Here is a 51649-nt window from a genome sequence, read left to right on the forward strand (position 1 = left end):
GGAAATCCTCGCTTCCGATTTCGGGGAGAGGGTCCTGCAGGGAAGCAACCAGATCGGCAGTTGCCTCCGAGTCCACGGTGTCAAGGAAGCACAGGCCCGTCTTGATCAGGTTCACCGCGGCGCTGACCGGGTGCTGCCTGGTGGTCGAGACACAGGCGCCGACGGCTGCCGTGTGGATCCTTTCGACCATCATGCCCGTGGGCCCGTCGCTGAACTCGACGCCTTCTTGAAAACCTTCCATCATGCCTCGTCCTCCTCGCTGCGGGCCTTCTCCTCGGCCGAGTACCAGCCGCCGGTCCAGTTGAAGCGCTCATCGCCGTCCTCGTAGGGGCAGTCCTCCAGAGCGACGCCTTGCTCTGCTGCGGTGCGCCCCTCGGCGAACTCGAAGCTGTTCTCGTCGGGCCCGGCCCCATCCTCGGCGCTGCCCTCGATGGTGTCGGCGTCCTCGACCTGCTGCTGGTCCTCGGCTTCCGGCTCCTCCTGCTGGCGGGCGGCCTCGCGGGCGGCGGCGGCCCGGGCGGCGAGGCCCCCGGCTTTCGGCTCGTCGGGGGTCACGTCGCGCATCCGCGGCGCCTGCTCGATCTCCTCGCGCTCGTACACGCCAAGGAGGACGTCAGGGAAATGGCGCCGGCACATGGCCCGGGCGGAGTAGTACCAGAGCTGCTGGTCAGGGTCGGATTTCCAGAGCGGCGAGTTCTTGGTGCTGATGCTGCCGATCTCGGGAGAGCTATAGACGATCTCCTCACCATCCTCCGAGCTCACCGCGCGCAGCACGCAGACCCGCTTCGCGCCCTCGCCCTCGAAACCACCCTTCAGCCGCCCCTTGATCGGCGCCCGCTGTTCGATGACGGCGTGGATCAGCTGGGCCTCATAGGCCACCCGGTCGTTGACCATGTAGCTCTTGTTGGCCACGGCAAAGGGATCCATCCGCCAGTTCAAGGCCTGCAGGCTGACGGCCATACAGGCGCCCGGCTGCCCGCGCAGGTGTTTCGGCACCGCCTGACCGGCCACGGACATGAGTTTGGAAAACTCCATGACCTGGCCCATGTCCTTGAAGGCGAGGCCGCCGACGCTGGCGGATACCTCGGTGCCGTGCGCGATGGTCAGATCGGTCTTTTCGCGAATGCGGTCCTCGATCGAGGTGCTGCTGTTCTGCTTGGTGTTGCTCATGGCGCTTCTCCTGCCAGGTTCATCTCTTCGAGGATCTGCTCCCGCAGGCCCTCGCTCATGTGGTAGGCGCCCAGCACCTCGCCGGCGCCCGGCCAGTGACCGGCCTCCAGGCACTCGTGGAAGCGGTAGAGGGCGCGGTGGTTCCTGAAGCGGCCCATGGCCAAGGCTTCTTCCTGGATCTCGCGGATGATCACGTCGTGGGGCGGCTCGTCCTCCTGGAAGACCAGCCCGACCTCGGTCGGCGGGTGCCCGGTCAGCTGCTCCCAGCCCTCGGCGGCGAAGGCCATCTGCATGAAGTAGCCGTGCTTCTCGATCAGCGTGTCGACGAAGGCGCCCGTGAAGGCGCGGCCCTGCGTGTTGACCTTCTTGTAGTCGGAGAGCAGCCCGTCAGTGCGCAGGTTGTCCGGCCGCGAGAGGCACCAGATGCCGGTGCGCTCGTCCCGCCATGCCATCGTGATTTCAGGCTCGCCGCCGAGGGCGTAGGCCGCCGCCGGGTCGTTGGCCAGCACGCCGCCCATGTTCACCAGCAGCTCGTAGTCGGTGTCGGTCAGCACGTCGCGGCCATCCTTCTCCACCGCGCTCCAGAAGGTGATCGACTTCTTCGCCGACGCGCTCTCCCGGCCCTCTGCAAAGGCGCGCAGCTGAGGCTTGGTCGGGCGAGACGGGCGGTTCTCGGGCAGCACCTGGAAGTGCTTCTCCAGCTCCTCTGTGCCACCCTCCACCAGCGCGGCCATGGCCCGGCCGAGGCGCAGCGCATCGCTGTCCTTGTCGGGCCAGCGGTTCTCGTTCAGCGCGCTGGTCGCCCAGGTCTTCGAGGGGGCGTGCCCGTCCATCTTGCGGAGGACGCCGCTGGTGACGCTGGGGCCGTTGCAGGGCTGGTTGTGGTGCCGATCGAGGCTGAGGCGATAGAAGCCGGGTTCCGAAATGAGTTCGCCCTTGGGGAGGTCGATGATCTCGATGGTCATGCTGCCCCCATCCGGTCGATGTTAATTTTCTCGACACGAAATGAGTAGGCGGCCACCCACGGGTTCGCGTCCCAGCCGAAGCCTCGCTTGGCGTTGAGGCTGTCCCAGAGGGAGCGGAACTCCTCGCTCGGGCTCTCCCCGTCCTCGCCGTTGCTAGACACGTATCCGGCACTGCCCTCGGCCGCCGCGTCGGCCTCGCTGATCTCCTGCAGACGCTGCACCCGCACATCGGTAACGATCAGCGTCAGGCGCGAGGCCCAGCGGGGCATGAACATGCCAGGGCGGTATTTGCCTGCATTGCTCCCGAGGTTCGGGATGTCAGGTGTCGCCTCGTAGGCGACATGCGTCCCTGCTTCGAGTGCGCGAGGCGGGAAGGGGTCATATTGCGCCCATGTCCGCCACGCTTCTCGCACCCAAAGGAGGTCGCCGACGCCGTGGGTCTTCGGCAATTTATAGGCCGCGTCGTTCTCGTCGTAGGCGTAGATACCTTCCCGGAAGATGAAGGCTGGCGGCTCCTCGCACCAAGGGTTCAGCACCCGCCGGGTCTGGGTCTTCCGGCCTTCCAGCAGCGCGCGGACCATGGGGCCGAAGAAGGGGATGGGACGGTCAGACATGCCGCACCTCCGGGTATCCGTCATGCACGACGCCATCCAGCTCGCGGCCCATGGCCTCGATCTGCTTCTGGGTCTTCCCCTCCCATTGCTTGAACAGGAACGGCACCCCGGCGTCAGCGCATTGGTCGCGCAGGGACCGGAACCAGTCAGGATCTGCGTGACGGAAGTTCGGGCCGCTCTCGCCGCCGGTGATGACCCATTCCAGCTTGCTGGTGTAGCGCCGGATGCTCACCGGTCCCAGCAGGGGTTCGCAGGAGAGGAACCGGACCCGCGCCGGGCATTGGATCAGGTGCGGGATGCGCCGGTCGGCTTCCTCTTGGTTCTCGACGGTGGTGCCGAGCCAGACGTTGCGAGGGATGCCGCCGATGAACCAACGCTCGGGCGCAAACTTCACGATGTTCTGCGGCCGCTTCGTCAGCAGCAGCCAGTCGATGTTTGGCGTCTGGTCGATCAGATGCCACAGATCCAAGCGCCAAGCGTCCTCGATACTGCGGTGGTTGTCGAAGACATCGGCCAAGCTGGCACAGAAGACGCGCGGGCGCTCGGCGGCACCCTCGGCCGCCTTGTTCCAGCGCACCGGATTGCCCCACGTCTTCGTGCGGCGGCGGGCGCCGTGCGGCCCCCATTGGACATGCCCGCTGCGCTTCGCCCAGCCCTCAGCATAGCAGTGATCGCAGGCCGGGCTGACTGCGGTGCAGCCAGTCCACGGGTTGAAGGTGTGGGTGGTCCACTCGATGCCACTGTTCTCAGCCATCGAGGTAGACCTTCACATGGGGGATCTCGCCGGCCATCATCGCCTCGACCATGCCGGCCACGCTGCGGGGCTCGACCTTGCCGAGGGCGGTGACGATGGTCGCCTTGACCCGTTGCCGGTTCTCCGCGTCCGCCAGCGCGGCGGCCTCGGCCTCTTCCTTCTCGCGCTGTTCCTGGGCGATCCGGTCGCGCTCCCGCTGGGCGGCCTCGTCCTCGCGGCGCTTGGCCTCTTCCAGCTCACGGGCGTGGCGGGCTTCGGCTTCCTGGCGCTGCTGTTCCGCCCGGGCCTCGGCCTCCCTGGCGGCGCGCTCCTGCGCCTCCTTGGCCTCCTGCTCGCGCCGGGCTTTCTCCTCGGCCTCGCGAGCCTTCCGCTCCTCCTCGGCCTTGGCGGCGGCCTCCTTCTCGGCCCGTTCCCGATCCTGGCGCTCGCGCTCTTCCTTCTCGGCGCGCAGGGCGGCCAGCTCGCGCTCGTTCTCCTCGCGCTGCTGGGCCGTCTGCAGGTGGGCGCCGTAGACCTTCAGGGCCTCTGCCTTCAGCGCCTCGGCCTCCTCGGTCTTCTCCTGGAAGGTCTCCTCGGTGACCTCGACGGCGGTGATCTTGTCGATCAGGGCCTGCAGTTCCTCCGAAGAGGCGGCCGCGTTCAGCTGGTCGGTGTCGAAGGTCAGCATCAGCTGCAGGATCGCCCGCACCCGTGCCTCCTCCTTCTCCTCCCATTCCTTGACCGGCGCCTTGGTGTCGTCGCGCAGCTTTTCCAGCCGCTCGACGGCGCTGTTACGCTTGGCGTTCACGTCGGCGATCTTCTTGCGCGCGTCCTCGGTCAGATCCTTGGCCGTCTTCTCGATCAGAACCTTCGAGCTCGAGACCTTGGCGGCCAGGCTGGTGGCCGCCTTCCGGCCCTTGGGCGTGGTCACGTCGATGACCTCGGACTTCACGCGCTTCTCGATGCTGGTGATCAGCTCGTCCAGTTTGCCAGCTTCGGTGAAGACGGCCGGCAGATCCTTGGCGTCGGGCAGCAGGGACAGTTCAGTGGTGTCGGACATGGGGTTCTCCTCAGCGGCTGAAGGTTTGGGCTGCTTCGGTTTCTCGCACCCAGCCGATGTTGTGCTTCTTGCGAAGGGCTTTTGCCTCATCGCCAACGCCGTAGTTCAGCAGCCAAGTGTTTCTGCCGTCGTGATCTTCTGGCAGTTGAAGAATGAGCCCTTCAGCGTGTTTCACACGGCTACTTCCGGACTGAATTTCGTGGTGGGTCGGCTTGTACATGGGGGTTCTCCTGGTGGGCTTCATCTTGGGAATGCCGGCGGCCCTAAGCCTCGACCGCCGGCTGACCAAAGGTGACGCCTCTTTCTGGCGCGCCGGGTCTTTCGCCTCCGGCCAGGGCATCGCTGTCGCTACATGGCGGCCTCCATGGTTGGCGCCGCGCCTTCGAGGGCGCTTCTGGTGGCGCTGGGGGAAAGGGTGCTCGACGGCTTCAGGCCATGACCTGAAGGGTGAAAGCGATGGAGCCGATCAGCATGGCGAGGATGATGCTGAAGAGACCGGCCAGCTTGCGTCCGCGGCTTTCGCCAGCCCGATACCCTGCGCCGACGAAGAGGAGGATCGCCACGGCCCAGAGCAGCGCCGCGAGGATGTGCAAGAGCAGGGTCATTCGCTGGCCCTCACGTCGACCACCACCGGCGGCGTGTAGGTCCAGGGGAAGGTCACGGGCAGTCGGCTGTCTCGGGAGGTGTAGGTGGCACCGTTCGGTTCACGGAAAACGCGGCCCTCGATGTTGTAGGTACAGCCGTCCTCGTCGCGGAAGATGGCGGAGAACCGCTTGTTCTGCTGAGTTCCATCCTCGCCGTAGGGCTCGCCCCATTCGTCATCCTCGCCAGTCAGGGGCGTGAGGGGGCGGAACATGCAGACTGTCTGGGCCAGGTTGCTGGCGATCCCGGCCGACATGCCGGAATGTCCTTCGATGCTGAACAGACGGACCTGGCGCATGACTGCGTTACCCATCATGTCGCCGTACAAGGCGTCTTCCTTGAACCAGCCGGCCCGGCGCAGCTCTTCCTCGGCATAGGCGGTGATGTTGCCGTTGGCGTCGGGATGAAGCTTCAGGATGCGGTCAAGCAGCCAGTCGCAGACGCGGGCAGGCGCCCGCTGGAAGAGGAAGCGGATGCGGTGGTAGCGGATCATGATGACCTCCATCTGAGCTGTGGGTGGGCGCCCGCGGTTCTGCTGTGGGAGCGGGCGCCCTGGTGAGGCCGGTTCCGGTCGGCCGATCGCGTGAGTGGTGGTGCCGAGGACGCCATGACATCGGGTTGGAAAAAGGCGCCCTCGGCGGTGCCCCCGCTACGAGGCTGTGTGTGTCAGGTGCGGGGAACCTCTTGCCCCGGCCGGCTGGGAAGGAGTGGGGACGCCGGCCGGGGTGACAGCGCGCGACTGCGGGGGAGCAGGGGACAACGCGCGCTATTCGAAATCAGGGGGTCATCAGCACCCCGGCGAAGGTCCCGAGCGCCAGAGCAAGCAGGGTGATCGTCGCGCAGGCCCGCTTCGAGAAACCGATGCGCGGCCCGGGGCTGCGATCCGCAACCGCCACGAGGGCCCGGGCCATCAGGGTCTCGACGTCGTCGGCCGAGTTGTTCGCCAGGTACAGCGCCGCGTTGCGGATCCTGTGCGACGGGTGCGCGCCCGGGTTGCCGAGGACATGGCGTGCACGCTCCAGCGGGGGCTTGTAGGCGGTGACGTGATCCCTCATGCGGCTTTCTCCTCGGGCTTGATGCCGAACCGGCGCCACCACATCAGTTCGATCTGGTCGGCGGTCAGCGGGGAGCCAGTGACGCGCTTGGGGAAGCCGAGGGCGATCAGCTGGCGGAAGGTTTCAGGGGACGGGTCGCGGTAGGTGTTGAGGTCCAGCTCGTGCATCTCCTCGCGCTCCTGGTGGACCGCGTAGAAGATCCGCTTGGGCTTCTCCTTGGTGCCGACCTCCTCGACCATGCAGGTCCACGGATCGACGCTGAAAAGCTCGTCGGCAAAAGGCGCCTTATTGGTGCCGGTATTCTGCATTTTGCTTCCCAAACCTCGCATTTCTCGACATCAGGCTTAGTGTTCATATTGAATACCGTCAAGATAAAAATATTCAAATTGAACACCCACCCTTAGAGTGAGTGCGTAGATCGGGGGCGAAACCTAGGGAGAGAGGGATGACGGAAAGCGAAAAGATCGCGCTTCTCGTGCGGGCGGCCGAGAGGGGGCTGCCCTTGGAGAGGGTCTATAGGCTACTGATCGAGCGAAAGAAAATCGCCCGAAGATTTCAGTGCTTGAAGATCTGGGGGAGGCGCGCTTCCTGGCCGACCAGGAGGTATTCCATGGGAACACCGTGGACCAGGAAGCAACGATAGAGCTGGTCGACCGTAAGCATTCGGTTGCCCTGTTCCACCTGCGAGTAGTTGGACTTCGTGATTCCAATCGAATCCGCGAAGTCCTTCTTCGTCAGGCCGAGCTTCTCACGAACGAACGTCACGCGGCGGGCAAACGCCTCCCGGTCAACGGACTGATTTTCACGCGGAATCTTGGGTTCAACAGCCATGCACGCATCATGGCGCCACTGGACGGCAAGTGAAGGCATCAAATCAAATCCGTTGACAAGTGTTCATATTGAATACTATCGCTCAGACCATGAAGAGCGTTTCGGAAATCGTACAGGCCTTCGGTGGTCCGACCGCATTCGGTCGGATCTTCGAAATTCCCTACAACTCGGTGCAGACCTTCCGGCGCCGAAACCAGATTCCGGCTGACCGGGATGTGGACCTCGTTCGCGAGGCGAAAAGGATGGGTATTACCCTTAGCTATGAGCACCTTGCGAAGATCCGTCATGGGAAAAAGTGACTTCGGATACTCGCCATTTGTGTTCAAACTGAACACGTTTCAAGGGCACGGGTCGCGCGGGCAGTCAGTACGTCGTGCAACTCATGGCGCCGCCGGTGTCGATGCAGCGTGTGACGGTTCCGCCAGCCTGACGGGCCATCTCCTCATGGTAGGCCGCCTGGCAGGCCCTCGTGTGCGCCTGACCCAGCTCGGTCAGCATGATCTTGCAACCCTCGGCGGTCTTCATGCTCTCGGCAGAGCAGGCCGCAAGAGCGCCAACAAGTCCAACAATCAAAGCAGTTTTCATCATCCCGGATCCTCCTGGGGCGACGAAATCAGGTTCCCGGAAAAAAGCAATACCGACCTCGGTACTTTCTCAGCTGCCCCGTGAGGCTGCGACGACGGCATCGGGCCGAGGCTCGGTGAGGACGTGGAAACCCGCAATGCCGTCACCAGGCGCTCAGTGCTGGAGCGAGATCCGGCACACCCCCCCCAACGAAAGGAGCTGACCATGGAAGACCCGACGAACAGCGAGCCCGAATTCGGGCATGACCAACTTCTGGGCCAAATCCAGGCCCGGTCGGACGAGGAGTACGAGCGGCAGAGCGATGCCGGCGAGAGCGCGGCCAAGCTGACCGAGTTCCTGGACGAGACCGGCATGAATGGCCAGGCGTTTGGCTGGCTGAAGAGCATCGTGAAGAAGCTGCCGAAGAAGAACGGCCAGGCCAAGGCGATGGACATCATCAGGTCCCTCAAGAAGGGCCTGCCGATGGTCGAGGCCCATGTCCAGGGCCAGGGCAGCGGGGAAATGGACCTGGGCGATCCCGCTGACTACGAGAGCGAGGACGAGACCGCCGATGCCGCGCTCGACGAGGGCGACGACGTGGTGCCGATGGGCGACGAAGAGCTGGCCGAGGATGCCGCCGACTTCGAGGCGAACCTGGCTGACCTCGACGAGGATGAACCCTCGAACGTCACGCCCATGACGCGGGCGGCCGAGTGATGCAGCTCTTCAAATCACTCGCGGCCACGTTCGCCCTGATGAGGATCACCACGGCACCGATCCCCTCGCCGCAGCCCAAAGCTACCCGGCGGTTTCCCGGTGACGGCGTGCGCCGCGCCGAGGCCCGTCTGGCGGCCAAGCGTAAGGCCAACACCCTGATCCCGGATTGCCCGATCGAGACCCGGCAGCGGCGGCGGGCGGAAGAGCGCGCGCGGGCCAAGGCCTATCGGTTGGTGCTGAAGCGGGAGGCTATGAAGAACAAGCTGCCCGGCGGCGCGGCGGTGATCCGGTGAAGGTCATGGCCTTCGATATCGCCACCTCCACGGGGGTGGCCTTCGGGCTCGCGGGGAAAACTCCGCGGGCCACGACGATTGCCCTTGGCAAAAGGGGCGCCACGCAAGCCGCCCGGTTCGCCAAGGCCATTCAGATGACGCGCCACCTGGTGCGCAAGTATGAGCCCGACCACGTGTTCTTCGAGGCTGCCATCGGCGGGGCCCATGCCAATGCGTTCCTGATCGGGCTGGCCGCGTGCGTGACCGGCACCGTGGCCGACGAGGGGGTGCTGGTGCAGGAGGCTAGGATCCAGTCCGTCCGCAAGCACTTCTTGGGCAAGCACCTGACGGCCAGGGACTTCCCCGGTCTCAGCGCCAAGGATTCCCGGCTGGAGATCAAGCAGCGTGTGATCGCCCGGTGCAACCAGCTCGGATGGCAGCCTCGGAATGACGACGAAGGCGATTCACTCGCTCTGTGGGACTATGGCTGCGCGACCCTGCGCGCCGCCCAGAGCGCGCCGCTCGGGGGGCTGTTCAATGGCTGATGTGGACCCGCACCTGGTGCGCGACCTGATCGCCCGGGGCGAGGGCGTCGAGGATATCGCGGTCGCTCTGGAGTGGCCGGTGGAGGAGATCCGCAAGGTGGTCTCCCAGATGCGCGCCGAGGGCGTGATCGAGCAGATTTTCAAGAAGGAGGCGAGCGATGCGTGAGCAGATCAAGAGGCGTGCTCTCAAGGAGCAAAGGAACATCTCCGCCGTCACAAAGCTGGTCGGCGGAGAGGAGAGGATGAAAGTCCTGTCCTATTCGTTTGTGCACTCCAAGTCAGAGCACTTCAGGTTGCACGACGACGATGAGGACTGCGGTCTGTACCGGATCAACATCAAGAAAATGGCGGCAGAGACAGGCCTTACGAAGCGTGAGGTCAGGAAGGCTCTGTCGGACTACTGGTCCGATATGTCGGCGCGCCAGAAGGGGAAGCTGCAATGAGCCTTCACCAGTTCGATCCTGATGTTGCCAAGAAGGTCGGTGTCAACGCCGCGATCCTGTACCAGAACATCGTTTTCTGGACCCGGCACAACATGGCCAACGGCAAGCATTTCCATGACGGCATGTGGTGGACCTACAACTCGCGCAGGGCCTTCGCGGCGCAGTTCGAATACCTCAGCGAGAAGCAGATCCGGCTCTGCCTGGACAAGCTCGTCGACGCCGGGCTGGTCGCTCGCGGGAACTTCAACAAGGAGGGATACGACAACACCTCCTGGTGGGCGCCAACCTGTTCAAGTGGTTGGAAAACAACGCTGGCCCAAAAGGGCCAAGGGCTGGCCCAAAAGGGCCAAGGGCTGGCCCAAAAGGGCCAACCAATACCAGATAGTAAACCAGATACTAAACCAGATGATTCCCCCAAACCCCCACAGGGGGCTGGAGAGGATCTTTTCTCGGACAATGACCAGCCCGCCGAAGCGGTGCCGAAGGTCGCTGACAGGTTCTCCGACTTCTACGAGGCCTACCCGCGGAAGATCGCCCGAGGGAACGCCGAGAAGGCATGGGCCAAGGCCGTGAAGAGCGCGCTGCCGCACGCAATAATCGACGGGGCCAGGCGCTATGCGGCCCTCTGCCGGCAGAAGGGCACGGAGGCGCAGTACATCGCGCACCCGGCCTCCTGGCTGAACGCCCAGCGATGGGCAGACGAGGAGCTTCGCGGCGTGCGGCTCCCGGAAGAGATCACTCCGCAGGACCGGGCCGCCAAGTTCCGGCCGCCCAACTGGCAGACGGTGATCCGATGAACGAACTCCTCCCCAAGATCGACACGTATCTGCGCGTCATCGAAGGCCTCTCGGAACAGGTCGGTGGTGAGCTGGGGGAGAAGATCCAGATCGAGACGCGGCTGGTTCGCGCCTTGATCGCCAAAGCCACAGCGAAAGGGACGAAATCCAGATGAACCTCGACCACAAGGAATTCTACACGCCAGAGGCTGAGCAGCAGCTGCTCGGCGCGCTTCTGACGGACAACGGCAAGCTGGCGATGGTGGGGGATTTCCTCCTGCCTGAGCATTTCCATGACCCGGTGCACCGCCGGATCTACGAGGTGATCCGGGGGCGGGTGGCCAAGGGGCACATCGCCTCACCGGTGACGCTGAAGATGGCGATGGAAGGCGATGAAGGGCTGAAGGAGCTGGGCGGCGCGCGTTACCTGGCGAAGATGGCCGGTGCCTCGGTCGCGAGCTACGCGCTGCGGGACTATGCGCGGGTGGTCGTGCAGGACGCAGCCCGCAGGACGCTCAGAGACGCCGCGCAAGGGGCCATGTCGGGTCTGTCTGGGGGTGGTGAGCCTCAAGAGGTAGCCTTGCGCCTCCTGCACGCCCTGCAGAGCCTCCCGGAAGATGCGGGTCAGGAAAGCTCGGTGTCGCTAGGGAGGGCGGTGATCGAAGCTGTGACCGAGGCCAAGGAGATCTACGAGGGCACGCGCAGCTTCTTCAAGACTGGCATCCGCGCGTTGGACCAGGTGCTGAAAGGTCTGGCGCCGGGCGACTTCTGCCTGATCGGGGGTGCTACGAGTGCCGGGAAGACCTCTCTGGCGCTGGAGATCGCGAAGAACTCGGCTTTCAGGGGTGGCGAGGGTGTGGCCTTCGTCTCTCTGGAGATGACGCACCAGCAGCTGGCAACCCGCTTGGCATCCTCCTTTGCCCGCGTGCCCTATGCGGCGCTGCGCGATGCTGGGTCCATGTCGGAGAAGGATTTTCGTACCTGGTGCGAAGGCGCTCAGGAGACTGCGAAGGGCAATCTGCGGATCATTCCCAAGCATGTCCGCGACGTGCCGGCCATTCATGCAGCCTGCAAGCGTGTCGATCGGGAGTTCGGGGACCAGGTTCCCCTGTCGCTGGTGGTGATCGACTACGTGCAGCTGTGTCGAGCGCCCGGGGCGAAGCGGTTCGAGCAGATGACCGAGGTGTCCATCCAGACCAAGCACATGGCCGCTATGCTGGGCGTGCCGGTGATCGGCCTTGTCCAGCTCTCCCGCGACCTCGGTCACCGCGACGATAAGCGGCCTGGGCTCAGCGACATCAAGGAGACCGGTCAGTTCGAGAACGACGCCGACCAGGTGATCTTCTGCCACCGGGAACAATACTGGCTGGAGCGCAAAGGGCCTCAGCTGGACAGGAGCGGGCAGGTGACGATGGAGGCTCAGGCTGATTTCGAGGCCGATATGGCTGCCTGTCGTAACCGCGTGGAGCTGATCGTGCGGAAGAACCGGCACGGCCAGCTCGCAACCGCCGAGGTGGGCTGCCACATGCCGACCGCTCGCTTCTGGGACCTGCAAGCTCAAGAGGAGATGCCGCTGTGAACCGTATGGCATTTGGAAAATCGAAGCCGAACCGCCGCCGCGTGGCCGAGCTGGCCCTGGATCACGATGCCGAAGACATCGCCGAGATCTTCGGGGTTAGCGTGGCCGAGATCTCGCTGCTGATGCCGAAGGACACGAGCGCCCGGTTCGAGCTGGTGAACCTGACCGCGACGGCCAAGCATCCGGCCGGCAAGCGTTGGCCGGTCAAGTCCCTGCGGATGGGGTATCGCGAGGCGCAGCTGAAGGGCCTGGTCGAGCATGAGACGGTGAGGGCGCGGTGATGGGAGTTTTTGGCAAGGAGACCGAGCTTTGTGAAGCCTTTATCGAAACTGTGCCGAAGGATTGGCAGGTATATCCGGAGACAGCGGGCTGGGACATGCTGCTGGTCCACAAGGTCACCGGTTACCAGATCGGGGTCGAGGCGAAGCTGAGGCTGAACGCCAAGGTGATCCGCCAAGCCGCCGAGGCCGTCGTGCACAGCCGGTTCGACGCGCAACAAGGCCCAGACTTTCGTGCGGTTCTGGTGCCAGAGGCGTCAGGCGACATGATGGCTGTCTGCAAGCTGGTTGGGCTCACGATTATCACAATGCGGCGGCGTGATCGCTACGTGAGCTACCACGATAGCCAGTGCAGTAAGACATGGCAGTCTCAACCGGCGCTTCCGAAGTTCACGAAGGCCGATTTGAAAGACATCAGGGCAGCTGACATCTGGCTCGACAGCGCCTCGTGGCATGACTGCGCGCCGCTGCAGAAGCACAACCTCCCCGAATATGTGCCGGACGTCGCCGCCGGGGCCTCGGCGCCGCAGACGGTCGGACACTGGAAGATCCAGGCGATGAAGGTCTGCCAGGTCATCGAGAAGCACACCTTCATCCATCGTTCCGACTTCAAGGCCCTCGGTATCAGCATGTCGCTGTGGACATCGAGCGGCTGGCTGCAGAGGTCCGATTTTCGGGGCTGGTGGGTGGCCGGGCACAATTTCCCATCTGGCCGATTCCGCGCCCAGCACCAGAAGGTCTGGTCTGACATCGAGGCCGACCAAGAGAAATGGATGGCCAAGGCCAAGCTGCGCGTGGATCGACCGGCGGGGCTGCCGTTCGATGATCGGAGCTGAGAAAGGAACCATATGGACCAGAAGTTCCTGCAAAAGGCCCAAGAGGCAGGCTGGGTGATCGAGGCCGTTCACGAGGACTCGTGCATCGTGCGGTGCCCGGTCGACGGCTGCGGGATGCGTGCCCGGGTCCGCGCCAAGGGCGACGTGCCGCCGCGGATCAACGACCGGGTGCCGAGCAACTATCCTGTCGGAAGTTTCGATGACGCGCGCCAGATCCTGCGGGATCGCCGCGAGGACCTGGCGCTGAGCATCGTTGAGGTGGAAGAGGCCGCCGGGCTGACCAAGGATCACTTGGCCAAGATCGAGCGCGACAGGGACGGACGGGTGCCGAACCTCGACACGTTCATCTATTGGGCCAACGCCCTCGGTTTCGACCTGGTGCTGCGCCCAGCCGACCTGCCGAGGAAGACGCAGAGCATGATCTGCGACACGCGCGCTCTTACTGGTCGCCGGGGGCGTCGGTTTGAGAACGAGCGCCGGCGCCGGGCAGGCGGCCGAGATCCGCGCTGAGGCGCTTCCGCAGCGCCCATTCCTGAAGCAGCAGGATCGACCAGGCAGGGATCATGCGCGGCTCTCTATGCCAGCGGCTCCAGTTCTGCCTGGTCATGTCCAAGGCTTCGGTCACGCGCCCGACAAGCCCGGTTCCCCCGAAGACTTCTTCGGCAAGCTCGTCCAGACGCTTCAGGCGCTCTTCGGGCGTGAGGTCGCGGATTTCCTGCGTCGACTGCATTGCCAAAGTTTCCATGGGGTCTTACCTTCCAGACTGTTCCATCGCTGTGGGACACGCGCCCTCTGCCCGTTCCGGCCCCGCAAGGGGTAGGGCAGGGGCGCACCTTCATCCCTACATCACGCCGCCGCGCCTGCAAGCTCCTCCTCGTGGGCGAAATCGCCCTGCTCGACGCGATAGCCGGTCACGCCGGGAAGCGAGGCGCAGGCCTCGGGCAGGATCGAGCGCAGGGCGTCCATCGTCACGCCGGGCGCCGGGTCGCGCGGTTCCTGGCACAGCAGCACGGACAGGGCAGGGGTCGCGGTGATGGCGGCGACGTAGTGGACAGGGGACCAGCGGCCCCGGGCGAAGAGATAGAGCTTGATCATGGGGAGAGTTCCTTTCTCGCTGTGGTCGTGCGGTTCCGGTCGCACGGGGGAGCGGCCCAGCCCGGGGCCGCTCTGCCGGTGCGTCAGGCGTTCAGCTTCTCGCAAAGCTGGTCGATCTCGTCGCCGTCCAGGTCGATGACGGTGCCGCCGTCGGTGGCGATGTCATGGATGGGGGCGCTGCGGTTCTCGGGGTTGCCCATGCCGCACTGCTGGTAGAAGCGAAGCGCGGCCAGGATCGTCGCAAGTTCCTGCGCCGTGAGCGCGCCGCCCCGCGTCCCTGCCTCGGTGGCCTCCGCCTCATACCGGGCGGTGATGGCATCCTGTTCCGCCTGATGCTCTGCAAAGTTTCCCATGGGTTCATCCTTCTCGCTGAGTTCGGTCAGGTCGATCCAATGCGACCCGTCGTCGCCGATGACCTCGAAAACGGTGGCGGTGGTGCCCGCTCTGGTCTGGTGTGCCCGTGCCTGGCGCGCCGCCTCTTCGGGCGTGTCCGCCGTGATGTCGATTTGCCAGCAAACGCTGAAATCCATTGTCTTCCCTTCCTCTTGCTGTGGGTGTCCGAGCCGTTCCGGTGGCCCGTCATGCTGGCAGGACGATGATGCGACCCGCGCGCGCGCGCTGCTGCCTAAGCTGATCGGCGTGCTTTTCTGCTTCATGCTCTGTGGCATAGCGCGTTGGGTGGTTCTCCTTGTCGAAAGACCACCACGGAAACCCGTGTTCCGCGTAATACGCGAGGCGTTTCGCGCTGTTTTCGTAAGCGATTACAAACATTTTAGTCCCCATTGCTGTGGTTCACTCTCGCCCGGTTCCGGTCGGGCGTCGTAGGCACGGCCCACGGGATGCCGCCCCGCATGGGGGCGGTCACCGGTGCGTCATGCGGCGGCGGGGGTGTGGGGCGCGTTCAGCTCCTCGCAGATGGAGGAAATCACCTCGTCCATCGCGATGGCCTGACCGGTGGTGGTGCGGGCCCAGATGGTCAGCCCGGCAAAGTCCTTGTCGACCTTCTCGCCCCGGGCCTCGAGCTTGTCGGCCAGCCAGTCCGTCACGATCCAGTGTTCGAACACCTCGCGGTCGTAGGGTTCGATCTCGGACAGCTCGCAAGCCTCTTCGGCGGTGTCCGCTTCCTCGTCGTGGTCCTCGTGGATCCAGACCACCGGGCGCGGCTTGGTGGGATCGGTGTCGGCGCCTGCGGCCCGCTTCCAGCCTTCATCAAGCGCCGCGCTCTCGTAGTCGGGAAGAGGGAAGCTCAGGGCTTGCGCCTGCTCGGTCAGCTGCTCCAGCTCGCGCACATCGTGGCCGATGCTGCCACCCACGGCGAGGGTGTGAACGAGGGAGGAAGCGAGGTGGCAGACTTCGCGGCGCACGAGATCTTCGGGGGTGATGGTCATGGGAAAGTTTCCTTCGCTGTGGAGTTGCCCCGGGGTTCCGGTCCCGGGCGCAGTGGTGTTGAGGTGAGAGGCGGTCATCAGATCAGCTCCCGAACGGCGGAGGGCACGACGCGGGCGAGGCGGGTCAGGCCGCGCGGGGTAACGCGCACCTGTTCAGAAACCCTCTCGCTGCCATCGGCGCGGAGCACGGTGGTCACCTTGTGCTCAAGGAAGCCGGCTACGGTCTTGCTCTGGTAGCCAAGCCAGGTGCTGCTGCCGGTGCGCTTGTAGATCCACCCGTTCTGGCTCAGCCACGCGAACAGATCCTTGGGGCGCACCTGCAGGGCCTTGGCGGCCTCGGTGATGTTCAGGCTGCCATCGGCTTGCGCAATGCGGTCCAGCTCCTCCTCGGCGTGGGAAAGCTCCTCCACGCGCTTTTCAAGCTGTTCCGCCCGCTCGCTGTAGTTCAGCAGCAGCCCGCGAAGCTGTGCGGGGTCGTTCAGGTCGATCTGCTGGGCAGGGCGGGCCGCCTCTTTCTCCTCCAGCTGCTGCCACTTATCGATGATCGCTTTGCGCAGCTTGACCTTGTAGCCCGCAATAAGTGTCACGGTGTGGTTGTAGTCCAAGCTGATTTCAGCGACGAAACCCCGGGTGTCGCGGCGCACCTTGATGCCCTCCACGCGACCATTCCCCAAATCTGGGGTATCGATGCCCCAGCCCATCTTGTCAAAGAAGGCTTCATATTTGTCTCGGTCAGGGAGGCCAGCGTTGACCGCTTCGTCACCGTAGAGGCCCATCAACATCTTTCGAATGTCCCTAAGCACGTGATCGTGTCGCTTGCCGCAGAGGTCTGCGATTTCAAGCGAGGACATAGTGACGGGCTGACCATCTGGCAGGTTAAGTTGGACGCTCATGCCGTGATCTCCTCCACCAGCGCGCGCAGTTCTTCGGCCAGAGCCTCGGAGCTGGGGCAGCTGCTGAGATCGTGCTGGCCGAAGTCGGTATGGGCGGCCAGCTTCAGGATGAAATCGGCCATCGACTGCGAGGGCACATCAACGATGCTGTCAGCCAGGGCGCAGACACGTTGCACGAGGGGCAGGCTCTCGGCATCGCTCAAATCGTCGGGCGTGGCCTCAAGCTCCTGCGTGGCGCTCTGCCAGCGGTGGAACATGACCTGCACGGGGCTAACGCCCTCGGCGGCATGGGTGATTGCGGGGATGGTGAGTGCGGCAGCAGGCAGAGCCTTGATAAAGCCGCGTCTTGTCGCTACATTCATGAGCGATCTCCTTTGACATTGGGTGGATCATTTAGAGGCCGTTTGGGAGTGCAATCCCGGCGGCCTCGCGCGTTTCAGGTGTTCTCCTGGCTTCCCTCCTCCTTCAAAATGGCCTGCATCGTCGGTTCGAGACGGTGAAGGATCTCCCCGTTCAAGCTCCGATGATTGCGGGCGGCTTCGACCTTGAGCGCTTCTCTCCACCCTTCCGGGAGGCGGAGCATGAAGCGGCCGGCGGACGGGTCCTTAGCGGCTGCCAATGTCTGTTCCTTTCGCTGTGATATTCCTAGTCGGCATCATTAAGTTGGATGATGCTGATGGTGATGTCAAGTCGGAACTAGTTGCTAGTTGGAATATCTGCGGACTAGATGAGCGAATGGCAGATAGAACCCCGTACCCGAGCGAGACGCAGGAGCGCTTTATTGTGCGCCTTCCTGATGGAATGCGTGACCGCATCAGATCCGCCGCCGAGGCCAATAACCGCTCTATGAACGCGGAGATCGTGGCCACGCTGGAAGAGAAGTACCCGGCCCCTGTGGTTGAGTACGACCCCGAGAGGGTTGCCGAGTTGCTGGAGCGGATGCAGGCTGTCCTGGAGAGCTACAGTGAGCCCGGAGCTAGCCAAGAGGACACGTGGGTGAAGGCGGCGGAGTTTGCTGCGCTCAGGGACGAGGTCAGGCAGTACCTACCGAGGAAGCAAGGGGAGACGAGAGAATGAAGGTTCTGGTATGGGCGGCCCTGCCGCTATTGGCGGCTTGCTCAATGGATATGGGGCGCGCCAGCTTCTCCGAGTGGGAGGGTTCGCGCGTTGGCGATCTGATTGCCAAGGTTGGCTATCCGGACGCAGAGGCAAACACCGCAGGTGCGAAGCGCTATAGCTGGATCGACGAGTGGCGGTCGGTGGGCACGATTGGGAACGAGACCGGGCAACACGTTCTCACCTGCACGAGGACCGTATACGTGAGCGGTGACGTCATTGTCGAAGCCAAGGCAGAGGGTGCTATCTGCTCGCGTCGTGAAGATCAATTCCGGCGGTAGGGCCTGAAAGGTGTGGGCATGATACCCACACCCTCCGAAAGGCGTTGCCATCATGGCAACTACATTTAGGTCAGGAGGCGGCGGAGATGGAAAGATACCTTGTTCCGATCTACCTAATTGGGGACGCGGCGACATTCATCTACCTGATCTACAAAGACTTTCCTGACTTCAATGGATGGAACTGGATCTTCATCATACCGCTAGACATGATCGTGGCGCAGGTGTGGCCGGTTTACTGGGCTATCCTGCATTGGGTGTTCTGATGATCCTGCTGGTACACGCGTAGGGCCTGAGGTGGTGCTGACGGTGCTTGCCTGCCTAGCTATCGTCGGCGTCTTCGTTGGGGTCGCCATCCGCGACCGAAGCACTCAGCCTCTAATTGGCCTCGGCGTGCTGCTCCTGATTAGCCTGGGCATGTGGCTGGCTGACACCCTCTAACCCCTCCCGTGTCTCAAAATGCGTCACGCTTGCCCGGCCACCATGTGAGCCGGTGAGCCATTGCGCACCCACGCCCCACCACCAACCCGCCCCGGTGCATTCCCTCCCCTCCCTCCTCCCTCGTACCCTCCAACCCATGACCCAGATACAAGCCTCCGATAAGACCCTCTCACCCGTCTACAAGCGCCGCGTATCGACCAAGGTACGCAAAGCACTACAGACAAGGTTGAAGCATCGCCTTCCCTGGGCCGAGTGCGCGCAGCGCGCCGGGCTGTCCGAGGCCGCAATCTACAAGGCCCGCAACCAGCCACACGTTCAAGCCCTGTGGGAGCAGCTCAAGGCCCAATACATTAAGGAAGCCGAAGAGCTGGAGCCCGTCTTGAAGGCCCACGCTCTGCACGTCGCGGGCGAACTCCTCGACCAAAAGGAGAGCCTGCCGGTAAGGGCAAGAATGGTGGAGTTTCTCAGGCGCGAGCCGCCCGGCCCAGCTGTTGCGGTGCAGATCAACACCAATGCCGGGGGGGACTACACCTACCCCCGTCCAGGATCTCTGGTGGTTGAGATCACGCCTCCCCCTGATACCAAGTCAGAGGGTCAAGACGAGGAAATCTAGCGAATACAGCGGCTTGTGCCATCTGTTGTGATGCTGTCCCGTCACAACAGGGCACGGTGCCACCCCCTCGGCCCTGTCCCTGCCCCCTGTCGATGAGGGGGGGGAGGGTCGCGATCGAGGGGGGTGGGGGCAAAAACCGCGCGCGCGATTTGGCTAGTCGTCCTCCTCTCTCGCGGGCCGTTAAAGTTCTGAAAAAAATAAATAAAACTGCTGCGGATGGTGCTGATTGGGGTGCTGCTGATGGTTTCTTGCTTGGAGTGTCACAAAGGCAACCTGTGCCCCGGGCTGGATACCGGCATGAGGCGGGATTGATTTCACATATCGAACATTTCCGGCGCGGATCAGGCTGTTGCATGTGAGATGTGGCGCCTGGGGCTGATTTTCGCGGGGTCTGACCTTGGATCTTGGGAGAATTGCGGATGTCGAACCTGAAGACGATTGCGACGGAGAGAGACCAGTGCGCGGAGGCGGTGATCGCCCGGCTGGAAGAGGCGCTGGAACATGCCCGGGAAAACCCGCAGGCCGCTGTCTCAATTTTTACCATGGGCCGGGATGGAGTTCTGTCTCATGGGCACACCTGCGACAGCACGGTTCATCTGGTCGGGATGATCGAGATGCAGAAGGCTGAGATCATGACCAGCTGGGGTGATGACTGATGGCAAAGATGCCGGTCACGCCCGATGGGCGGAGGGTCTACATCCCGGACGGTGAGGTGATTACCGCGTTCTTCTGGGATCAGCCGAAGTTCGGCGCGATACAGGGGCCCATTGGCTCGGGCACATCGACGGCCGGTTGCCACAAGATCTGGCGCCTGGCCTGTGAGCAGGAGCCTGACGACGACGGGGTGCGTCGAACGCGATGGGCGGTCTGCCGGCGGACCTACAAGGAACTGCGCGAGACGATCATCAAGACGACTTGGCTGCTGTGGTTCCCGGAGGATAAGTGGGGGCCGTTCATCCGATCTGAACCGATGGTGCACCGTCTGATCGACGTGAAGAATGGTGGTCCGAGGCCGCATCCGTCAGGGGATGGAACGTTCGTCGACTGTGAGGTGATCTTCCTGGCGGTTCCCGATGCCGACGTGGCCGAAGAGATCTGCGCCTCCTACGAGATCACGGGTTTCTTCTTCAACGAAGGTCAGTTCGTGGAAAAGGAGGTGATCGACGAGCTTCTTTCCCGGTGTGGCCGATACCCGTCGATGTCGATGGGGAATGGGGCGACGTGGTGGGGCGGCTTCATGGACATGAACGCGCCGATCGAGGGCCACTGGATCCCCTACATGCGGGGGGACATTCCTCTGCCGGCGGAGATGTCGGACGATGAAAAGGAGAGCTTCGAAAAGCCGGATGATTGGGCGTTCTATATTCAGCCGCCCGGCCTGATCGAAGAGATCGTCGACGGCAGGCCCGCTTACCGTGAAAACCCGAAGGCGGAGAACCAGAAGTGGCTGAAGGAGCCCTACACGGAGAAGATCAAGGGCAAGAAAAAGGACTGGATCGACCGGCGGGTGCTGAACAAGGTCGGGCTGCACCAGGCCGGAAAGCCGGTCTATCCCACCTTCTCGGAGGCGGATCACGTGCATCCGTATGACCTTGAACCCGTGGAGGGGCTGCCGATTGTCATAGGCCTTGATTTCGGCCGGATGCCTTCTGCCGTTTTCATGCAACAGGCCAATGGTCTCTGGACCGCGCATTCCGAGTTGGTCGGTGATGGTGAAAGCGCCCAGCTGTTCGCTCCCAAAGTGAAAAAACATCTGGCGCGCTGGTATCCTGGTGCGAGGACGGAGTTCTGGGGCGATCCGCGCGGCAATGACGGCACCCAGGCGACGGAGGACACGGCCTACAGCGTCTTTCTTGCCCATGGGATGCGGGTGTTGATGGCCACGACAGATAACGATCCAGAGCTACGCCGCTCGACCGTGGAAGGGGTTCTCGAAAAGCGGGTGGGGCTCAAGGTCAACCCGACGCGCTGCCCTGTACTGAAGCGTGGCCTGGCCGGCGGCTACCACTTCCGTAAGATCAAAGGGCAGCCGGGCATGTTCTCCCCTAACCCGGTCAAGAATGTCTATTCCCACGTCATCGACGCAATGGAGAACGCTCTCCTCGGTGGCGGTGAAGGCTATGCCCTGGTGGCGAACAAGGAGCGGCCCCGCCCGCGGCCGGCGGTGGCCAAGCGGGAGCGGATCAGCCTGCGGAGGCGGGCATAGAAATTTGGCACTCAGCTAGATCGCTTGGCGGAGCGCATCCGCTTTTCCAAAAACAGGAGCAAAATATGCACGTAAAAATTCACACGGCTGCGGTTCCCGATGGCGAAAGCACCATCAGCAATAGCGCAGCGTCTCTCGTGCGGATGGGTTTCAATCCGAGCCGCCTGGAGCCAGTCGACCGCATCAAGGCACTCGCAGCCGCGCTGATATCGGAATGCGAGGCGATCCGCGACGGCGGCGGCAAAGGAGCCCGCGAAGCTGCCATTGCCATTACCGACGCACAGAAGACCAGCATGATGGCAGTCGCAGCCGCGACCGCAGATCTGTGAATTGATCGGGGCGGCGATTGCCGTCCCGACACCTAAGGGTACAGCGATGAACATCCTGCAATGGTACTTCGGCTTCTACGCCCCCGCCGGGCTCAGGGATCTGCGCGCCGGGGCCTCCTGGCGAACTGTCTTCGGGCATGTTGATGCTTGGGGGTACACCTGCGATGACACCTATCTGTTCTTCGACCCCCGCGGCGCCGGGTCGCGGGTGCTGGTCACGCACCTGCATGACGAGGTCGAGGACCAGCTGGTCGCGCGCTTCTCCACCTGCCGTCAGATCCTTCGCTTCACCCCCGACGATCGGAAGCTGCGCGTGCCCCTTCACCTCGGCATGAACTGCGCCAGCCAGTGCGCCCACCTGGTCGGGCGGCGTGCATTCGCTCCTTGGTCCCTCCGCCGCATGTTGCTGAAAAACGGAGCGGAGATCATCCATGACACCCAAGGAAGACCCCGAGGCGAAGGCTGAGCGGCTGCGGCAGCGCCGCATCGCAGATGCCGAAAGCCTGCGCGCGGCTAAGGGCACCGCGAAGGATCTGCAGACCGACATCTCGTCCGTCTACGGCCTCCCCAGCATGTTCAGCCGGTCGAAATGAAGAAGCCGTCCAAGGATTTCAGCACCCGCTATGCGGCCGCGAAGCGGTGGCGTGACTCCGCGCGCCCCTACATCGAGGAGATCTTCAGGTTCTGCGCGCCTGGGCGGGAGGGGGATTTCTCGCGGCGTGGCTCCACGACCCTGACCGAGGCCGAGACCTTCCACTCGCTGCCCGAGGAACTGGCCATCGACCTCGCCGGGGACCTGGTGGATTACTACACCCCGGCCGAGGCGTCTTGGACGAACTTCCTCGTCACCGCCCCGGTGCCCGAGGATCAGGTGTCCGATGTCACCGATCTGGTGGAGACCCGAGAGCAGGACATCCGCGACCTGATCGCCTCGTCGAACTACTACGACATCGCCCCCCAATGGGGCTTCGAGACCGCGACCCATGGCACGCCGGCGCTCTGGGTGCAGCAGGCCCACCTGATGCAGCCAATCCATGTCGAGGTGGTGCCGCCGCATGAGCTGCTGATCGTCCCGGGCCATCTCGGTCTGCTCGATCGGTTCCGCGAGCAATGGGTCAACGCTGACACGCTGGCCGCGCTGTTCAAGGACTGGGATGTCGACCTCTCGGACCCGCGCATCCGCAACAAGATCAACAAGCCGGGCGCCACCGCGAAGGTCTGCTGGGGCTTCTGGGTGGACTGGACTGATCCGGCGCGGCCGATGTGGAAGGCCGAGATCACCGTCGACGAGATCGGTGTGATGGAGGCCGAGGTAATCGGCGATCTGGCGGGCGCGTGCCCCCTGCTGGTGGGCCGCTTCAACCCGCAGATCGGCAAGCCCTGGGGCCGCGGATCGGGATGGAAGGCGCTTCCCGACATGCGGACGCTCGACAAGATCGACGAGGTGGTGCTGACCGGCCTCGACGACGCTCTGAAGAACACGCTGATCTACCCCGACGACGGCTTCATCGACCTCTCCGAAGGGGTCATCGCCGGCAGCGCGATCCCGGCAAGCCGGGGCTTCACCCGGGACATGATCTACGAGCTGCAGAAGGGCACCAACCTAGACTACGGCTTCTACACCGAGGAAGGCTTCATCGAGCGGCTGAACCGGGCCTTCTATCAGGACGGGCCCCGGCAGCGCGGCGACACGCCCCCGACCGCCTCGCAATGGATCGACCAGCGCCGGCAGGTGCAGAAGCGTCTCGGCAAGCCCTCGGCGCCGCTCTGGACCGAAATGATCTGCCCCATGGTGCAGCGCTTCGAATACCTCGGGGTGCAGACCGGCCAGCTGGAGGAGGCGATCACCTTCAACGAGCAGGTGATCACCCTGCAGCCGATCTCGCCGATGCAGAAGGCGCAGAACCAGGACCAGGTGATGATCTCCAGATCCAATCTCGGCCTGGCCTTCGAGGTATTCCAGGATCGCGTCGACAACTTCATCGACCCCGTGGGCACGTTCCGCAATATCGTCCGAGCCTCGGGCGACGAGCTGACCGTGATGCGCGAAAAAGAGCGCGTGGTCGAGAACCCGAAAAACACCTCCTCGCCGCAGTAAGGACCAGCTCATGAGCCTGCCGAACCGCATCGCCGATAGCGGCCCCGTCCTCGATTACCTCCGTGAGCTGCTGAAGGCCGAAGACGACGCCGTGCAGGCCCGGGTCCGCACCGCGATCCGCTCGGTTCAGCGCGCACTCAACACCGACGATGGGCGTATCCTTCTGGAATTGCTTCAGAAATCTACGGAAGATTTTTACCTTTCGCCCGAAGCCGATCCCCGTGCATTGGATGCTTTGAACGCTCAGCGTTTCATCGCTCTCGATCTCAGGAGGATTGCGAGCAATGAAACGGACCAGCTTCTGGCACAAATTTCTCAACTTCGAGCTGCTGCGCGCGCCGGAGGGCGAAGGGGCACCGGGCGGGGATAATCCGCCCGCCGATCCCCCCGCGACCCCGCCGGCAGACCCGCCCGCGGGTGATCCGCCCGCCACGCCCCCGGCCGATCCCCCGGCAGCCCCCGACCTCTCCTTCATCGGCGACGACTACCGCACCGACGGCCAGCCCGACGTGGCCCGCTTTGGCGAGCACTACCAGGAGCTGCTGGCCGAGCAGGCCCGGCGCCAGGAGCAGCTGGCCGAGGTGCCCGAGGACGGCGTCTACGATTACACGGTGCCCGAGGACTTCGACCTGGGCGTCGAGCTGCCCGATGGGGTCGAGATCCAGGCGATCGACCCCAATGACGAAGCCATGGCGCCGCTGTTCAGCCAGCTCGGCACGTTCCTGAAAGAGAACAACCTTCCGAAGTCGGCCGGCGGGCAGGTCATGGGGCTGCTGAAGAAGTACGAGGCGACCAAGCTGCATGGCCTGATTCAGCAGCAGGATGCCGAATGGCAGACCCTCGGCGCCAACGATGCCGCCCGCGAGGCCCGCGTGGCCACCGTGCAGCGGGCGCTCGACGCCAAGCTCCCGGCCGACCAGGCCGCCGCGCTGAAGAAACTGACCTACGGGGCCGCGCCGCTCAAGGCGCTCGAAGCCCTCCTGAATCCCCGCACCTTCAAACCCGCACAGCCCTCCCAGCCCGGGGCGGACCTGCAGGGGACATTCGGCTCGTCGCGACTGGCGGCCATCAACGCTCGTGGCTGAGAGAGGAAGCTGAAAAGCTATGGTTCAAACCCTGCTTGAATACGCGAAGACCTTCGACGAGGCGGACAAGCGCCGCGCGATCATCGAGCTCTTCCCGGAAATGCTGGACTTCATGATGCTGCTGCCGTTCAAGACGGCTCCCGGCGGCGTCTATCGTTACCAGGAAGAAGCCGCGCTGCCCGACAACATGGGCTTCCGCGCGATCAACGAACTGCCGTCCGAAGGCCACGGCCTGCTGAACGACCGTGTCGAGCAGGTCTTCCCGATCGCCGGCAACGTCGACGTGGACCGCGCTCTGGTGCGCCGTCACGGCAACCAGCGCCGGACCATCGACGAGAAGATGTCGATCAAGAAGAAGGCGAAGGTCTGGGCCGACACCTTCATCGACGGCGACAACCAGTCGAACCCGCGCGAGTTCACCGGCCTCAAGGCCCGTCTGAAGGCGGTCGGCGGTTCGGTCGACGGCACCAACTACCGCAGCCGGATCCTGGCCAACTCCACGTCCTCGGGCGGCGGCGCGCTGTCGCTGTCGCAGCTGGACCGCGCCATCGGCCTGGTCGAGAACCCGAATGCGATCATCATGCCGAAGGCGATCAAGGATCGTTTCGCGGCTGCGCAGCGGGACACCAACGTCGGTGGCTTCATCACCCTCGACAAGGACGAGATGGGCCGGCAGATCACCCGCTATGGCGAGCTGCCCATCTTCACCGGCTACGGGATCTCGCCCTTCGGCGAATTCATCCCGTTCGACGAAGTCGGCGCCGGCGGCGGCTCGGCCGTCACCTCGTCGATCTACATCGTGCGCTTCGGCGAGGACGGTGTGTGCGGCCTCGAAACCGCGCCCATGGAGGTCACCGACTTCGGCCTCCTGGAGGACGGCGTGAACATGCGCGTCAACATCGAGCACGATGTCGGCCTGTGTGACGAGGACCCCTTCGCCGCCATGCGCCTGTCGTCCGTCACCAACGCCGCGATCGTGGCATAACAGGAGGCTGACATGAGCAGCAAAACCTTTGCAATCGACGCGGCACCGGGGCTTATCAAGCGCGCCCTCGGGCTGGCCGCTCTCACCGCCGACGCCTATGTCGGGTCCCAGCACGACCAGGGCGATGCGGCGATCACCGATCTGGTCTGCGTCGTCGACATCGAGAGCTGCAAGGTCTCGGCCGGCGACGAGACCTACACCCTGCGCCTGGTCGGGTCGAACTCGGCCGATCGCTCGGATGCCCAGATCCTCGACACGCTGGAGCTGGGCGATGCCGGGACCATCCCGGTGGCGACGGTGGATACGGTGCCGGGCGACCGCTTCGTGATGCGCGCCCGCACCGAGCGGCAGGACACCTCCTTCCGCTACATCGACCTGCACCTGGACGTGGCCGGCACCTCGCCGTCCATCGGCTTCGGCGCGTTCCTCTCGAAGGAGATCGTGTGATGCCCAAGATGGTGACGATCGAGCCGAACCCCGACTTCTCGCCGAGCGCGGTGCAGAAGAAGGCCTTCACGGATGTGCAGAAGGTGGGCGCCAAGCTGGTGCCGTACCAGACCGCGCTGCAGAACATCAAAGCCTCGGAAGGCATGTACCGCCTCAAGCCGGACGAGCAGGCCGCGCCGCAGGTGGTGGTGCCGCAGCTCGAAGACCTCAGCAATGACGAGCTGAAGCTGATGATGCTGCGCACCGGCGTGAAGACCGACAAGCAGATGAAGCGGGGCGACATCATCAAGGTGATCCGCTCGAAGCTCGAAGAGATCGAGATCATCGACGACGAGACGGCCTGACCGCCTCCTCCCTGAGATCCAGGTCAGGTCCAAAGGGGCGCCTTCGGGTGCCCCTTTTCCGTGGTTGCATGTGAGATAGCCGCCGCCGCCGGAATATTCCGGTCATGGCACACACATTTTCCATGCTCGGCATCATGAATGCCGCCCTCACCGCCCAGGGCATCGACAAGCTGACATCGGTCAACGACGGCAGCCCGGAAGCCCTTGCGCTCACGGAAAACTGGCCCCTGATCGTGGAGGCCGAGCTGGAGGACGGGAACTACAATTTCACCCGGGTTGAGGAGCATCTTCTGACCCGGGTGGAGGGTCAATTCGGCTTCCCGGATGGCTACCAGCTGCCGCTTTCGACGCTGCATGTCCGGCATGTCTGGACCCTCGGCGCCGGTGGCAATCGTCTCTCTCCCGACTGGTCCAGCGACCAGGGCCACGTCTACCTCGACGCTGCCGACGGCTGCTATGCCGAGGTGCTGGTCTCCTCCGATCCGGCGGTCTGGGGCGCGAACTTCGCCCGCGGCGTGCAGCACAAGCTGGAAGCGGTGATCCTGCGCCTCGACGACGAGAACCCCCAGCAGGCAGAGGCGCAGGCCGAGGCCTATTTCCAGCGGGCCCGCACGAAGTCCTCCAAGCAGCGGCAGCGCGAGAGCGGGCCCTATCGTGAAAGCTCCTTCGCGCGCGCGAGGTTCGGCCGTGGCTAAGCGGGCGATCTGGCAGCGCGATTTCTCCTTCATGGAGACCCGGGAAGATCTGCTCGAAGCCGAGGGGTCCGAGATCCGGGATCGGTCTGTGCGCTCGGCGCGCAACATGCGCCGCCTGGCTACCAACGTGCTGGCGGCGCGGCCCGGGATGTTCTTCATGCGGGGCCTGGCTGCCGACAAGATCTTCGAGGTTCAGCCGGCCGACGGACTGAAGTTCGGCGTGGCGTTCCTGGACACCCAGGCGCTGATCCTGAATGAGAGCGGCGGCACGGTGAAGACCATCGCATCGGTGCCGTGGAGCGATGCTTCGGCGCTCTGGGTGGTTCCCCTGCGGGAGGAGACCCTGATTGGCGATCCGGCCAGCGGGATCTACAAGCTGACCTACGACGCCGGCGACTGGTCGATCGACGACTGGTCCTTCGAGAGCGCGCCGGGGGGCGAGGTGGCGCAGCCCTATTGGGTCTTCAACAAGGGCACCTCTATCACCCCCTCGGCGCGGACCGGCTCGATCACCGTCTCCTCGGACGCGCCGGTGTTCACCCCGGCCCACGTCGGCACCAGGATCCGCTACGGTCAGCGCGAGATCGAGATCGACAGCTTCGTGACCTCCCAGAGCGTCACCGCGACGGTGGTGAGCAAGCTGCCGCCCAGCTATCGGATCACGGTGGCGGATGCCTCGCAGTTCCGCATTGGCGAGGCGGTGGTCGGACAGGACACCAATTTCCAGGGCCTCGTCGTCGCCGTGAATACCGGCGCCAACCAGGTCGACGTGTTCACCACCGCGTTCTTCGAGGGGCCGGACACCGGAGAGAAGCTGGCTTCCGACGATTCCTCCTCGGAGATCTCGGCGAAGACGGAGATCTCGCCCTTGGCCTCGACTATCTGGGACGAGGCTCTGATGTCCCCGGTTCACGGCTGGCCCCGATCGGCCGCCGCAGTCTCCGGGCGGCTGATCTTCGTCGATTTCCCCGATGCCCCGAGCGTGGTGGCTGTGTCAGCCTCCTCGTCGATCCAGAACTTCGATGTGGGCGCCAACGATGACGACGCGATCGTCCGTCAGGTCGGCGATGATGCGCCACGGATCCTGCACGTAATCAATGCGGGCGACCTGATCCTGCTGAGCGACCGGGGCTGCTACCTGATCAACACCCGCGACAGCGGCGTGCTGACCCCCTCGACCTTCAACGCGATCAAGTTCGACAAGCGCGGCGCCAACGAGATCCCCCCGGTGCTGGTCGACGACGCTGTGGTCTTCGTCGAGAGCAACGGCCAGAGCATCGCCGCTGCCATCCTATCGGGCAACGTCTACCTGAAGTGGTCGGTGCGGAACCTGACCCTGTTCCACAACCACCTGGTCATCAGCCCGACCGCGCTCTGCGGCCCTGCCGTCAACTCGCCGAACGTGGAGAAATACCTGTTCGTGGTGAATGGCGACGGCACGCTCGCGGCGGTCAGCTTCTCGACGGGGTTCGGCGAGGAAACGGTCAGCTTCGCGCCCTGGGACACGCTGGGCGCCTTCCACGACGTGATCCCGATGTTCGGCAGTTACTGGTGCGTGGTGGACCGCGATGTCGCCGGCAGCACCGTGCGGATGCTGGAGCGCTTCGACAACGACGCCTTTCTGGATTCGGCGATCGACACGACGGAAAGCTCGGAGGCGCAGGTGCTGCTGATCGGGGGCGAGGTGGTCACCATCGGCGGGCAGGAGATCATCATCTCGCAGGCGGCCCCGACGCACCTTCCCAGCTCCACGGTCAGCATCATGAGCGGGATCGTACATGTCGGAGAGTTCGAAGTGGATGCCAGCGGGCAGCTCGTGGAGGAGCCGGACATCGAGGGCCAGAGGCAGATCGGGCTGAACTTCGAGGCCGAGGTGGCACCGTGGCCGGTCGAGGTGGTCGAGAGCCCCTATGCCGGGGTCCGGCCGACCCGCGCGACCCGGTTCATGGTGTCGCTGCAGGGCACGCTGACCTGCCAGATGCGGGCGAACGGCTACACGCGCCAGATGGGTGGCTACAGCTTCGGGGATGATCTCTCCGTGCCGCCGCCGCAGATCGACCAGATCTTCCGGGTCATGGTCGCGGGCCGCAGGGATCACCCCGACATGGCCGTCATCAAGAACATCCCCGGCCCGTTCACGGTGCTGGCAATCGGGCAAGAGGTGAAGGTGTAATGGATCCAGTGACGTTTGCCCTTGGGGCCCAAGCTATCGGAGGCGCCGCAAGCGCCTTCAGCGTTTTGGGTGAGGCCAAGGCCGAAAAGCAGAACGCCGAGATCAACGCCTACATCGGGCGCACCCGGGCGATGCAGACAGACACGACCTCACGGCAAAACCTTGGCGCCGAGCTGGGGTCCATCCGGGCTGCTCTGGGGTCCAACGGGGAAGTGCCGGGCGTCGGCAGCTTCGAGGTGATGCAGGAGCTGAGGGAGACCCGCAACCGAGAGCGCCGGATCGAGTTCGGCAACGAGATGCAGTCGGTCTACGACTATCGTCGCAAGGGGGCCAACGCGATGAAGCTCGGCCGCTTGGGGTTCGTGACCCAGATGGCGAAGGGCGCTCCGTCGATGTTCGGCCTTTACGACTACAATTTCGGGGGCTGATATGGCTGAAATTCGTCGGATCGTCCGCAGCAACCCCATGAGCAACTACCGGCAGGTCGGCGAAGTCGGCGGCGCCAGCTTCGCTGCCCTGGCGGATATCGCCAACGCCGCCTACGACTTCATGGCTCCGGCCGCAGAAAAGCAGCTCACCGACAAGGCGACTGAACAATGGACCGCCTACGCCAAGCAGCAGATGAGCAACAACCGGGTGCCGTTTGCCTACCCTGGCGGAGGTGTGTGGTCGGAGGGGTACGCGAAGGCTCTCTCCGAGGCCGGGTTCGATCAGGATTACATCCGGGCCGCACAGGCCGTGATCGGAGGTGAAAGCGCTGGCGAGTTCAGCGCCCAGGAAGACCATCGGTACACCCCGGCAAGAGCGCGCGAGATTTTTCCCGACGTGTTCGGCGATATGGACGATGCGCAGATCAATGCTCTCGTCGGGGCCGGTCCTCAGGAGTTTTTCGAAACGACCTACGGCTCCGGCACTCGCCGCGGTCAGAACCTCGGGAACACCCAGCCCGGAGATGGCGGACTGTTCCGTGGGCGTGGCCCCATCCAACTGACCGGGCGCGCGAACTATGAGCGATACGGCGGGATGATCGGCCAGGATCTCGTCGGCAATCCCGATCTGATCACCAGCGATCCTCAAGTCGCCGCTGCTGTCACCGCTGCCTATCTTCAAGACCGGGTGCAGATGACGGGTGATCCGGTCGCGGATGTGCGCGGAGCGGTTGCTGGTTCGCGCACCGGAGCAGGGTTCGCCAACAACATCGACGCTGACCGTGCGCGGTTCCGGAGCGCATCATCCCTTCCTGCCGCCTCGGCGCCGGCTCCGACGCTTGTGAAGACGGCTGACGGAAACATCGAGCCCCGGCTCTACTCGCCCCTGTCGGGGCCTCTCCTGCAGGCCCACAACGCGGCTGCCGGCACCGCCTACATGTCCCAGATCTCCCTGTCTGCGGCGCAGGACTTCAGCGCCCTGCATTCTCAGTACCTCATGGACCCAGAGGGCTTCATCGACGCCGCCAGAGGGTACGTCGAGCAGGTTGTCGAGCAGGCGCCAGACCCCTTCAAGGCCGATCTGCGCGCCACCCTGGAGGAGGACATGCAGCAGAACTACCTCGGGATTGTTGAAGACAAACAGAGGGATATTCGACAGCGCGCAGACAACAGCAGCAGGGCCCTGGTGGACCGTCGCCAGAAGGAGCTGGCGGAGGCAATCGCCTCTGGCAACGCTGATGCCGTCACTGCCGCCGAGGCTCGGCTGAACGGACTGCTGCGCGCGCGCGAAGCCCTCCCGGGTGTGGCGTGGACCCGTGCTCAATCGGAGAACGTCATCCTGGACGCCTACGGCAGCGCCCAGAAAATCGAAAAGGATCGCATCAAGGAGCTGACCAAGGAGTATGGAGCAGATCTGGACACCGCGATCTCTGCGGTCGAGAACGGCCTTCGGTCGGCCGACGAGGCCCTGCTGAATGACCCGAACGTCTGGCAGATGCAGCCTGAAAAAGCTCGTGAGCTGGCGTCGAAGATCACCCTCCGAGAGAACATGCCCGGATTCAACTCTGCCACCCCAGCTGAGCGGGCTGAGGTAATCCAGAGCTGGGAGGACACGCCGGTTACTTCGGCGGGCGAGATCGACATCTTCAAGGCCATGGTCGACATGGACAAGAAGGCGACCGCGGCCCTGGAAAAGGATCCCGTTCAGTACTTCCAGGACTTCATGCCGGAGGATAGCAAGCCGCCAGAGATCCCAGCTGACCCGACCGATCCCGGCTTCATGTCTGCCCTGGTCGAGCGATCTCAGTACGCCTCTGAGCGTGCTGCCGAGGGCTACACCGACGCCCCGGTGATCTTCTCCGCAGAAGAGGTCACGGCATTCTCGTCCATTCTCGGCAAGCAGAGCCCCGCAGCCGTGCGCGCTGTGGCCGCATCGGCCATTGCGCAGGGCCTCGGCGAGAACGCACGGTATGCTCTGGATCAGCTCGACGTGGATCCGGTCACCCGCTACGGCGCCAAGATGATCGCCGCAGGTGGTAGCGAGACGCTGCTGGCGGAGGCGATAACCGGGCAGGAGCGGATCAACGAGCGCCTGGTGCAGCTGCCTTCTAACAGCACCAGTATCGAGGCTGTATCGAAGGACATCGCAGTATCTGTGTCCGACCTTCCTCTGCCAGAGAGCGCCAAGCGAGAGATACTGGATTTCGCCACCGCGTTGCTGGCTGGTCAGGACAGCTATCAGGGCGTGGACCCCAACTCTAAGAAGGCTCAGGAACTGCTCTCTGAGCAGATCAATCGGGCACTGGGCCAAGGTCGCAACGCTAAAAATCAGTTGATAGGCGGCGTGCAGAAGATCGCTGGCCACCCTGTCTTCCTTCCCTTGGAAATGTCTGGGGACCGTCTGGATGGTGCGATCAAGGCCACCTTCTCGGGCGGTGAAGCCAAGGGCTTCCTCGACCGGATCGCCTCGGGGATGATGTTGACCGAGGATGCTCCGAACCGGTCGGTCAGCGAAGACCTGTGGAAGCAAGCGTCAGACTTTGGCGAGGGAGGTTCGGTGCCGATGTGGGGCGGGCGCCCGCTCGACCCTCGCATGTATCTGGACAAAAAGATCCGCCTGGTCGCCGCCGGCCGCCGCGATGGTAAGCCCCAGTACCGCATGGAGGTGAGCATCATCGGTGCCCCTGTCACAGACATTGTGAACGAGGACGGAACGATCTTCTATTTCAACCCCGAGTCCCTGATTGAGGCCACGCGATGACCTTCCTTTTCGAGCCGGACCAGCAAGCACCTCGGATCGCAGGGCGGAGGCCTCCCACGGAAGGGGAGGTCTCTTGGTTTGAGGGGCTGGGGGCGGCAACCACCTCTGCCTCGATCGAGAACAACGCCAACTTCCGGGCCCAGAACGTCACCTCAGAGGTCGAAGTGGAGAAGCTCGAGGATATCTTCGACCGGATCGGCGAGGGCCCCCTTCTGGAGCGCCTGAAAGAGCGAGGTATGGTCTCTGACACCATGGAGACCATCACGCCCGATCTTCTCAGGCACAACGGCAGGGCGCGTCAGGAAATGCTCGACATGGCAAGGGAGCGCGCCAGCGAGGACACCGATGGCTGGGGTGATCTCGACCTGTCGGAAGAGGGGATCACCGCCGAAGCGAACAAGCGACTTCAGAGCGACTACCAGGACGCCCAGGACATCCTATCGATGATGGGAGGAGGGCGTGGTGCGGCTGAGATGCTGGGCGGTATGATCGGCATCACAGCCGACATCCGCAACGCGCCGTTCCTTCTTCTTGGCGGTGGGTCAGGGTCATTCGTGCGGATCGCTGCCCGAGAGGCGCTTCTAAACGCTGGCGCTGAAGGGGTGTTCCTTCCGTCGCAGTTCGACATGGCGGAGCGCCTGAATATCCCTGACCCGAACGTGCCTCGGCAGCTTGCAATGGCTGCCGCCGCTGGCGCAGTCATCGGTGGCGTCGTCGAAGGGGCCGCGCGAGGGATAGCCTATTGGCGCGGCCGGGGGGCGAGGTCCCAGGCTCACAGCCTGTCCTCTCGGCCAGAAGAGGACATGTCGGTCGAGCTTGCCGAGGACATCCTGACCAGTGAGGCCCCGGATCCGTTCGTGGTTCTTGAGCGCCGGGCGCGTGAGGCGCCTCCCTTCGTCCGCGACACCCCGCAGCCCCGAGACATGCCGGAGCTGGCCGACTTCGCGAGGACGGCCGATGTTTCGTTCCCCTCTGGTATGGCACCCGTCAGGTTCGACACGACCGCGGCTGTCAGCTCGAATGCCCGATATCAGGCGGCGCGCGCAGCTGACCCGATCACGATGCAGAGGTACGAGGAGCTTTCCGCCCGCAAAGAGACCTACCGCCGCTGGATGGAGGAGATCAGGGCCGGCCAAGCTGCCGATGCCGATCAGGCCGAGGCCATGCTGGAAGAGGCGATTGGTGTTGCGCAGGAAAGGCTGAGGGCGACCCAGGGGAAGGGCAACAAGGCCAAGATCCGCGCCACGATCCGTGAAATGCAGGCTGATCTGCAGGATATGCAGAAGGTCCAGCGGGGGGCCGAGACTGGTGACACCAGAGAGTTGCGCCGCGCGATTGTAGAGGTCGACGAGCAGATGCGTGATCTCGCCCCCGCCGTCGGTAAGGCTTTCCGGGATGGAGATGCCGCGCCGGTGCCTGACGGGGCGGAATTGCCCGGTCGCGCGCCGGACGTGGCTGAAGTGGATGCGATGATGTCGCAGTTCTTCGGCGATCAGGGCGAGGTCGACGTGCCTGTTGTGGTGCGTGAGGGCGCAGCGCCTCAAGACAGGCCGTCTTCGGTCTCTCCGCTGGCAAACCCGGCGGATGCAGATGCCGATGCGGCCATTCAGGGCATCGTCGCGGACACCCAGGAAGAGATCGAGCTGAACGGCGACTTCGAGGTCATCGACATCGACGGGAACACGCGCATGGCGTCGGACGTGCTGCGCGATATGGAAGAGGACAGGAGCTTTGCCGAGCAGGCGAAGATCTGTGGCGTGAGGACCAAGGCATGAGCTTTTCGGACTGTATGCAGCGCGGTATCGACGCTGGCCTGATCGACCCGATCCGGGGGAAGAAGGCGCAGGAGCGATGGGAGTTCCTGAAAGACCAGTACGTCGCCAACGGTCGCCCGGAGCAGGTTGCGATGGTCATGGCCGCCAAGCGGATAAGCGACGAGGCCGATCGAGCGGCAAAGATGCGGGCTCACGCGCAGGTCAGCACCTTGGCGGTCAGCAAGAGGCTCAACGATCAGGTCAACTCGACCCCGAAAAAGGACCTGAAGAAATTCTCCAGCCGATCGGTCGAGGCGCTGGATTATGAGGCCCGCAGCCTCGTCCGCCTCTTCAACAGCAAGGTGAGTTCCTTCCTCCGGCAGAACCACCGGAAGATCACTGGCTCCATGCGCAACCCCGCGATGATGAAGAACATCGTGATGGAGCTGCATGGTCAGAGCACCGGGGATGCGGCTGCTGCCGCCATGGCTGGTGGCATCCGGCAAGCCATGGAGGACATGCGGGTCATGTTCAACGAGGCCGGCGGCTACATCGGCAAGCTCGACAACTGGGGGATGCCGCATTCGCACGATCGCCTGGCTATCACCCGGGCCGGTTTCGAGGAGTGGTTCGGCTACATCAAGGATATCCTCGATTGGGAACGGATCGAAGACTATGCGACGGGGCAGCCGTTCCAGGCGCCCGGTGCTGCAGCGCCCGCTGACGACGTGAAGCGCGCCTTCCTCAAGGAGGTCTACGACAACATCGACTACGGGCAGGGGTCGCGCGAGGCGAGCTATGGGCGCGCCCAGGGGCAGGCCCTCTACAAGGCGCGCTCAGAGCAGCGCGTGCTGCACTTCACGGATGGTGAGGCATGGATCGGGTACAACCAGCGCTTCGGCTCCGGCGATCCCTTCAAGAGCCTCATGACCCATATTCACGGCATGGCCTATGACATCGCGGCGATGCGTCGCTTCACGCCCAACCCGAACCTCGGCGTCGACTACATGAACCAGCTCGTGACCAAGCGGATGCGGGAGACTGGTGAGCGCATGGGGTACTTCGACGATGCCGAGACGGCGCGGCGCATGATGCGGATCTTCTCGGGACCGAATTCCCCCAAGGGGGCCGCCGCAGAGCTGATGGCGGGCTTCCTCTCCTCCGCGCGCCACGTGATGACCGCCGCATTCCTAGACCGGGCAGTGGTGGCCTCGATCTCCGACTTCAATAGCATGAGGCTGGCTGCCAAGGCGTTCGGCTTGAGCCGCGGGAACATCGTGTCCGCCTACAGTCGGACCCTTGGGGACATGGTGCGGCAGGGCACGATGCAGACGCAGGACCTTCTCCGGCACCAATGGGTGATGGATACCATTGCCGACCCCGGCGCCGCCACCGCGCGCTTCCAGCAGGAGATCGCACCGTCCGAGATTGCCGAGCGCCTGTCCTCGGCCTCGATGCGCCTTCAGGGCCTGACGCACCACACGGACACCCTGAAATTCGCGATGCAGTCAGGGTTCTGGGGAGAATTCGCAAGCCATGCGGGCAAGCCTCTGTCCGATCTCCCTGCCGAGCTTCAAACCCTACTCCGCAAGCATGACCTGACAGATGAGGAGTGGCTGACCTTTGCCGCTCCGGAGAACCTCTATCAAGCCGGAAACGGAGCCACCTTCCTTAACCCGCTTCACTGGCGTGCCGGTCGCCCAGGCGCGGATAGTGAGGCGGATCAAATATTCATGAAGGTGCAGAGCGCCATCGAGGAGGTGACGGAGATCGCAGTTCCGACGCAGAGCCTTCTCGCAAGGGCGTTCTATGACCCGAGTGGCGTCGGGCTCACGCCCGGGTCGATCCTGTACGAGATCGGCAAGTCGGGAATGATGTTCAAGAGCTTCGTGGCGGCCTTCACCGTGAACCAGGTGCGGATGATAGTGGCGCAGCCGACGACTGGCGGCAAGATCTCCTACGGCCTGAGCATGGCCGGCGGGGCGACGATCCTCGGCGCCATGAGCCTCCTGATTGGGGATCTCCTGGCAGGCCGCGATCCCGCCAATGCCAACCCGGCCGACAACCCGATGTTCTGGGCCAAGGCAGCGATGAAGGGGGGCGGGTTTGCGATCATCGGAGATATCGTCGCTACCGGGCAGGCGTCCTGGGGAGGTGGTTTCGGTTCGTATGTCGCCGGTCCTGTCCCGCAGCTGATGAACGACGCATGGGGCCTGACCATCAAGAACGCCTATGAGTTCGCGACCGGAGAGGACACCAACTTCGCCTCCGAGCTTGCGAAGGCCGGCAGGCGATACACTCCGATGGCCCAGACCCCGCTCGTCGGCCCGGCCGTGGATCGCCTGTTCTGGGATCAGCTGCAGCTCTTCCTCGACCCCGAGAGCGTCACGGCGCTGCAGAGCAACGAGACACGCAGGTCAAATCGGGATGGAAACGGGTCGTTCTGGGCGCCTGGCGAAGTGCGTCCGTCCCGCGCCCCCGACTTCATGGACATGATCGGCGGCTAGGTGCATTCGCCGGCACCCGGGCCTCAGCCATGGTGCCGGCATGGTTACTGTCCCTTCGACCCCCCGCGTCAACACCATCACGCTGGCCAGCGCCTCGGCCGGGCCTTTCGAGGTCGGCTTCCGCCTGTTCGAGGCGGCGGCGGTCGAGATCTACGTGAATGGCGATCTCGTATCCTCCGGCTACACGGTCACGGCCAACTTCAACGATGGCTACGACGATGCTGCCACCATCCTCTTCGACGAGGCGCTGGAGGCGGCAGACGTGATCGTCGTCTTCGGGAAGATGACCCCGCAGCGCGGCAACGACTACGGTGCGGTGGAGCCGAAGCTGACCGCCAAGCTGAACCTGGAGCTGGGGAAGATCTGGGCCGTCCTGTCCGAGCATCGGCACGGTCTGGACCGGGCGCTGCGGGGCTTCAACGAGGCGCCCATCGGTGACCTTGAGGCCGAGAAGGCGATCTACTGGAGCGGGACCGAGTTCGTCGCCGGGCCGAGCCTTGCCAATATCGCGGCCGCACAGGCGAACGCAGAAGCCGCGCTTCAAGCTGCACAAGATGCCGCCGAAAGCGCCGAAGAGGCCGCGACCTTCGACCCCTCGCTCTTTCTCACCAAGGCGGGCAACCTAGCGGGTGTCGCGGATACCGACACGGCTCTTGCGACCCTCGGGGGCGGAGTGTCGGGCATCGCGGTATTCAAGCTCGCCACCCAGGGCGCGATCCGCAGCTATCTGAGCCTCGGCAGTGCGGCTCAGCAGCCGTTCACCGATAACGTCGATCTGGCGGTGAACCCTTCCCATGTCGGATCGCGCGGGAACGTTGCTGCCTACGTCGCCGCGCGTGATATCACCGATCCGCACCTGATCGTCAGCACTTCCGACACCGGAAATACCTCCCTATCGGCGGGATCGGAATACCAGGTTCCGTTCAACGATGTGCTCCATCAGGACGCGGATATCGTCCCGGGCATCCAGCTCTTCTCTGGCGATCTGGTCTATGTGCCGGCCGGCATCTACTACGCCGAGTGGGAATCGGCCTTCTTCCGCAACAGCGGCAGCAACACCGGACGCTTCCTGACCACTCTGCGGGACAAGACCGCTGGTGTGGATCTTGGCTATGGGGCGCGTGGCGCCTGCAGCGCATACGAGCATGGCTCGGGACATGGGCGCGCGAGATTTACCCTCGTCGCGACATCCACGGTCGGGCTCGTCGTGGATGTCGCCAGCTACAGCCTTGAGCTAGAAGCGGTGGACCCAAACTTTGCCCGCCCGGCGCGGAACCGCTTCCTTCGGCTCTGGAAGGTGGCGTGATGGAAGGCAGACCCTACGAATTCTGGATCGCATTGCTCACCGGGATGCTGATCGTCTTCGAGCGCCACCGGGATAAGCCGGTGTTCGCCCGCGCGGTGATTGCTGCGATCTCCGGGGGTATCGGGTTCTCGATGGCGCCGGACCTCAGCGAGTGGCTGAACCGCAGCGAGACCCTGGCGGCGATGATCCTGACCGCCCTCGGCTATCTGGTCATCGACGTTGCGGCCAGCATCATTGCAGACCGCGATTTCCTGAAGGATTTCATCAAGTCCCGGCTCGGAGGTGGGAAGGGATGAGACACACCAAGGACACATTGCGCCGGCAGCGCGGGCTGATCGTCTTCCTGATTGCCCTCATCGTCGTGTGGCTCGTGGGGCAACCCTTCATGGATGTCTGCCGGGATGCCTTCTTCAACCTGATGGGTCCGCGCTGACTTCCTTGCATCGGACCTCGGACGCCCGGGGCTGATGATCCTCCTGCAACTCAGGAGGAAGACCCAATGACCTATCATCTTGGCAAAGGCTCTCTGGCAGAGCTGGAGGGCGTGAAGCCCGAGCTGGTGTCCGTGGTGAAGCGCGCGATCGAGCTGACCACCCAGGACTTCACCGTGCATGACGGCCTGCGCACGGTGGAAGAGCAGAAACGCTATGTGGCCAGCGGCGCGTCCACCACCATGAACTCCAAGCACATCACCGGCGATGCGGTGGATCTGGTGCCCTACATCAACGGCAAGCTGCGCTGGGAATGGCCCCCGATCTACAAGATTGCGGCGGCAGTGGCCGAGGCGGCGCGCGAACTGCAGGTCGAGCTGCGCTGGGGCGGCGTCTGGGATCGGAAGCTGTCCAGCATCGACCCCCTGCCTCTCGCCATGGAAGAAGCGGTCGAGACCTACGTGGCCCGGCGCCGGTCGGCCGGGCGGCGTGCCTTCATCGACGGCCCCCATTTCGAGCTGGACTGATGCTCGTCCTCCGTCTCCTCTTCCGAAACCGCACCACCTCGGCAATCACCGCGGTGGTGCTGGTCTTCGCGACCCTCTTCACCTGGCACAAGGTCGACAAGGGCAGTGCGGTGCGGAAGGCCGTGGCCGAGTATGTCGCGGATCTGGAGCTGGAGACCGCCCGGGCGAGGATCGAGGAGATCGAGCGCCGCGCCCGGGTGGCCGAGGAGGCCGGTGCCCGGCTGCAGGAGAGGCTGCAGGCGGCCGAGGGCGAGGCGATCCGCATGAACGAGGAGATCGAGCGATATGCCGAAGAGACAGACGTTCCGGCTGATGGCCTTGTCGATGATGGCCTGCTTGACCGGCTGCGCGGGCGCTGACCGGGCGATCCGTGACGCTGCTGGGGACCGGGCGGCGATCGAGGAAACCCGCGCGCTGCCGGCTCTCCCCTCCGACTGCCGGCGCCTGCATCGCAGCGGGGTAGGGGCGGGCGACAGGATCGACGTGGCGCTGCTGAAGACCGACGCGGCCCTTGTCAGGCACCAGGCGCAGACCGGCCACTGTGCCGCCTGGTACGATGATCTGCGCGCCGGATGGGCCGACACCCCCTGACCTTGCATTCGGCGGCCCCTGTGGCGCTCGTAGAACCGTCTCATGACCCCGACAGGAGATTGAGATGGCCCGCGTCACCGACGCCAGCGATGACTGGCAGAGCGTCACCCTTACCCAAGATGAAGTCTGGCAAGTGCAGGTCGGCGCCCTGCGCGTCAGTACCGCGGCGGCGCCCGTGCAGAAGGATGGGATCATCCTCCGGGCCTTCGGTGGCCGGCGCGAGGACAGCGCGATCTACGCCAGCGGCACCACCGTGAAATACAAGCTTCACGAGACGGTCGAGAGCGCAGTTTTCGTGCGCGAAGCGGCTACTTGAGGTGTGAAAATGGCAAACATTATCGACACAAGATCGACTTTTCGGCTGGCTAAAGCCCCGACATCTTGGATCATCGCGTGGGGCATTGGGCAATCGAACATGGCGGGCCGCGCCCCGAACCTATCGTCTGTAATCGTTCCCGAGGGGGCGGGGCTGAAGTACGAACACGCGACCGGCGACCTGGTGCATATGGTGGATCCGACTGGATATGATGCAGGATCCGTCAACAAGGGTTCTCTTGGGCCATCCCTGTGTCGGGAGGTTTACGAGCAGTCAGCTGGCCGCGTGGGGTTGATCTTCGTAAATACCGGATACACCGGCACCGGCATCCTGCCCGGACAGGAGTGGTCGGACAGCCCCAGCGGGGCAGACAGGTGGACGCCATCGAAAAACAAGTGGAATGCGGCCATTGCGTCGGCGCTATCTGACAAGCTGAATGTCGTCGGGTCGTGCATCCTGTTCTCGCAGGGTGAATACAACGCTGAGCAGATCGACGACTCCGACCCGGGTGTTGACAAGGCGGCGTGGAAAACTGCGTTCCTCGATTTGATCGGCCGGGCGCGCACCCACGCTGGCTCTGATCGGATCCCGGCGGTCATTCTCCAGACCGGACAGCGCAGCGACGGTGACACGACCGGATATCAAGACATCCGCGCCGGACAGGCGGAGCTTGTTCGGGACAACGCCCTGGTCTTCATGGGTCACGCTGGCTCACGCTACTTCCAAGAGCGTGGGCTCCAGTTCGACACGTTCCATTTCACCGACGAGGGATACGACGAGATGGGCCGCTCGGCAGCGTCGACCATCCTGTCGGCGGCGATGGGCGCCAGACCAGGTGGGCTTGAATAAGATGGCTCGCCCGAAGGTGCAGTAAGGAGACCCCAACATGCCTGAGATCGACGAAATCACCCCTGAGTTCGACAGAGTTGACATGGGCAGCGAAGACCTGCTGGTCATCTTCAGCGCCTCGGCCGATGCCGGCGGCCGCGTGCCGGTGTCCGAGTTCATCGCGGGCAACAGCATCGCGGTGGACGGTGGCGACCATGACTTCGGCACCAGCACGATCACCAACCTGACCTCCAACACCGCGATCCTCGCCAACCTGGTCTTCGCCTCGAACAAGAAGATCACCAACATGCTGACGGGCGACGTGTCGGTGGAGTTCGCGGCGACGGCCTCGGGCGCCAGTCAGACGGTGGCCGTGACCTTCACCGGGGCGGCGGTCTCGATGCTGCTGATCGCCGACTTCATCGAGGCCCTGCCGGATGGGCTGGTGCTGCAGGGCGCCTGGATCTCTGGCGCCAACGCGGTGAGCTTCAAGGTCTACAACGCGACGGGCAGCGAGATCGCGGGGGCCACCTATTCGGCCCGGGTGGCGGCGTTCTCGACCGGCACGCACGTCCCCTGATCCGATATCGGAAACCCGATAACGAGAGAACCCCGGCCTGATGGTCGGGGCTTTTTCGTTCCTGTTTCATTCTGTACCGTGCGGACTCGCAAACAGGGCGGGGGAGCCATGCCGCGCAGACTATGGGTCAAGTGTGCCTGCGGGCACGAGGCCGACTTCGAGATCTCCGAGTACGAGAAAACCAGCCGGGAGTTTCTGTTCCCCCGGCTGGTCTGCAAGCGGTGCCGTCGACGGGGCGCCGCGGTCGACATGATCGTCTATTGGGACACCGGGGTCAGCGCCGCGCCGAGCCCAAGGTGACGGGCGGTCAGGGGCGGCCTGTGCCCCGGCGCTACAGCCGATCATAGAGCAGCCGGAACCCCCTGAAGCTGGCGATGGTCCTGACCGGGCCATACCGCTCAGAGAACAAGGGTTTGTCGGTGGGCGTCCTGAGCTTCAGCAGGTGACGGCCGAGGCGGATTGTCAGCCCCCATTTCCACGCCCAGATCATCCTCCTTCTCCTTCGCTGATCAGGATGCGCAGGATTTCCTGCTGCACATCTGCCAGTCGGCTCGCGGCGTGGGCGACCTCGGACACGGTGTCGGCGATGTAGGCGTCTCGGCCTGCGTCCTCTGTCTTCACCAGCAGCGCCCGCAGCGCGGTGATGCGGTCAGGCAATTGGCGCTCCGAGATCAGCAATGCCTCGCCCGCCTCGATCTCCTTCATGTCCCGGTGCTGGGGGCTGTCGATCACTACTACCGCCCGCTTCCCCGTGATCGGGTCTTCCAGGTGAAGCGCGGGCCGGTCGATGTAGCCGATCACGCGGTAGTAGGTATCGCCGTTCCGATAGAGCTTCTGCAGGTGGTCTTCAGGGCTGGTCATCGGAGCCTCCAGGGGTGGCTTTGCGCGGGTCATCCTCGACCCACATGGAGCCGATAACGGTGACATAGAGTGAGTTGATCATCTCGGCCGTCAGGTGGCAGCCGGTCCCGCGCTCGTGTGCGCGCTTCATTCGGTTCAGCGCGTCGTGGGTGGGTGAGAAGACGCCGGTGTGGGGATCGTTATCCATGTTCGCACCCAGGTTACTGAGCTGGCTCGGTGCAGCCTTCACAGGCGCGGCCGTCTTCGGTCAGGATCAGGGCGTCCTCGCTCAGCAGGTGTTCCGACCCGCAGAACTCGCAGCGCTCGATCTCGTCGTCCAGCCACGCTTCCCGCAGGGCGCTGAGCTGCTTCAGGATCTGGCCGGTCTCCATGAAGGGGCCGTTCATCGCCTCAACCAGCCGCTCGATCTCGCGGACCTGGTTGTGCAGTTCGATCTTCTCGTCTCGGTCAAGCATCCGAGCCTCCAGAGTTGATGCGGGCGGCCTCGGCACGGTCGAGGCGGTCGATCTCGGCAGCGATCAGGGCGCCGGCCCGCACCAGGTCCTCGCGGCGAGACTTCGGCTTGTACCAGTCGCTTGACCATGGCCAGAACGGCAGGATCTTGGATCGCGGTCGCTCTCCGACGGGCAGTCCGTCCCTTGCGCCCGGCGCGGCATAGATTGCAGCCGCAACCGCCATCTCTCCGCTATCGTGCGTGTCGTCATGCTCGGGCGTCCAGCCTTCGACCGAGATCTGGCGCGCGCGCTCTGCGGCGATGCTCTCAATTCCGTTCATAACAGCCTCCATCAGGTTGGGATTTCTCGGCCCCGGGCGCGCAGAACGGCGCCCAGGGCTGTGGTTGTTTCGATCTCTCGACACAACTCGGTCCCGTATCTGTCTGGAGTTATGAGATTTTCAGCCTGAGCCTTTGACTACGAATCAAGGGGTCGGGGGTTCGAATCCTCCCCGGTGCGCCACTTCCCCTCAAATGTCCAGCTGAGACGAGCGCTTGGGAACTTGTTTCCACCGTGGCGCAGACTTCTGACCACGCGCGAATTTCGTCCCTGTCTCATGACGGTCCGTCAGTGGCCGGCCGGCAGGCAGTATTGCCCGGCTTGCGTCAGGGTCTGCCAATCTCACAAGCTCATGATCCGATGCGCCAAGGCTCCGCCTTCGGTGAGGGCGCAACCGCGGCTGTTTCTAAGGCCCTGATCCGACGTCCTGATGTCGGTGGCGCGCGCCTCCTGGCGCTTCGGAAGCGTTGAACGAGGGGCCCACAGGCGCCTTTCCTCACACGGGGGATCCGAAACGTAAGGGAAGACCTCTCCGGGCCTGCACGGGGCCTGCCGTTCAGGTGCGCGGCGAGCCGGAGAAAGAAGCACACCGGTCGCCCAGGAGGTCAGAGGCGGCTTCGATCGGCAACCTTGCTGTCTCTGAGGGAACTGAGGGTCTTCCGGGCCTGCATGTGCTCGCGCGCCTGATTGACCGTTTCTACCGCCGTGAGGCAGCCGTCGCGGTAGCGGCGGATGATCAGTGTGGCGGCGTCGGAGATGTCTGCGAGGGGCCCTTCGACCTCGATGGTGTCGCAGGGGTCTGCCAGTCCCGCGATCTGCAGGCGCGCGCTGCCCTGATGGGACCAGAACCAGGGCGGGGCCGGGGGCGGCGGGGGCTTTCCCGTCAGGATCGCGGCGACCCGGCGCGCCTGTTCCGAGGCACAGGCCACGGATTCCAGGCGGACGGGGCCCACGGCAAAGGGGGTGGGGGCCTCGGCACAGTCGCCGATGGCGAAGATGGCGGGATCGCTTGTGGCGTGGGTGTCATCGGTGCAGATCCCGTTGCCGGTCGTCAGGCCGGCAGCCTCGGCCAGTTCCACGTTGGGCATGACCCCTGCGGCCAGCAGGAGGGCGTCGAATGCCTGGACCTCTCCGCCGGCCAGAAGCAGTTGTCCGGGGCGGACCTCCTCGATCCGGGCCTCCAGCCGGATGGTCGTGCCCCGGGCCTCGTGGAAGCGGCGGAACCAGTCCGACAGCTCCGGCGAGACGGAGCGCGACATGAGACGGGGCGCGGCCTCGAACAGCGTGACCTCGATGCCGCTGCCCTGCAGCGCGGCTGCGGTTTCCAGGCCGATGAAGCCACCGCCGATGATGGCCAGACGGGCCACGCCGGGCAGCGCCGCGATCAGGCGGCGGGTGTCGGCGGCATTGCGCAGGGCCAGCGGCGCAGCCTCGGCCAGGCCGGGCAGCGGGGGCAGGCGGTTGCGCGCCCCCGTCGCCAGGACCAGGTGGTCGTAGGGCAGGGCACTGCCGTCCGCGAGGATCACCTGACGGTCGGTGCGCCGGATCTCGCGCACCGGCTGACCAAGCCGCAGGGTGATGTCCTGCCGGGCATAGAGGGCTTCGCCGCGCAGCGGCATCCAGCCGGTCTCGCCGCGTGATTTCAGCACGTCCTTCGACAGGGGCGGGCGCTGGTAGGGCAGCTCCGGGTCGTCGCCGACCAGTGTGACCGGGCCGGTGTGGCCCTGCTGGCGCAGGCCGAAGGCGCAGTCCACGCCGGCCTGGCCGCTGCCGATGATGACGACCCGGCTCATTGCATCAGGTCCGGCAGGAAGAGCGTGATCGAGGGGAAGGCGATGAGCAGGGTCATCACCACCACCTCGCAGAGCAGGAACCAGCCCACGCCGCGGAAGATGGTCCACATGGGCACCTCGTCTCCGACCACTGATTTCACCACGAAGACGTTCATGCCCATGGGTGGGGTGATCATGCCGATCTCGATGTACTTCACCACGATGATGCCGAACCAGATCAGGTCGAGGTCCAGCGCCTTCATCATCGGCAGGAAGACCGGCATGGTGATCAGCATGATGCCCAGCGGATCCAGGAACATGCCCAGGATCAGGAAGACGATCGACAGGGCGATGACCACCAGCAGGGGGTCGCCGGCCCAGCCCCCCACCATGTCGACCAGCATCGAGCTGACACCGGTGAGCGACAGCAGGCGGGTATACATCACGGCGCCCATGCCGACGAAGAAGATCTGGGCGGTGACCGACATCGTTTCCTTCAGGGCTTCGAGGAAGCGCCGGCTTGTCATGCGGCGTTGGACCAGGGAGATGGCCAGGGCCAGGGCGGCGCCCACGGCCCCGGCCTCGGTGGGCGTGACGATGCCGCCGTAGAGCCCGCCGATGATGCCGAGGATCAGCACGCCCAGGGGCCAGGTTTCCTTCAGCGAGGACATGCGGTCGCGCTTCAGGGTGGCAAGGTCCGCCTCGGCCAGCCTGGGCGCCAGGGCGGGGTTCAGGCGGCAGCGGATCAGGATCATCACCACGTAGGCGGCACCCGTCAGGAGGCCCGGGATCACCCCGGCGATCAGCAGCCGCGAGATGGAGACCTCGGCGAACACGCCGTAGAGGACCAGCAGGATCGAAGGCGGGATCAGGGCCGAAAGCGTACCGGCCGACGCGATGACACCGGTCGCCAGGCCCTTGTCGTAGCCGGTGCGCAGCATTTCTGGGATGGCAAGGCGGCCCATGGCCGCCGCCGAGGCGAGGGACGAGCCGCAGGCCGCCGCAAAGCCGGCGCTGGCCATGTTGGCCGCCACGGCCAGCCCACCGGGCAGGGCCGAGAACCAGAGCCGTGCGGCGCGGAAGAGGGCGCTGGAGATCCCGGACTGGTTGGCGATGGCCCCCATCAGCAGGAACATCGGGATCGCGGTCAGATCCCAGCTGGCCGCGAAGGAGAAGGGCGTCTCGCGCAGGATCGACAGGGCGATGGGCCAGTTGCGCACATAGGCCAGGCCGCAGACCGACACCACGCCGAGCGCCACCCCGATGGGGGTGCGCAGGCCGATCAGGGTCAACAGGATGGCCAGGGTCACAAGGCCGAAGATCAGGCTGTCCATGTCACTCGGTCTCCGTCATCGGGGTCGTGGGGGAGGTGAGGCGCTCGGCCAGGCGCAGCAGCAGCACCAGCACCATGGCGGTGCCCGCCACGGGCAGCAGCCAGCGGGTGGGCCAGATCGGAAGGTAGCCGCCGAAAATCTCCCAGACCTCGGCGCGGCGGGTCTTGGCCATGGCCGAGACCCAGGTCTGCCAGACGAAAGCGCCGACATAGGCGATGCTCAGCAGTTCCACGAAGATCTCGGAGCCCTTGCGCATCCCGTCAGGCATGAAGGCGACGAAGAGGTCGGCGCTGACATGCTGGTCACGCAGGGTGACCCAGGCCAGGGGAAGGAAGGCCACGGCGATCATGTAGTAGGTCGCCGTGATCTCGCCGGTGCCGGGCAGGGGGTGGTGAAAGACGGTGCGCGAGACGACGTCGACGGTGACATGGATCATCATCAGCGCACCGGCCAGCATCGCGACGTAGAAGAGGGCATCGGCCACGCGCGACAGCATTCGGTTCAGGCGGGTCATGACGCCTCCGGTTGCAGGGGAATGGGGATCGGGGTGCAGAAACGGGAGAGGGCAGGGAGGCCGGGACGCCGCAGCGCCCCGGCCGGCCAGGCTCAGGGGATCAGAGCGATCCGGGGTCGACCTTGGAGAAGACCTCTTCCCAGAGCTTGGCGGAGAAGGCATCGACATCCGTGCCGATCTCGGCCGAGTAGCCGCGCCAGGTCTCGACGTTGGCCAGGTAGGTGTCGAGCAGGGCACCCGGATCGGCCAGGCCGAGCTGCTTGCCGTTCTCGATCAGGCGCGCGCGGTCGGCATCGACGAAGCCGGCGACCATGGCGGCGATGTCCTCTCCGGCCGGAACCAGCTCGACGCCCATTTCGGCCTGCTGGGCTTCAAAGCTCTGCTGGTCACGCAGGACGTAGTTGCCGATGGTATGCTTGGCGGTGACCAGGGCAGAGGCGCGAAGGTGGGCGGCCTGGGCCTCGGGGCTCATGTCCAGGAAGGTATCGCGGTTCATCGCGAAGCCGACGGCCGGGGCGGCAACGCCGAGCGGCAGGTCGGTGACATGCTTGGCATATTCGCCGTAGCCGTAGGTCTGCAGCCATTCGCGCGCCGCCATCAGGCAGTCGAGCCCGCCGCGTTGCAGCAGGCTGACCGCTTCGGTCAGGGTGACGGACATCGGGGTGGCGCCGCCCAGGGCCGCCATTTCGCTATAGCCGCCGGTGGCGCGCACGCGCATGCCCTTCAGGTCGGCCATGGTCGCGACGGGTTTGGTGCACATCAGCCGGTACGAGGCCGAGGCGAACCCGCCGAGCGGCAGCACGTTGTTGTCCCTCGCCTCGTCCAGGCACTCGGGGCAGTCGAGGAAGATCGTCTGGGCTGCCGCGCCGGCCACGGCCACCGGGTCATCGCCTGGAACCACGGTGGAATAGAGCAGCGTCAGGGAGGGCATGGCCTCGGGCGTGTAGACCGGGATCGCGAGGCCCGCCTGCATCAGGTTGTCGTCCACCGCCGCAAGCGAGCCGCGCCCATCGGAGAGCTGGCCGCCGGCGATCAGCTCCCACTGGATCTCGCCGTCGGTCTCGGCCTCGATCTGGGCGAAGGCCTCGGGCAGGGTGTCGGTGTTGAGATAATCCGACGCCGGCGGCCAGGAGCCGTAGATCGGCGTCTCGGCCAGGGCCGTGCCCGCAAACAGGGCCGCCGTGGCGGCGAGTGTCATGGTCATCTTCATCTTGGGTCCTCCCTTGAATTGGTCCCTTGCTAGGACCGCCGCGCCCTCCTCCGGCGCGGCGTCATCGGTAATTTTTCAGGCGGGCTCCACCTCGACCGGGATCGAGTGGTAGCCGCGCAGCCAGTTGATGTGGACCGGCTCGGGCGTGCCGGCCAGGTGGATGCGGCGCACCTTGCGGGCCAGGGCCTGCAGAACGCTTTCAGCTTCCAGCCGGGCCACCATCTGGCCGACGCAGCCGTGGATCCCGGTGCCGAAGGCCAGATGGCCGACCGGGCGCCGGGTGATGTCATAGCTGTCGGGATCCTCCCACTTGGCGGGATCGCGATTCGCGGCCGAAAGCCACATCAGAACCTTCTCCTCGGGCCCCATGCGGACGCCGGCGAAGTCGGTCGCCGCGCGGGTGGTGCGCCCGATCACCGGGCTGGGCGCGCGGAAGCGCAGGCCCTCCTCGAAGGCGGGGCGGGCCAGCGTCGGGTCGGCGCGCAGCATGTCCCATTGCCCGGGCCGTTCGATCAGCGACATCAGGGTCAGGCCGATGCCGAAGACGGTGGTGTCGATCCCTGCCGAGATGAAGGCGCGCACCAGCATGCCCGCATCCTCGTGGCTGATCTCTCCGGCATGGGCCGCCGCGTAGATCTCGGCGCCGAAGCTGTCTGGCAGGATGTTCTCTTCGCGCATCTGCTCGGCCACATAGGCGAAGGTGCCGTTCTCCTCGACGATCCGCCGGGCCTCCTGGTAGAGCTCGTTCTTGGGGCCCATGGCGTTGAAATTCAACGTGGAATAGGGCATCAGATGCGACCGCCCCTCAGGCTTCAGCCCGGCAGCGTCGGGCAGGACCTTGAAGGGGAAGGCGAAGGCCAGATCGGCGGCGATGTCGAAGCGGCGACGCTCGACCAGCGCGTCGACCATGCGGTCGGCCTCGGCGGCAAAGCCCTCGGCCAGCCGCCGCAGGGCGCGCGGTGACAGCACCTTGGCCAGCACCTGCCGGTTGGGCGTATGCACCGGCGGATCGGCTTCGAGGATGATCGAGGGTTTGCGCCAGGGCTCGTCCCGCACGACGTTGGTCATCCCGGTGCCGAAGGCCGACGAGAAGCGTTTCCAGTCGCCGAAGATCTCGCGGATCTCGGCATCCCGCCCGGTGGCCCAGAACCCGTACTTCGGGATCCAGACCACCGGCCCGGCCTCGCGGATGGCGCGATCCAGCGCGTCGGGGTCATTGCGGGCCTCAGCGCAGAACGGATCGATGTCGAGCACGGGGCGCGTGTCGGTCACTGTCATGATCTGGGGTCTCCTCCTCCAGATAGTTTAATGAGCAACAAATTTACTTTGCAACTCAATTGTCGTGCTGCGGAGGAATTCTCCGCATCGGGATTGGTTCAGAGCGCGCGGGCGGCGGCGTCGAGCCAGAGGGCAACCGCTTCTGCGCCGGGGTCGACATGACCCAGAACGCGATCGCCGACATAGCTTGACCGGCCGCGGCGCGGGCGCATGTCCCTGGTCGCTTCGGCCCCCTCGCGGGCGGCCTGGGCTGCGCGCTGCAGCGCCTGCGCCATGGTGTCTGCGCCCTCCATCGCGCGGGCCGCCGGCAGCAGCGCATCGACCATGGTCCGGTCCCCGGCCTGTGCTCCGCCAAGTGCCTGAAGGGCCGTGACCCCGGCGTCGAAGGCATGTGCCAGTTGTGCCGCTGCCGCGCCCTCGGCCTGTTCCAGCGCATTGCCGGCGGCAGTCGCTAGGATCGCGTAAAGCGGGCCGGAGGTACCGCCGGTGCTGCGGCGCACGATAGCTCCGACTTCTCGCCAGAAGGGGGCGCCAGAGAGGGTGGCCAGGCGCGGCCCTGCGGCCAGGATGGCCTCAGCCCCCGAGGCGAGAGAGCGGCCAATGTCGCCGTCCCCCACGATCTGATCCATGCGGGTCAGCTGGGGTTCGGCGGCGATGATCGCCTCGCAGCAGGCCAGGGTGACGCGCAGCAGGGTGGCGTCGCCCTCGCCGCTGGCTGCGTCTTGCGCCGGTTGTGCGGGGGCCGGCACTACCGGGGTCTCGGCGGGGCAGGTGGCCCTTGCCCAGGCGGGGGCCGCGGTCTCCGCGTCCAGAGCCGCGCGGTCGGCCTCGGTCAGGCGCATCAGCGACAGCGAAACGCCGGCCATGTCGATGGCGGTCAGCAGCGTCCCGGTGATCACCCGTTCGACCCTCAGGCCACGGCGGGCGCATGCGGTCAGCGCGTCGCCGGTGACGATGGCCAGTTCCATGGGCGGGGTGGCCCCCAGGTTGTTGACCAGCAGGCAGACCGGGGTATCGGCGGCCAGGTCGCGGTCGGCCACGATCTTCCCGATCATCAGGTCCGTCACGTTCCGGGAGGAGGACAGGGGGACCCGCTCAAGCCCGGCTTCGCCATGAATGCCCAGGCCCAGCTCCATCTCGTCAGGGCCCAGTTCGAAATTCGGACGCCCGGCCGCGGGAACGGTGCAGGGCGACAGGGCCACACCCATTGACCCCACGGCGGCGATGGCCGCCTCGGCACGGGCCTTCACCTCGGCCAGGGGCAGCCCGGCCTCGGCGGCGGCACCGGCGATCTTGTGCACCAGCACGGTGCCCGCGATGCCGCGGCGGCCGGCAGTGTCCTCGGCGCTGCCCAGGGCGCAGTCGTCATCGACCACCACCAGCTCTGTCTCGATCCCCTCGCCGCGCGCGATCTGCGCTGCCAGGCCAAAGTTCAGCCGGTCGCCGGTGTAGTTCTTCACGATCAGCAGGACGCCGCCCGGCCCGGCCACGGCGCGAATGCCGTCCAGGACCTGGTCGGTGGAGGGCGAGGCGAAGACATCCCCCGCCACCGCAGCGGTCAGCATGCCCTTGCCCACGAAGCCCGCATGGGCCGGCTCGTGACCGGAGCCGCCACCGGACAGCAGGGCGACCTTGCCTGCGCCTGTCACCGCTTCCAGGTCAGCCCGCAGGACGATGGTACGCCCCTCGATCAGGCGCAGGCCCGGCTGGCTGCGTACATAGCCCGACAGGGCGTCCGGAACGACTGAGGCCACCTCGTTGATCAACTTTTTCATTGGTTCCTCCCATTGCAGTTTGCAATTAAACTTGTTTCGGTAGCATCTCGCGACAACAAGAGGAGAGCACTGATGGCCGATGACCAGATTGTCACCGACGGGGACCTCTCCGTTCGTGCGCACAGCTATGCTCCCTATTTCCTGTCGTTGATTAGCAACCGGCTGTCCTGGGGGGCATCCCAGCTCTACCTGACCCTTTTCGACCTCGGTCTGAACGAATGGCGCATCCTGTCGGCGTTGCGCAACGAGCCCGGCGTGCAGGCCCTGCGGGTGTCCGAGATGGTCGCGATGAACAAGTCCGTGGTCAGCCGTTCGACGCGCAGGCTCGAGGTGCTGGGTCTCGCCGTGGCGCGGCTGGAACTTGGCAAGCGGCGTCTTTTCCTGACCCCGAAGGGGGCCGAGATGCACGATAGGATCATCGAGATCGCCCTGCGTCGCGAGGCGGCGCTTCTGGACGGTATCGAGGGCGAGGAGCGCGAGGTACTCTTCGGTCTGCTGCGCCGGATGACCGAGAACCTGTCGAAGGTCGAGGCCGTGGATCGCGACCTGACCGGCAAGAGCTGACGTCGCATCCCGCTAGTACTGGCAGGCTGGCATCTGGACGATCATGCCCTCCATCGCGGAGGTAACGAGGATCTGGCAGCCCAGGCGGCTGCGCTCGGTCACCTCGTCGGCGGCACTTTCCAGCATGTCATCCTCGATCGCGGCACGCGGCGGAACGCGGCTGTCATCTTCTTCGGCAATATAGACGTGGCAGGTTGCGCACATGGCGGAGCCACCGCATTCGCCGACGATTCCCTCCAGCCCGTTGCTGATCGCAGCCAGCATCAAGCTTGT

Annotated in this window: 75 protein-coding genes (2 of these 75 cut by a window edge); 43 read left to right on the forward strand and 32 right to left on the reverse strand. The window is 64.7% G+C overall.

The features are described 5' to 3' along the window. The 12 genes from OS124_RS0101680 to OS124_RS23370 form a co-directional block, all read right to left on the reverse strand. Positions 1-244: the 5' portion of a hypothetical protein gene (locus OS124_RS0101680; protein WP_010137553.1), read on the reverse strand. Its footprint begins 83 nt before the window's first position; only the first 244 of its 327 coding nucleotides appear in the window; it begins with the start codon at positions 242-244; its stop codon lies beyond the left edge, outside the window. Then, positions 241-1170, reverse strand: coding sequence for an Rmf/CrpP family protein (locus OS124_RS25845; RefSeq protein ID WP_010137554.1), 930 nt, complete (start codon positions 1168-1170; stop codon positions 241-243). The genes OS124_RS0101680 and OS124_RS25845 overlap by 4 nt, the downstream gene beginning before the upstream one ends. Further along, positions 1167-2135, reverse strand: a complete 969-nt coding sequence (locus tag OS124_RS0101690; RefSeq protein WP_010137555.1) for a PD-(D/E)XK nuclease-like domain-containing protein — start codon at positions 2133-2135, stop codon at positions 1167-1169. Before OS124_RS0101690 ends, OS124_RS25845 begins: the two co-directional genes overlap by 4 nt. Further along, positions 2132-2749, reverse strand: coding sequence for a hypothetical protein (locus OS124_RS0101695; protein WP_010137556.1), 618 nt, complete (start codon positions 2747-2749; stop codon positions 2132-2134). Before OS124_RS0101695 ends, OS124_RS0101690 begins: the two co-directional genes overlap by 4 nt. Then, entirely contained in the window at positions 2742-3503 is a 762-nt protein-coding gene (locus OS124_RS0101700) for a DUF5131 family protein (RefSeq protein ID WP_010137557.1), read from the reverse strand. Before OS124_RS0101700 ends, OS124_RS0101695 begins: the two co-directional genes overlap by 8 nt. After that, the gene (locus tag OS124_RS25850) at positions 3496-4542 is read right to left on the reverse strand and encodes a hypothetical protein (RefSeq protein WP_010137558.1); all 1047 of its coding nucleotides are present in this window, start codon (positions 4540-4542) and stop codon (positions 3496-3498) included. Before OS124_RS25850 ends, OS124_RS0101700 begins: the two co-directional genes overlap by 8 nt. A 10-nt stretch (positions 4543-4552) precedes the next feature. Continuing rightward, positions 4553-4762: a hypothetical protein gene (locus tag OS124_RS26335; RefSeq protein WP_083834504.1), complete on the reverse strand. Its 210-nt coding sequence runs from the start codon at positions 4760-4762 to the stop codon at positions 4553-4555. Between the two features lie 208 nt (positions 4763-4970). Beyond that, positions 4971-5147: a hypothetical protein gene (locus OS124_RS27190; protein WP_168161417.1), complete on the reverse strand. Its 177-nt coding sequence runs from the start codon at positions 5145-5147 to the stop codon at positions 4971-4973. Then, on the reverse strand, positions 5144-5677 hold the full coding sequence (locus tag OS124_RS0101720) for a hypothetical protein (RefSeq protein ID WP_138919386.1): 534 nt from the start codon (positions 5675-5677) through the stop codon (positions 5144-5146). The genes OS124_RS27190 and OS124_RS0101720 overlap by 4 nt, the downstream gene beginning before the upstream one ends. Before the next feature lie 283 nt (positions 5678-5960). Continuing rightward, positions 5961-6239: a hypothetical protein gene (locus tag OS124_RS0101725; protein WP_010137561.1), complete on the reverse strand. Its 279-nt coding sequence runs from the start codon at positions 6237-6239 to the stop codon at positions 5961-5963. Continuing rightward, positions 6236-6547, reverse strand: a complete 312-nt coding sequence (locus OS124_RS0101730) for a hypothetical protein (protein ID WP_010137562.1) — start codon at positions 6545-6547, stop codon at positions 6236-6238. Before OS124_RS0101730 ends, OS124_RS0101725 begins: the two co-directional genes overlap by 4 nt. Positions 6548-6794: 247 nt before the next feature. Next, entirely contained in the window at positions 6795-7070 is a 276-nt protein-coding gene (locus tag OS124_RS23370; protein WP_010137563.1) for a helix-turn-helix domain-containing protein, read from the reverse strand. Positions 7071-7355: 285 nt separating this feature from the next. Between OS124_RS23370 and OS124_RS26870 the strand changes: the two genes are divergently transcribed. The 12 genes from OS124_RS26870 (at position 7356) to OS124_RS0101800 (ending at position 13590) form a co-directional block, all read left to right on the forward strand. Continuing rightward, on the forward strand, positions 7356-7739 hold the full coding sequence (locus OS124_RS26870) for a hypothetical protein (protein WP_138919387.1): 384 nt from the start codon (positions 7356-7358) through the stop codon (positions 7737-7739). 120 nt (positions 7740-7859) lie between these two features. Next, complete coding sequence (locus OS124_RS0101750; protein WP_010137566.1) at positions 7860-8351, forward strand: hypothetical protein; 492 nt, start codon at positions 7860-7862, stop codon at positions 8349-8351. Beyond that, positions 8351-8644 carry a hypothetical protein gene (locus OS124_RS0101755; RefSeq protein WP_010137567.1) on the forward strand — a complete coding sequence of 98 codons (294 nt, stop codon included), beginning with the start codon at positions 8351-8353 and terminating at the stop codon, positions 8642-8644. Before OS124_RS0101750 ends, OS124_RS0101755 begins: the two co-directional genes overlap by 1 nt. A gap of 5 nt (positions 8645-8649) precedes the next feature. Further along, positions 8650-9168: a hypothetical protein gene (locus tag OS124_RS0101760; RefSeq protein WP_010137568.1), complete on the forward strand. Its 519-nt coding sequence runs from the start codon at positions 8650-8652 to the stop codon at positions 9166-9168. Continuing rightward, a complete protein-coding gene (locus OS124_RS27195; RefSeq protein ID WP_168161418.1) occupies positions 9161-9334 on the forward strand; it encodes a hypothetical protein in 174 nt (57 codons plus the stop codon). The genes OS124_RS0101760 and OS124_RS27195 overlap by 8 nt, the downstream gene beginning before the upstream one ends. Beyond that, a complete protein-coding gene (locus OS124_RS0101770) occupies positions 9327-9611 on the forward strand; it encodes a hypothetical protein (protein ID WP_010137569.1) in 285 nt (94 codons plus the stop codon). The genes OS124_RS27195 and OS124_RS0101770 overlap by 8 nt, the downstream gene beginning before the upstream one ends. Next, positions 9608-10408, forward strand: coding sequence for a hypothetical protein (locus OS124_RS25855; RefSeq protein ID WP_010137571.1), 801 nt, complete (start codon positions 9608-9610; stop codon positions 10406-10408). The genes OS124_RS0101770 and OS124_RS25855 overlap by 4 nt, the downstream gene beginning before the upstream one ends. Then, positions 10405-10563 (forward strand): hypothetical protein, encoded by a 159-nt coding sequence (locus tag OS124_RS27200; RefSeq protein WP_168161419.1) that lies wholly within the window; start codon positions 10405-10407, stop codon positions 10561-10563. Before OS124_RS25855 ends, OS124_RS27200 begins: the two co-directional genes overlap by 4 nt. Then, positions 10560-11966: a DnaB-like helicase C-terminal domain-containing protein gene (locus OS124_RS23380; RefSeq protein WP_010137572.1), complete on the forward strand. Its 1407-nt coding sequence runs from the start codon at positions 10560-10562 to the stop codon at positions 11964-11966. Before OS124_RS27200 ends, OS124_RS23380 begins: the two co-directional genes overlap by 4 nt. Next, complete coding sequence (locus OS124_RS0101790) at positions 11963-12247, forward strand: hypothetical protein (protein ID WP_138919388.1); 285 nt, start codon at positions 11963-11965, stop codon at positions 12245-12247. Before OS124_RS23380 ends, OS124_RS0101790 begins: the two co-directional genes overlap by 4 nt. Beyond that, positions 12247-13080, forward strand: a complete 834-nt coding sequence (locus OS124_RS0101795; RefSeq protein WP_010137574.1) for a hypothetical protein — start codon at positions 12247-12249, stop codon at positions 13078-13080. Before OS124_RS0101790 ends, OS124_RS0101795 begins: the two co-directional genes overlap by 1 nt. Positions 13081-13092: 12 nt before the next feature. Then, a complete protein-coding gene (locus OS124_RS0101800; RefSeq protein WP_010137575.1) occupies positions 13093-13590 on the forward strand; it encodes a helix-turn-helix domain-containing protein in 498 nt (165 codons plus the stop codon). On the opposite strand, the gene OS124_RS0101805 is transcribed toward OS124_RS0101800, so the two are convergent. From OS124_RS0101805 to OS124_RS28315, 8 genes are all read right to left on the reverse strand, one after another. Next, the gene (locus OS124_RS0101805; protein WP_010137576.1) at positions 13520-13810 is read right to left on the reverse strand and encodes a hypothetical protein; all 291 of its coding nucleotides are present in this window, start codon (positions 13808-13810) and stop codon (positions 13520-13522) included. The genes OS124_RS0101800 and OS124_RS0101805 overlap by 71 nt on opposite strands. A gap of 116 nt (positions 13811-13926) precedes the next feature. Then, entirely contained in the window at positions 13927-14175 is a 249-nt protein-coding gene (locus OS124_RS0101810) for a hypothetical protein (protein ID WP_010137577.1), read from the reverse strand. Between the two features lie 83 nt (positions 14176-14258). Continuing rightward, positions 14259-14705 (reverse strand): hypothetical protein, encoded by a 447-nt coding sequence (locus OS124_RS0101815; protein ID WP_010137579.1) that lies wholly within the window; start codon positions 14703-14705, stop codon positions 14259-14261. Positions 14706-14754: 49 nt separating this feature from the next. Beyond that, on the reverse strand, positions 14755-14946 hold the full coding sequence (locus OS124_RS0101820; protein ID WP_138919389.1) for a hypothetical protein: 192 nt from the start codon (positions 14944-14946) through the stop codon (positions 14755-14757). A gap of 101 nt (positions 14947-15047) precedes the next feature. Continuing rightward, positions 15048-15563, reverse strand: coding sequence for a hypothetical protein (locus tag OS124_RS25860; RefSeq protein ID WP_010137580.1), 516 nt, complete (start codon positions 15561-15563; stop codon positions 15048-15050). Positions 15564-15640: 77 nt separating this feature from the next. After that, a complete protein-coding gene (locus OS124_RS23390; RefSeq protein ID WP_040606518.1) occupies positions 15641-16456 on the reverse strand; it encodes a phage antirepressor KilAC domain-containing protein in 816 nt (271 codons plus the stop codon). Next, a complete protein-coding gene (locus OS124_RS0101835; RefSeq protein WP_010137582.1) occupies positions 16453-16818 on the reverse strand; it encodes a hypothetical protein in 366 nt (121 codons plus the stop codon). Before OS124_RS0101835 ends, OS124_RS23390 begins: the two co-directional genes overlap by 4 nt. Positions 16819-16892: 74 nt before the next feature. After that, a complete protein-coding gene (locus OS124_RS28315) occupies positions 16893-17039 on the reverse strand; it encodes an Arc family DNA-binding protein (RefSeq protein ID WP_443189679.1) in 147 nt (48 codons plus the stop codon). Between the two features lie 152 nt (positions 17040-17191). On the opposite strand from OS124_RS28315, the gene OS124_RS25865 reads away from it, so the two are divergent. The 30 genes from OS124_RS25865 to OS124_RS0101990 all read left to right on the forward strand — a co-directional run bounded on the left by OS124_RS25865 (position 17192) and on the right by OS124_RS0101990 (position 41295). Continuing rightward, the gene (locus tag OS124_RS25865; protein ID WP_010137584.1) at positions 17192-17533 is read left to right on the forward strand and encodes an Arc family DNA-binding protein; all 342 of its coding nucleotides are present in this window, start codon (positions 17192-17194) and stop codon (positions 17531-17533) included. Beyond that, on the forward strand, positions 17530-17853 hold the full coding sequence (locus OS124_RS0101850) for a hypothetical protein (RefSeq protein WP_010137585.1): 324 nt from the start codon (positions 17530-17532) through the stop codon (positions 17851-17853). Before OS124_RS25865 ends, OS124_RS0101850 begins: the two co-directional genes overlap by 4 nt. Before the next feature lie 86 nt (positions 17854-17939). Next, entirely contained in the window at positions 17940-18116 is a 177-nt protein-coding gene (locus tag OS124_RS27205; protein ID WP_168161420.1) for a hypothetical protein, read from the forward strand. Positions 18117-18427: 311 nt separating this feature from the next. Then, positions 18428-18904, forward strand: a complete 477-nt coding sequence (locus OS124_RS0101865; RefSeq protein WP_138919390.1) for a hypothetical protein — start codon at positions 18428-18430, stop codon at positions 18902-18904. A gap of 419 nt (positions 18905-19323) precedes the next feature. Further along, positions 19324-19560 (forward strand): hypothetical protein, encoded by a 237-nt coding sequence (locus tag OS124_RS0101870; RefSeq protein ID WP_010137588.1) that lies wholly within the window; start codon positions 19324-19326, stop codon positions 19558-19560. Then, positions 19560-21110: a hypothetical protein gene (locus OS124_RS0101875; protein WP_010137589.1), complete on the forward strand. Its 1551-nt coding sequence runs from the start codon at positions 19560-19562 to the stop codon at positions 21108-21110. Before OS124_RS0101870 ends, OS124_RS0101875 begins: the two co-directional genes overlap by 1 nt. A 65-nt stretch (positions 21111-21175) precedes the next feature. After that, a complete protein-coding gene (locus tag OS124_RS0101880) occupies positions 21176-21439 on the forward strand; it encodes an Acb2/Tad1 domain-containing protein (RefSeq protein WP_029375096.1) in 264 nt (87 codons plus the stop codon). A 46-nt stretch (positions 21440-21485) separates the two neighbouring features. Then, positions 21486-21905 (forward strand): hypothetical protein, encoded by a 420-nt coding sequence (locus OS124_RS0101885; protein WP_010137592.1) that lies wholly within the window; start codon positions 21486-21488, stop codon positions 21903-21905. Continuing rightward, positions 21871-22032, forward strand: a complete 162-nt coding sequence (locus OS124_RS27210; protein ID WP_168161421.1) for a hypothetical protein — start codon at positions 21871-21873, stop codon at positions 22030-22032. The genes OS124_RS0101885 and OS124_RS27210 overlap by 35 nt, the downstream gene beginning before the upstream one ends. Continuing rightward, positions 22029-23537: a portal protein gene (locus OS124_RS0101895; protein WP_010137593.1), complete on the forward strand. Its 1509-nt coding sequence runs from the start codon at positions 22029-22031 to the stop codon at positions 23535-23537. The genes OS124_RS27210 and OS124_RS0101895 overlap by 4 nt, the downstream gene beginning before the upstream one ends. A gap of 10 nt (positions 23538-23547) precedes the next feature. Further along, positions 23548-23907, forward strand: coding sequence for a hypothetical protein (locus tag OS124_RS27215; RefSeq protein ID WP_168161422.1), 360 nt, complete (start codon positions 23548-23550; stop codon positions 23905-23907). Next, entirely contained in the window at positions 23822-24622 is an 801-nt protein-coding gene (locus OS124_RS26775) for a hypothetical protein (protein WP_010137594.1), read from the forward strand. The genes OS124_RS27215 and OS124_RS26775 overlap by 86 nt, the downstream gene beginning before the upstream one ends. Before the next feature lie 19 nt (positions 24623-24641). Continuing rightward, positions 24642-25607 (forward strand): major capsid protein, encoded by a 966-nt coding sequence (locus OS124_RS0101905; protein WP_010137595.1) that lies wholly within the window; start codon positions 24642-24644, stop codon positions 25605-25607. A gap of 12 nt (positions 25608-25619) precedes the next feature. After that, positions 25620-26054 (forward strand): hypothetical protein, encoded by a 435-nt coding sequence (locus tag OS124_RS0101910; protein WP_010137596.1) that lies wholly within the window; start codon positions 25620-25622, stop codon positions 26052-26054. Further along, entirely contained in the window at positions 26054-26398 is a 345-nt protein-coding gene (locus OS124_RS0101915; RefSeq protein WP_010137597.1) for a hypothetical protein, read from the forward strand. The genes OS124_RS0101910 and OS124_RS0101915 overlap by 1 nt, the downstream gene beginning before the upstream one ends. A gap of 104 nt (positions 26399-26502) precedes the next feature. Then, a complete protein-coding gene (locus tag OS124_RS0101920) occupies positions 26503-27093 on the forward strand; it encodes a hypothetical protein (RefSeq protein ID WP_138919393.1) in 591 nt (196 codons plus the stop codon). Further along, positions 27086-29266, forward strand: coding sequence for a hypothetical protein (locus tag OS124_RS0101925; protein ID WP_010137600.1), 2181 nt, complete (start codon positions 27086-27088; stop codon positions 29264-29266). The genes OS124_RS0101920 and OS124_RS0101925 overlap by 8 nt, the downstream gene beginning before the upstream one ends. Next, positions 29266-29694 (forward strand): hypothetical protein, encoded by a 429-nt coding sequence (locus OS124_RS0101930; protein ID WP_010137601.1) that lies wholly within the window; start codon positions 29266-29268, stop codon positions 29692-29694. The genes OS124_RS0101925 and OS124_RS0101930 overlap by 1 nt, the downstream gene beginning before the upstream one ends. A gap of 1 nt (position 29695) precedes the next feature. Then, entirely contained in the window at positions 29696-32455 is a 2760-nt protein-coding gene (locus OS124_RS25870; RefSeq protein WP_050900771.1) for a glycoside hydrolase family 19 protein, read from the forward strand. After that, the gene (locus tag OS124_RS0101940; protein WP_010137604.1) at positions 32452-34230 is read left to right on the forward strand and encodes a hypothetical protein; all 1779 of its coding nucleotides are present in this window, start codon (positions 32452-32454) and stop codon (positions 34228-34230) included. Before OS124_RS25870 ends, OS124_RS0101940 begins: the two co-directional genes overlap by 4 nt. Beyond that, a complete protein-coding gene (locus OS124_RS0101945) occupies positions 34227-36716 on the forward strand; it encodes a hypothetical protein (RefSeq protein WP_010137605.1) in 2490 nt (829 codons plus the stop codon). The genes OS124_RS0101940 and OS124_RS0101945 overlap by 4 nt, the downstream gene beginning before the upstream one ends. 40 nt (positions 36717-36756) lie before the next feature. Then, positions 36757-38022, forward strand: a complete 1266-nt coding sequence (locus OS124_RS0101950) for a hypothetical protein (RefSeq protein WP_010137607.1) — start codon at positions 36757-36759, stop codon at positions 38020-38022. Continuing rightward, a complete protein-coding gene (locus tag OS124_RS0101955) occupies positions 38022-38318 on the forward strand; it encodes a hypothetical protein (protein WP_010137608.1) in 297 nt (98 codons plus the stop codon). The genes OS124_RS0101950 and OS124_RS0101955 overlap by 1 nt, the downstream gene beginning before the upstream one ends. Next, on the forward strand, positions 38315-38455 hold the full coding sequence (locus OS124_RS27220) for a hypothetical protein (protein WP_168161423.1): 141 nt from the start codon (positions 38315-38317) through the stop codon (positions 38453-38455). The genes OS124_RS0101955 and OS124_RS27220 overlap by 4 nt, the downstream gene beginning before the upstream one ends. A gap of 66 nt (positions 38456-38521) precedes the next feature. Next, a complete protein-coding gene (locus OS124_RS0101965) occupies positions 38522-38980 on the forward strand; it encodes a M15 family metallopeptidase (RefSeq protein ID WP_010137609.1) in 459 nt (152 codons plus the stop codon). Continuing rightward, positions 38980-39339 carry a hypothetical protein gene (locus OS124_RS0101970; RefSeq protein WP_010137610.1) on the forward strand — a complete coding sequence of 120 codons (360 nt, stop codon included), beginning with the start codon at positions 38980-38982 and terminating at the stop codon, positions 39337-39339. Before OS124_RS0101965 ends, OS124_RS0101970 begins: the two co-directional genes overlap by 1 nt. After that, positions 39317-39571, forward strand: coding sequence for a hypothetical protein (locus tag OS124_RS0101975; protein ID WP_138919394.1), 255 nt, complete (start codon positions 39317-39319; stop codon positions 39569-39571). The genes OS124_RS0101970 and OS124_RS0101975 overlap by 23 nt, the downstream gene beginning before the upstream one ends. A gap of 64 nt (positions 39572-39635) precedes the next feature. Continuing rightward, entirely contained in the window at positions 39636-39887 is a 252-nt protein-coding gene (locus tag OS124_RS0101980) for a hypothetical protein (RefSeq protein WP_010137613.1), read from the forward strand. 9 nt (positions 39888-39896) lie between these two features. Next, complete coding sequence (locus tag OS124_RS0101985) at positions 39897-40736, forward strand: sialate O-acetylesterase (RefSeq protein ID WP_029375100.1); 840 nt, start codon at positions 39897-39899, stop codon at positions 40734-40736. A 37-nt stretch (positions 40737-40773) separates the two neighbouring features. Further along, a complete protein-coding gene (locus OS124_RS0101990; RefSeq protein WP_010137615.1) occupies positions 40774-41295 on the forward strand; it encodes a hypothetical protein in 522 nt (173 codons plus the stop codon). Positions 41296-41626: 331 nt separating this feature from the next. On the opposite strand, the gene OS124_RS27225 is transcribed toward OS124_RS0101990, so the two are convergent. From OS124_RS27225 to OS124_RS0102050, 11 genes are all read right to left on the reverse strand, one after another. Then, positions 41627-41785, reverse strand: a complete 159-nt coding sequence (locus OS124_RS27225) for a hypothetical protein (protein ID WP_168161424.1) — start codon at positions 41783-41785, stop codon at positions 41627-41629. Continuing rightward, positions 41782-42156 carry a hypothetical protein gene (locus tag OS124_RS0102005; RefSeq protein WP_010137618.1) on the reverse strand — a complete coding sequence of 125 codons (375 nt, stop codon included), beginning with the start codon at positions 42154-42156 and terminating at the stop codon, positions 41782-41784. The genes OS124_RS27225 and OS124_RS0102005 overlap by 4 nt, the downstream gene beginning before the upstream one ends. After that, complete coding sequence (locus OS124_RS0102010) at positions 42143-42343, reverse strand: hypothetical protein (protein ID WP_010137619.1); 201 nt, start codon at positions 42341-42343, stop codon at positions 42143-42145. The genes OS124_RS0102005 and OS124_RS0102010 overlap by 14 nt, the downstream gene beginning before the upstream one ends. Positions 42344-42356: 13 nt before the next feature. Then, positions 42357-42611: a hypothetical protein gene (locus OS124_RS0102015; protein ID WP_010137620.1), complete on the reverse strand. Its 255-nt coding sequence runs from the start codon at positions 42609-42611 to the stop codon at positions 42357-42359. Further along, on the reverse strand, positions 42604-42930 hold the full coding sequence (locus tag OS124_RS23410; protein WP_010137621.1) for a hypothetical protein: 327 nt from the start codon (positions 42928-42930) through the stop codon (positions 42604-42606). The genes OS124_RS0102015 and OS124_RS23410 overlap by 8 nt, the downstream gene beginning before the upstream one ends. Positions 42931-43534: 604 nt before the next feature. After that, the gene (locus OS124_RS0102025) at positions 43535-44722 is read right to left on the reverse strand and encodes an NAD(P)/FAD-dependent oxidoreductase (RefSeq protein WP_010137622.1); all 1188 of its coding nucleotides are present in this window, start codon (positions 44720-44722) and stop codon (positions 43535-43537) included. Next, on the reverse strand, positions 44719-46035 hold the full coding sequence (locus OS124_RS0102030; protein ID WP_010137623.1) for a TRAP transporter large permease: 1317 nt from the start codon (positions 46033-46035) through the stop codon (positions 44719-44721). Before OS124_RS0102030 ends, OS124_RS0102025 begins: the two co-directional genes overlap by 4 nt. A gap of 1 nt (position 46036) precedes the next feature. Further along, entirely contained in the window at positions 46037-46549 is a 513-nt protein-coding gene (locus OS124_RS0102035) for a TRAP transporter small permease (RefSeq protein WP_010137625.1), read from the reverse strand. A gap of 100 nt (positions 46550-46649) precedes the next feature. Beyond that, positions 46650-47759: a TRAP transporter substrate-binding protein DctP gene (gene dctP / locus OS124_RS0102040; protein WP_010137626.1), complete on the reverse strand. Its 1110-nt coding sequence runs from the start codon at positions 47757-47759 to the stop codon at positions 46650-46652. 75 nt (positions 47760-47834) lie between these two features. Then, complete coding sequence (locus OS124_RS0102045) at positions 47835-49037, reverse strand: cytochrome P450 (RefSeq protein WP_010137627.1); 1203 nt, start codon at positions 49035-49037, stop codon at positions 47835-47837. 98 nt (positions 49038-49135) lie between these two features. Continuing rightward, positions 49136-50812: a dihydroxyacetone kinase family protein gene (locus tag OS124_RS0102050; protein ID WP_010137628.1), complete on the reverse strand. Its 1677-nt coding sequence runs from the start codon at positions 50810-50812 to the stop codon at positions 49136-49138. Between the two features lie 72 nt (positions 50813-50884). On the opposite strand from OS124_RS0102050, the gene OS124_RS23415 reads away from it, so the two are divergent. After that, positions 50885-51376 (forward strand): MarR family winged helix-turn-helix transcriptional regulator, encoded by a 492-nt coding sequence (locus OS124_RS23415; protein ID WP_010137629.1) that lies wholly within the window; start codon positions 50885-50887, stop codon positions 51374-51376. Between the two features lie 12 nt (positions 51377-51388). On the opposite strand, the gene OS124_RS0102060 is transcribed toward OS124_RS23415, so the two are convergent. Next, positions 51389-51649: the 3' portion of a 2Fe-2S iron-sulfur cluster-binding protein gene (locus OS124_RS0102060; protein WP_029375101.1), read on the reverse strand. Its footprint extends 63 nt past the window's final position; 261 of the gene's 324 nt are visible here — the last part of the coding sequence; its start codon lies off the right edge, out of view — the gene reads right to left on this strand; it ends in the stop codon at positions 51389-51391.

Origin of the sequence: Oceanicola sp. S124, from assembly GCF_000220565.1 — a bacterium.
Classification (GTDB): Bacteria; Pseudomonadota; Alphaproteobacteria; order Rhodobacterales; family Rhodobacteraceae; genus Pseudooceanicola.

Coding starts and splice junctions, on each gene's coding strand:
- OS124_RS0102015 (WP_010137620.1), bottom strand. CDS start 42,611: ATGCTTGACCGAGACGAGAAGATCGAACTGCACAACCAGGTCCGCGAG.
- OS124_RS23410 (WP_010137621.1), bottom strand. CDS start 42,930: ATGAACGGAATTGAGAGCATCGCCGCAGAGCGCGCGCGCCAGATCTCG.
- OS124_RS25860 (WP_010137580.1), bottom strand. CDS start 15,563: ATGACCATCACCCCCGAAGATCTCGTGCGCCGCGAAGTCTGCCACCTC.
- OS124_RS0101945 (WP_010137605.1), top strand. CDS start 34,227: ATGAGCTTTTCGGACTGTATGCAGCGCGGTATCGACGCTGGCCTGATC.
- OS124_RS0101915 (WP_010137597.1), top strand. CDS start 26,054: ATGCCCAAGATGGTGACGATCGAGCCGAACCCCGACTTCTCGCCGAGC.
- OS124_RS0102030 (WP_010137623.1), bottom strand. CDS start 46,035: ATGGACAGCCTGATCTTCGGCCTTGTGACCCTGGCCATCCTGTTGACC.
- OS124_RS0102045 (WP_010137627.1), bottom strand. CDS start 49,037: ATGACAGTGACCGACACGCGCCCCGTGCTCGACATCGATCCGTTCTGC.
- OS124_RS0101755 (WP_010137567.1), top strand. CDS start 8,351: ATGCAGCTCTTCAAATCACTCGCGGCCACGTTCGCCCTGATGAGGATC.
- OS124_RS27215 (WP_168161422.1), top strand. CDS start 23,548: ATGAGCCTGCCGAACCGCATCGCCGATAGCGGCCCCGTCCTCGATTAC.
- OS124_RS0101880 (WP_029375096.1), top strand. CDS start 21,176: ATGCACGTAAAAATTCACACGGCTGCGGTTCCCGATGGCGAAAGCACC.
- OS124_RS0102050 (WP_010137628.1), bottom strand. CDS start 50,812: ATGAAAAAGTTGATCAACGAGGTGGCCTCAGTCGTTCCGGACGCCCTG.
- OS124_RS23415 (WP_010137629.1), top strand. CDS start 50,885: ATGGCCGATGACCAGATTGTCACCGACGGGGACCTCTCCGTTCGTGCG.
- OS124_RS0101875 (WP_010137589.1), top strand. CDS start 19,560: ATGGCAAAGATGCCGGTCACGCCCGATGGGCGGAGGGTCTACATCCCG.
- OS124_RS23370 (WP_010137563.1), bottom strand. CDS start 7,070: ATGGCTGTTGAACCCAAGATTCCGCGTGAAAATCAGTCCGTTGACCGG.
- OS124_RS0101760 (WP_010137568.1), top strand. CDS start 8,650: ATGGCCTTCGATATCGCCACCTCCACGGGGGTGGCCTTCGGGCTCGCG.
- OS124_RS0101835 (WP_010137582.1), bottom strand. CDS start 16,818: ATGAATGTAGCGACAAGACGCGGCTTTATCAAGGCTCTGCCTGCTGCC.
- OS124_RS27200 (WP_168161419.1), top strand. CDS start 10,405: ATGAACGAACTCCTCCCCAAGATCGACACGTATCTGCGCGTCATCGAA.
- OS124_RS26775 (WP_010137594.1), top strand. CDS start 23,822: ATGAAACGGACCAGCTTCTGGCACAAATTTCTCAACTTCGAGCTGCTG.
- OS124_RS0101870 (WP_010137588.1), top strand. CDS start 19,324: ATGTCGAACCTGAAGACGATTGCGACGGAGAGAGACCAGTGCGCGGAG.
- OS124_RS0101985 (WP_029375100.1), top strand. CDS start 39,897: ATGGCAAACATTATCGACACAAGATCGACTTTTCGGCTGGCTAAAGCC.
- OS124_RS0101770 (WP_010137569.1), top strand. CDS start 9,327: ATGCGTGAGCAGATCAAGAGGCGTGCTCTCAAGGAGCAAAGGAACATC.
- OS124_RS0102025 (WP_010137622.1), bottom strand. CDS start 44,722: ATGAGCCGGGTCGTCATCATCGGCAGCGGCCAGGCCGGCGTGGACTGC.
- OS124_RS25845 (WP_010137554.1), bottom strand. CDS start 1,170: ATGAGCAACACCAAGCAGAACAGCAGCACCTCGATCGAGGACCGCATT.
- OS124_RS0101965 (WP_010137609.1), top strand. CDS start 38,522: ATGACCTATCATCTTGGCAAAGGCTCTCTGGCAGAGCTGGAGGGCGTG.
- OS124_RS0102005 (WP_010137618.1), bottom strand. CDS start 42,156: ATGACCAGCCCTGAAGACCACCTGCAGAAGCTCTATCGGAACGGCGAT.
- OS124_RS25855 (WP_010137571.1), top strand. CDS start 9,608: ATGAGCCTTCACCAGTTCGATCCTGATGTTGCCAAGAAGGTCGGTGTC.
- OS124_RS26870 (WP_138919387.1), top strand. CDS start 7,356: ATGGGAAAAAGTGACTTCGGATACTCGCCATTTGTGTTCAAACTGAAC.
- OS124_RS0101905 (WP_010137595.1), top strand. CDS start 24,642: ATGGTTCAAACCCTGCTTGAATACGCGAAGACCTTCGACGAGGCGGAC.
- OS124_RS0101700 (WP_010137557.1), bottom strand. CDS start 3,503: ATGGCTGAGAACAGTGGCATCGAGTGGACCACCCACACCTTCAACCCG.
- dctP (WP_010137626.1), bottom strand. CDS start 47,759: ATGAAGATGACCATGACACTCGCCGCCACGGCGGCCCTGTTTGCGGGC.
- OS124_RS25870 (WP_050900771.1), top strand. CDS start 29,696: ATGGCTGAAATTCGTCGGATCGTCCGCAGCAACCCCATGAGCAACTAC.
- OS124_RS0101955 (WP_010137608.1), top strand. CDS start 38,022: ATGGAAGGCAGACCCTACGAATTCTGGATCGCATTGCTCACCGGGATG.
- OS124_RS0101800 (WP_010137575.1), top strand. CDS start 13,093: ATGGACCAGAAGTTCCTGCAAAAGGCCCAAGAGGCAGGCTGGGTGATC.
- OS124_RS23390 (WP_040606518.1), bottom strand. CDS start 16,456: ATGAGCGTCCAACTTAACCTGCCAGATGGTCAGCCCGTCACTATGTCC.
- OS124_RS28315 (WP_443189679.1), bottom strand. CDS start 17,039: ATGCTCCGCCTCCCGGAAGGGTGGAGAGAAGCGCTCAAGGTCGAAGCC.
- OS124_RS0102035 (WP_010137625.1), bottom strand. CDS start 46,549: ATGACCCGCCTGAACCGAATGCTGTCGCGCGTGGCCGATGCCCTCTTC.
- OS124_RS27225 (WP_168161424.1), bottom strand. CDS start 41,785: ATGATCTGGGCGTGGAAATGGGGGCTGACAATCCGCCTCGGCCGTCAC.
- OS124_RS25865 (WP_010137584.1), top strand. CDS start 17,192: ATGGCAGATAGAACCCCGTACCCGAGCGAGACGCAGGAGCGCTTTATT.
- OS124_RS0101920 (WP_138919393.1), top strand. CDS start 26,503: ATGGCACACACATTTTCCATGCTCGGCATCATGAATGCCGCCCTCACC.
- OS124_RS0101820 (WP_138919389.1), bottom strand. CDS start 14,946: ATGTTTGTAATCGCTTACGAAAACAGCGCGAAACGCCTCGCGTATTAC.
- OS124_RS0101930 (WP_010137601.1), top strand. CDS start 29,266: ATGGATCCAGTGACGTTTGCCCTTGGGGCCCAAGCTATCGGAGGCGCC.
- OS124_RS0101725 (WP_010137561.1), bottom strand. CDS start 6,239: ATGAGGGATCACGTCACCGCCTACAAGCCCCCGCTGGAGCGTGCACGC.
- OS124_RS0101730 (WP_010137562.1), bottom strand. CDS start 6,547: ATGCAGAATACCGGCACCAATAAGGCGCCTTTTGCCGACGAGCTTTTC.
- OS124_RS27190 (WP_168161417.1), bottom strand. CDS start 5,147: ATGACCCTGCTCTTGCACATCCTCGCGGCGCTGCTCTGGGCCGTGGCG.
- OS124_RS0102010 (WP_010137619.1), bottom strand. CDS start 42,343: ATGGATAACGATCCCCACACCGGCGTCTTCTCACCCACCCACGACGCG.
- OS124_RS0101795 (WP_010137574.1), top strand. CDS start 12,247: ATGGGAGTTTTTGGCAAGGAGACCGAGCTTTGTGAAGCCTTTATCGAA.
- OS124_RS0101690 (WP_010137555.1), bottom strand. CDS start 2,135: ATGACCATCGAGATCATCGACCTCCCCAAGGGCGAACTCATTTCGGAA.
- OS124_RS27205 (WP_168161420.1), top strand. CDS start 17,940: ATGGAAAGATACCTTGTTCCGATCTACCTAATTGGGGACGCGGCGACA.
- OS124_RS27220 (WP_168161423.1), top strand. CDS start 38,315: ATGAGACACACCAAGGACACATTGCGCCGGCAGCGCGGGCTGATCGTC.
- OS124_RS27210 (WP_168161421.1), top strand. CDS start 21,871: ATGACACCCAAGGAAGACCCCGAGGCGAAGGCTGAGCGGCTGCGGCAG.
- OS124_RS0101895 (WP_010137593.1), top strand. CDS start 22,029: ATGAAGAAGCCGTCCAAGGATTTCAGCACCCGCTATGCGGCCGCGAAG.
- OS124_RS0101885 (WP_010137592.1), top strand. CDS start 21,486: ATGAACATCCTGCAATGGTACTTCGGCTTCTACGCCCCCGCCGGGCTC.
- OS124_RS27195 (WP_168161418.1), top strand. CDS start 9,161: ATGGCTGATGTGGACCCGCACCTGGTGCGCGACCTGATCGCCCGGGGC.
- OS124_RS25850 (WP_010137558.1), bottom strand. CDS start 4,542: ATGTCCGACACCACTGAACTGTCCCTGCTGCCCGACGCCAAGGATCTG.
- OS124_RS0101815 (WP_010137579.1), bottom strand. CDS start 14,705: ATGGATTTCAGCGTTTGCTGGCAAATCGACATCACGGCGGACACGCCC.
- OS124_RS26335 (WP_083834504.1), bottom strand. CDS start 4,762: ATGTACAAGCCGACCCACCACGAAATTCAGTCCGGAAGTAGCCGTGTG.
- OS124_RS0101970 (WP_010137610.1), top strand. CDS start 38,980: ATGCTCGTCCTCCGTCTCCTCTTCCGAAACCGCACCACCTCGGCAATC.
- OS124_RS23380 (WP_010137572.1), top strand. CDS start 10,560: ATGAACCTCGACCACAAGGAATTCTACACGCCAGAGGCTGAGCAGCAG.
- OS124_RS0101990 (WP_010137615.1), top strand. CDS start 40,774: ATGCCTGAGATCGACGAAATCACCCCTGAGTTCGACAGAGTTGACATG.
- OS124_RS0101850 (WP_010137585.1), top strand. CDS start 17,530: ATGAAGGTTCTGGTATGGGCGGCCCTGCCGCTATTGGCGGCTTGCTCA.
- OS124_RS0101805 (WP_010137576.1), bottom strand. CDS start 13,810: ATGCAGTCGACGCAGGAAATCCGCGACCTCACGCCCGAAGAGCGCCTG.
- OS124_RS0101940 (WP_010137604.1), top strand. CDS start 32,452: ATGACCTTCCTTTTCGAGCCGGACCAGCAAGCACCTCGGATCGCAGGG.
- OS124_RS0101865 (WP_138919390.1), top strand. CDS start 18,428: ATGACCCAGATACAAGCCTCCGATAAGACCCTCTCACCCGTCTACAAG.
- OS124_RS0101810 (WP_010137577.1), bottom strand. CDS start 14,175: ATGATCAAGCTCTATCTCTTCGCCCGGGGCCGCTGGTCCCCTGTCCAC.
- OS124_RS0101980 (WP_010137613.1), top strand. CDS start 39,636: ATGGCCCGCGTCACCGACGCCAGCGATGACTGGCAGAGCGTCACCCTT.
- OS124_RS0101950 (WP_010137607.1), top strand. CDS start 36,757: ATGGTTACTGTCCCTTCGACCCCCCGCGTCAACACCATCACGCTGGCC.
- OS124_RS0101720 (WP_138919386.1), bottom strand. CDS start 5,677: ATGATCCGCTACCACCGCATCCGCTTCCTCTTCCAGCGGGCGCCTGCC.
- OS124_RS0101910 (WP_010137596.1), top strand. CDS start 25,620: ATGAGCAGCAAAACCTTTGCAATCGACGCGGCACCGGGGCTTATCAAG.
- OS124_RS0101750 (WP_010137566.1), top strand. CDS start 7,860: ATGGAAGACCCGACGAACAGCGAGCCCGAATTCGGGCATGACCAACTT.
- OS124_RS0101695 (WP_010137556.1), bottom strand. CDS start 2,749: ATGTCTGACCGTCCCATCCCCTTCTTCGGCCCCATGGTCCGCGCGCTG.